Source organism: Paenibacillus sp. DMB5 (assembly GCF_001517085.1).
Taxonomy (GTDB): Bacteria; Bacillota; Bacilli; order Paenibacillales; family Paenibacillaceae; genus Paenibacillus_AQ.
The window spans coordinates 1-57671 of sequence record NZ_LRAC01000003.1; the positions used below are offsets into that span (position 1 = coordinate 1).

The 57671-nt window shown below is 52.4% G+C and carries 50 protein-coding genes, 2 pseudogenes and 1 riboswitch (1 of these 53 running past the window's edge); of the genes and pseudogenes, 42 read left to right on the top strand and 10 right to left on the bottom strand.

The features are described 5' to 3' along the window. The first annotated feature begins 680 nt into the window (after window positions 1-680). The 7 genes from AWJ19_RS00495 to AWJ19_RS00530 all read left to right on the top strand — a co-directional run bounded on the left by AWJ19_RS00495 (window position 681) and on the right by AWJ19_RS00530 (window position 7143). A complete protein-coding gene (locus AWJ19_RS00495; protein ID WP_068720609.1) occupies window positions 681-2099 on the top strand; it encodes an RtcB family protein in 1419 nt (472 codons plus the stop codon). Between the two features lie 115 nt (window positions 2100-2214). Further along, window positions 2215-3147, top strand: a complete 933-nt coding sequence (locus AWJ19_RS00500) for a manganese-dependent inorganic pyrophosphatase (RefSeq protein ID WP_068720611.1) — start codon at window positions 2215-2217, stop codon at window positions 3145-3147. A gap of 162 nt (window positions 3148-3309) precedes the next feature. Beyond that, a complete protein-coding gene (locus tag AWJ19_RS00505; RefSeq protein WP_068720613.1) occupies window positions 3310-3747 on the top strand; it encodes an Rrf2 family transcriptional regulator in 438 nt (145 codons plus the stop codon). A gap of 146 nt (window positions 3748-3893) precedes the next feature. Beyond that, window positions 3894-4541 (top strand): nitroreductase family protein, encoded by a 648-nt coding sequence (locus AWJ19_RS00510; RefSeq protein ID WP_068720615.1) that lies wholly within the window; start codon window positions 3894-3896, stop codon window positions 4539-4541. Window positions 4542-4764: 223 nt separating this feature from the next. Further along, entirely contained in the window at window positions 4765-5466 is a 702-nt protein-coding gene (locus AWJ19_RS00520) for a pirin-like bicupin family protein (RefSeq protein ID WP_068720619.1), read from the top strand. A gap of 39 nt (window positions 5467-5505) precedes the next feature. Next, a complete protein-coding gene (locus AWJ19_RS00525; RefSeq protein ID WP_068720621.1) occupies window positions 5506-5835 on the top strand; it encodes a hypothetical protein in 330 nt (109 codons plus the stop codon). Window positions 5836-6048: 213 nt separating this feature from the next. After that, complete coding sequence (locus AWJ19_RS00530; RefSeq protein WP_068720623.1) at window positions 6049-7143, top strand: Glu/Leu/Phe/Val dehydrogenase; 1095 nt, start codon at window positions 6049-6051, stop codon at window positions 7141-7143. Between the two features lie 124 nt (window positions 7144-7267). On the opposite strand, the gene AWJ19_RS00535 is transcribed toward AWJ19_RS00530, so the two are convergent. Beyond that, window positions 7268-7999 carry a peptidylprolyl isomerase gene (locus tag AWJ19_RS00535; RefSeq protein WP_068720798.1) on the bottom strand — a complete coding sequence of 244 codons (732 nt, stop codon included), beginning with the start codon at window positions 7997-7999 and terminating at the stop codon, window positions 7268-7270. A 146-nt stretch (window positions 8000-8145) separates the two neighbouring features. On the opposite strand from AWJ19_RS00535, the gene AWJ19_RS00540 reads away from it, so the two are divergent. Next, on the top strand, window positions 8146-9384 hold the full coding sequence (locus tag AWJ19_RS00540; protein WP_068720625.1) for an MFS transporter: 1239 nt from the start codon (window positions 8146-8148) through the stop codon (window positions 9382-9384). 102 nt (window positions 9385-9486) lie between these two features. Here AWJ19_RS00540 and AWJ19_RS00545 read toward each other — a convergent pair whose 3' ends face one another. Next, window positions 9487-10089, bottom strand: coding sequence for a hypothetical protein (locus AWJ19_RS00545; protein WP_068720627.1), 603 nt, complete (start codon window positions 10087-10089; stop codon window positions 9487-9489). A 20-nt stretch (window positions 10090-10109) separates the two neighbouring features. Further along, complete coding sequence (locus AWJ19_RS00550) at window positions 10110-10289, bottom strand: hypothetical protein (RefSeq protein ID WP_068720629.1); 180 nt, start codon at window positions 10287-10289, stop codon at window positions 10110-10112. Window positions 10290-10535: 246 nt separating this feature from the next. Between AWJ19_RS00550 and AWJ19_RS00555 the strand changes: the two genes are divergently transcribed. Together AWJ19_RS00555 and AWJ19_RS00560 are read left to right on the top strand one after the other, a co-directional pair. Next, complete coding sequence (locus AWJ19_RS00555; protein ID WP_068720631.1) at window positions 10536-12434, top strand: sensor histidine kinase; 1899 nt, start codon at window positions 10536-10538, stop codon at window positions 12432-12434. 111 nt (window positions 12435-12545) lie between these two features. Beyond that, window positions 12546-14462, top strand: coding sequence for a HAMP domain-containing sensor histidine kinase (locus AWJ19_RS00560; protein ID WP_068720633.1), 1917 nt, complete (start codon window positions 12546-12548; stop codon window positions 14460-14462). A gap of 21 nt (window positions 14463-14483) precedes the next feature. On the opposite strand, the gene AWJ19_RS00565 is transcribed toward AWJ19_RS00560, so the two are convergent. Together AWJ19_RS00565 and AWJ19_RS00570 are read right to left on the bottom strand one after the other, a co-directional pair. Next, entirely contained in the window at window positions 14484-14726 is a 243-nt protein-coding gene (locus tag AWJ19_RS00565; protein WP_068720800.1) for an NHLP leader peptide family RiPP precursor, read from the bottom strand. Between the two features lie 68 nt (window positions 14727-14794). Continuing rightward, on the bottom strand, window positions 14795-15772 hold the full coding sequence (locus AWJ19_RS00570) for a hypothetical protein (protein WP_068720634.1): 978 nt from the start codon (window positions 15770-15772) through the stop codon (window positions 14795-14797). Between the two features lie 117 nt (window positions 15773-15889). Between AWJ19_RS00570 and AWJ19_RS00575 the strand changes: the two genes are divergently transcribed. After that, window positions 15890-16213, top strand: coding sequence for a hypothetical protein (locus AWJ19_RS00575; RefSeq protein WP_068720636.1), 324 nt, complete (start codon window positions 15890-15892; stop codon window positions 16211-16213). A gap of 12 nt (window positions 16214-16225) precedes the next feature. Here AWJ19_RS00575 and AWJ19_RS00580 read toward each other — a convergent pair whose 3' ends face one another. Continuing rightward, complete coding sequence (locus tag AWJ19_RS00580; protein WP_068720638.1) at window positions 16226-18166, bottom strand: family 20 glycosylhydrolase; 1941 nt, start codon at window positions 18164-18166, stop codon at window positions 16226-16228. Window positions 18167-18248: 82 nt separating this feature from the next. Here AWJ19_RS00580 and AWJ19_RS00585 point away from each other — a divergent pair, with 82 nt between their 5' ends. From AWJ19_RS00585 to AWJ19_RS00695, 24 genes and pseudogenes are all read left to right on the top strand, one after another. Beyond that, complete coding sequence (locus tag AWJ19_RS00585) at window positions 18249-19106, top strand: AraC family transcriptional regulator (protein ID WP_068720640.1); 858 nt, start codon at window positions 18249-18251, stop codon at window positions 19104-19106. Between the two features lie 428 nt (window positions 19107-19534). Then, window positions 19535-19690 carry a hypothetical protein gene (locus AWJ19_RS35010; protein WP_157889911.1) on the top strand — a complete coding sequence of 52 codons (156 nt, stop codon included), beginning with the start codon at window positions 19535-19537 and terminating at the stop codon, window positions 19688-19690. A gap of 500 nt (window positions 19691-20190) precedes the next feature. Next, a complete protein-coding gene (locus AWJ19_RS00590) occupies window positions 20191-21636 on the top strand; it encodes an ATP-binding protein (protein WP_241781543.1) in 1446 nt (481 codons plus the stop codon). Between the two features lie 23 nt (window positions 21637-21659). Next, on the top strand, window positions 21660-22295 hold the full coding sequence (locus AWJ19_RS00595) for a response regulator transcription factor (RefSeq protein ID WP_068720646.1): 636 nt from the start codon (window positions 21660-21662) through the stop codon (window positions 22293-22295). 440 nt (window positions 22296-22735) lie between these two features. Continuing rightward, on the top strand, window positions 22736-23476 hold the full coding sequence (locus AWJ19_RS00600) for a Wzz/FepE/Etk N-terminal domain-containing protein (RefSeq protein WP_068720648.1): 741 nt from the start codon (window positions 22736-22738) through the stop codon (window positions 23474-23476). Continuing rightward, window positions 23460-24101, top strand: a complete 642-nt coding sequence (locus AWJ19_RS00605) for a CpsD/CapB family tyrosine-protein kinase (protein WP_068720650.1) — start codon at window positions 23460-23462, stop codon at window positions 24099-24101. The genes AWJ19_RS00600 and AWJ19_RS00605 overlap by 17 nt, the downstream gene beginning before the upstream one ends. A 48-nt stretch (window positions 24102-24149) precedes the next feature. Continuing rightward, on the top strand, window positions 24150-25043 hold the full coding sequence (gene galU, locus AWJ19_RS00610; protein ID WP_082707628.1) for a UTP--glucose-1-phosphate uridylyltransferase GalU: 894 nt from the start codon (window positions 24150-24152) through the stop codon (window positions 25041-25043). 35 nt (window positions 25044-25078) lie between these two features. Then, window positions 25079-25771 carry a sugar transferase gene (locus AWJ19_RS00615; RefSeq protein ID WP_068720652.1) on the top strand — a complete coding sequence of 231 codons (693 nt, stop codon included), beginning with the start codon at window positions 25079-25081 and terminating at the stop codon, window positions 25769-25771. 25 nt (window positions 25772-25796) lie between these two features. After that, window positions 25797-26732 carry a glycosyltransferase gene (locus AWJ19_RS00620; protein ID WP_068720654.1) on the top strand — a complete coding sequence of 312 codons (936 nt, stop codon included), beginning with the start codon at window positions 25797-25799 and terminating at the stop codon, window positions 26730-26732. A gap of 9 nt (window positions 26733-26741) precedes the next feature. Next, entirely contained in the window at window positions 26742-28088 is a 1347-nt protein-coding gene (locus tag AWJ19_RS00625) for an O-antigen ligase family protein (protein WP_068720656.1), read from the top strand. After that, window positions 28085-28858: a WecB/TagA/CpsF family glycosyltransferase gene (locus tag AWJ19_RS00630; RefSeq protein ID WP_068720658.1), complete on the top strand. Its 774-nt coding sequence runs from the start codon at window positions 28085-28087 to the stop codon at window positions 28856-28858. The genes AWJ19_RS00625 and AWJ19_RS00630 overlap by 4 nt, the downstream gene beginning before the upstream one ends. Window positions 28859-28938: 80 nt before the next feature. After that, window positions 28939-30384, top strand: coding sequence for an O-antigen ligase family protein (locus tag AWJ19_RS00635; RefSeq protein WP_347231078.1), 1446 nt, complete (start codon window positions 28939-28941; stop codon window positions 30382-30384). A 99-nt stretch (window positions 30385-30483) separates the two neighbouring features. Beyond that, window positions 30484-31319: pseudogene (locus AWJ19_RS36150) on the top strand (oligosaccharide flippase family protein); the annotation flags it as partial. Window positions 31320-31322: 3 nt separating this feature from the next. Beyond that, window positions 31323-31736, top strand: a complete 414-nt coding sequence (locus tag AWJ19_RS36155; protein ID WP_241781555.1) for a polysaccharide biosynthesis C-terminal domain-containing protein — start codon at window positions 31323-31325, stop codon at window positions 31734-31736. A gap of 14 nt (window positions 31737-31750) precedes the next feature. Next, window positions 31751-32605 (top strand): glycosyltransferase family 2 protein, encoded by an 855-nt coding sequence (locus AWJ19_RS00645; RefSeq protein WP_068720664.1) that lies wholly within the window; start codon window positions 31751-31753, stop codon window positions 32603-32605. Further along, window positions 32592-33785: a glycosyltransferase family 4 protein gene (locus AWJ19_RS00650; RefSeq protein ID WP_068720666.1), complete on the top strand. Its 1194-nt coding sequence runs from the start codon at window positions 32592-32594 to the stop codon at window positions 33783-33785. Before AWJ19_RS00645 ends, AWJ19_RS00650 begins: the two co-directional genes overlap by 14 nt. After that, complete coding sequence (locus AWJ19_RS00655; RefSeq protein WP_068720668.1) at window positions 33779-34918, top strand: glycosyltransferase family 4 protein; 1140 nt, start codon at window positions 33779-33781, stop codon at window positions 34916-34918. The genes AWJ19_RS00650 and AWJ19_RS00655 overlap by 7 nt, the downstream gene beginning before the upstream one ends. A 45-nt stretch (window positions 34919-34963) precedes the next feature. After that, window positions 34964-36064, top strand: coding sequence for a glycosyltransferase (locus tag AWJ19_RS00660; protein WP_068720670.1), 1101 nt, complete (start codon window positions 34964-34966; stop codon window positions 36062-36064). A 4-nt stretch (window positions 36065-36068) separates the two neighbouring features. Then, window positions 36069-37406, top strand: a complete 1338-nt coding sequence (locus tag AWJ19_RS00665; RefSeq protein ID WP_068720673.1) for a UDP-glucose/GDP-mannose dehydrogenase family protein — start codon at window positions 36069-36071, stop codon at window positions 37404-37406. 474 nt (window positions 37407-37880) lie between these two features. Then, window positions 37881-39254: a sugar phosphate nucleotidyltransferase gene (locus tag AWJ19_RS00675; RefSeq protein ID WP_068720677.1), complete on the top strand. Its 1374-nt coding sequence runs from the start codon at window positions 37881-37883 to the stop codon at window positions 39252-39254. A 138-nt stretch (window positions 39255-39392) separates the two neighbouring features. Then, a riboswitch (cyclic di-GMP riboswitch) is annotated at window positions 39393-39472 on the top strand. A 13-nt stretch (window positions 39473-39485) separates the two neighbouring features. Next, a complete protein-coding gene (locus AWJ19_RS36160) occupies window positions 39486-42497 on the top strand; it encodes a PA14 domain-containing protein (protein ID WP_241781544.1) in 3012 nt (1003 codons plus the stop codon). A 143-nt stretch (window positions 42498-42640) separates the two neighbouring features. Continuing rightward, complete coding sequence (locus AWJ19_RS00685; protein WP_068720680.1) at window positions 42641-44158, top strand: glycosyl hydrolase; 1518 nt, start codon at window positions 42641-42643, stop codon at window positions 44156-44158. 172 nt (window positions 44159-44330) lie between these two features. Continuing rightward, window positions 44331-46880, top strand: a complete 2550-nt coding sequence (locus AWJ19_RS00690; protein ID WP_068720682.1) for a discoidin domain-containing protein — start codon at window positions 44331-44333, stop codon at window positions 46878-46880. 357 nt (window positions 46881-47237) lie between these two features. Then, window positions 47238-47693 carry a DNA starvation/stationary phase protection protein gene (locus AWJ19_RS00695; protein WP_068720685.1) on the top strand — a complete coding sequence of 152 codons (456 nt, stop codon included), beginning with the start codon at window positions 47238-47240 and terminating at the stop codon, window positions 47691-47693. 101 nt (window positions 47694-47794) lie between these two features. Here AWJ19_RS00695 and AWJ19_RS00700 read toward each other — a convergent pair whose 3' ends face one another. Together AWJ19_RS00700 and AWJ19_RS00705 are read right to left on the bottom strand one after the other, a co-directional pair. Continuing rightward, the gene (locus AWJ19_RS00700; RefSeq protein ID WP_068720687.1) at window positions 47795-48499 is read right to left on the bottom strand and encodes an AIM24 family protein; all 705 of its coding nucleotides are present in this window, start codon (window positions 48497-48499) and stop codon (window positions 47795-47797) included. A gap of 42 nt (window positions 48500-48541) precedes the next feature. Next, a complete protein-coding gene (locus tag AWJ19_RS00705) occupies window positions 48542-49069 on the bottom strand; it encodes a hypothetical protein (protein WP_068720689.1) in 528 nt (175 codons plus the stop codon). 271 nt (window positions 49070-49340) lie between these two features. Here AWJ19_RS00705 and AWJ19_RS00710 point away from each other — a divergent pair, with 271 nt between their 5' ends. From AWJ19_RS00710 to modB, 5 genes and pseudogenes are all read left to right on the top strand, one after another. Further along, a complete protein-coding gene (locus tag AWJ19_RS00710; RefSeq protein WP_068720691.1) occupies window positions 49341-50027 on the top strand; it encodes a M50 family metallopeptidase in 687 nt (228 codons plus the stop codon). Window positions 50028-50215: 188 nt separating this feature from the next. Continuing rightward, window positions 50216-50866 carry a hypothetical protein gene (locus tag AWJ19_RS00715; protein WP_068720693.1) on the top strand — a complete coding sequence of 217 codons (651 nt, stop codon included), beginning with the start codon at window positions 50216-50218 and terminating at the stop codon, window positions 50864-50866. Between the two features lie 221 nt (window positions 50867-51087). Beyond that, complete coding sequence (locus tag AWJ19_RS00720; RefSeq protein WP_068720695.1) at window positions 51088-52053, top strand: WYL domain-containing protein; 966 nt, start codon at window positions 51088-51090, stop codon at window positions 52051-52053. A 248-nt stretch (window positions 52054-52301) separates the two neighbouring features. Then, window positions 52302-53059: pseudogene (gene modA / locus AWJ19_RS36170) on the top strand (molybdate ABC transporter substrate-binding protein). Between the two features lie 33 nt (window positions 53060-53092). Beyond that, entirely contained in the window at window positions 53093-53755 is a 663-nt protein-coding gene (modB, locus tag AWJ19_RS00730) for a molybdate ABC transporter permease subunit (RefSeq protein ID WP_068720697.1), read from the top strand. Window positions 53756-53840: 85 nt separating this feature from the next. Here modB and AWJ19_RS00735 read toward each other — a convergent pair whose 3' ends face one another. Next, on the bottom strand, window positions 53841-54860 hold the full coding sequence (locus AWJ19_RS00735) for a helix-turn-helix transcriptional regulator (protein ID WP_068720698.1): 1020 nt from the start codon (window positions 54858-54860) through the stop codon (window positions 53841-53843). Window positions 54861-54979: 119 nt separating this feature from the next. Then, on the bottom strand, window positions 54980-55753 hold the full coding sequence (locus tag AWJ19_RS00740) for a polysaccharide deacetylase family protein (RefSeq protein ID WP_068720700.1): 774 nt from the start codon (window positions 55751-55753) through the stop codon (window positions 54980-54982). A 190-nt stretch (window positions 55754-55943) separates the two neighbouring features. On the opposite strand from AWJ19_RS00740, the gene dgt reads away from it, so the two are divergent. Further along, window positions 55944-57353: a dGTP triphosphohydrolase gene (gene dgt / locus AWJ19_RS00745; protein ID WP_068720702.1), complete on the top strand. Its 1410-nt coding sequence runs from the start codon at window positions 55944-55946 to the stop codon at window positions 57351-57353. A 192-nt stretch (window positions 57354-57545) separates the two neighbouring features. Beyond that, on the top strand, window positions 57546-57671 hold the start of the coding sequence (locus tag AWJ19_RS00750) for a methyl-accepting chemotaxis protein (protein WP_068720704.1). Its footprint extends 1650 nt past the window's final position; the window shows 126 of its 1776 coding nt (coding positions 1-126); its start codon is at window positions 57546-57548; its stop codon lies beyond the right edge, outside the window.

The window sequence follows — 57671 nt, forward strand, 5'->3', positions numbered from 1 at the left end:
AATCCCTTTGATCGAGGTGCAGGCGGGCCAAATGCTGAAATCAAAGGGAAAAGTCCCTTTGAACCCACACCTAGCCAGCACCTTATCCCACATCCCTGAAAGGAGAGAGAAGAATGAGCAAACTAATCAGATGGAATGAGCAGCACATAGAGCGGGCGGCAGCGCTGGGCATACAGGGGCACACAGGTTTTAATCTGGAACAAGATACTGCTCCGCAATCAGCCCCAGCTCTAGTTCTGGCTGTAGAATCCGATCCGTTTCTAGCTACAGCTTTGGATCCGGCTCTAGCTGTGACCCTGGAATCCGATTCAGTTTTTGACATAACGCCAGCGCTAACGCCAGCTCTATCGCCAGCCCCGGCTCTAAACCCGGCATCCGATCTCGAGCCAGGCTTCTACCCGCAATCCTTCCGTTCCGCCGCCTTCAGACGGCAGAGCGGGGAGCGCGGGCTCTATCCATCCGGCTGTTATCCAGCTCATTCAGCCCTCTCTCCCTCCTGCACGGGGCTGAGGTGCAGGCCGATCTACAGTAGCAGCAACACGTCATAGCCGTGCTGCAGCACTAGACGTTGAATGAGGCTGCCGGATTGTGCAAGGTTTCGCTATACCTGATTACAGGGAGAGCAGAGACGGCGCAGCCGGCAGCTTTTTTATATAAACAAAACTACAGGAGGAGTAACAATGAACAGAAACATCAAATCGCACGGCAGCAACCACTATCAGCTGGAGCTTCCGCACGGGTCGCTGCATGTGTTCGCCAATCAGGAGATCTACGAGTCATTCGAAGACAAAGTGTTTGAGATGGCTGACAACAATCTGCGGATTCCACGCAATAAATATATGGCTTATACTCCGGATGCGCATGTCGGTGTGGGAACCTGCATCGGCACAACGGCGGTGTGGAACATGAAGGACGGGATGGTCTCGCCTTCGATTGTCGGAGTGGATATCGGCTGCGGGATGCGCGTGCACACGACGCCGCTGCATAAGCGGGATCTGCAGGATAAGGAGGTCCGCCGCAGACTGATCGAAGCGATTGAAAAATATGTGCCAACGAACGAGCGGGTCAACAGCAATTATGCCGACATTGATATTATGGAGATTGTGCGCAGCGGCCTGAACGGTCTGCCGGACAAATATATCCCTTCCCCGCAATGGATTACCCATGTGGAGGAGAGCAACTTCAGCTATGACCATACTGCGCTGGAAAACCTGCCCCCAAAAATCCGCAAAAACGCCCACGGCCAGCTCGGAACCCTGGGGAGCGGTAATCACTTTTGCGAGATTCAGTATCTGGAAATTGCCGAGGAGCATAAGGAGCAGGCGGCGAAGTGGGGGCTCTTCGACGGCGGTGTTGTCGTCATGATCCATTCCGGCTCGCGTGCCTGGGGGGCGATGGTCGGCCGTGAACACACAAAAACGATCAAGGAAGCGATGCATCTCTGGGGCGTAACGAACCCTGATCCGAACCTGAATTATGCGCCGATCAGCAGCCGCGAGGGCCAGACCTATCTGAATCTGATGTACTCTGCGCTGAACTTTGCCGTGACGAACCGGCATATGATTGCGTTCGGGGTGCAGGAGGCTTTCCGGGAGCTGTACGGGCCGCAGTTTGAAATGCCGGTGCTGTATGACCTGATGCATAACTATGCGTTAAAAGAGTTCCACCGCGGGCAGCCGATGCTGGTGCACCGCAAAGGGGCTACACGGGCGCTTCCGCCGGGGCATTTTTTGAACACGCCGGTGTACAAAGCTACCGGGCATCCGGCGCTCATTCCCGGCTCCATGGGCACCTCGTCTTACATTATGCTCGGACGCGAGGAGGGCCTGAAGAACTTTTACTCCATCTGCCATGGTGCCGGACGGGTACGTTCAAGAAGAGCAACCCGCCTTACGGTGACAGTGGATGAGTTCAGCCAGTCGCTGCAGGTTGGCACAGACGAGGAGATCATTGTTAACCACCGTTCCCTGGATACGATTCTCGATGAATGCCCGCAGGCCTACAAGGATGTGGATCAGATTATTGACAGCATCACAGGTGCAGGGCTGGCCGATGTTGTAGCCAAGTGCAAACCGATGGCGGTGATTAAAGGCATTTAGCCGCGTGGAAATTCCTGAATGCAAGGACAACAAAGACTTCCTCTTCCTTTTCTGGCTTGTCCCTATCAATGTATGGTATATTATTCTCACAAAAAACAAAGTAAGGAGATTGGAAATGGAAAAAACACTTGTCTTTGGACACAAAAATCCGGACACGGATACAATTTGTTCAGCAATTGCTTATGCGGCACTCAAGAAGGAACTGGGCTGGGATGCTGAAGCTGTACGTTTGGGAGAAGTAAGCGGGGAAACCCAGTTTGCACTGGATCAATTTGGCGCAGCTGCACCCCGTCTCGTTACAAATGTTGCCGGAGAAGCCGCTCAGGTGATTCTGGTTGACCATAACGAACGCCAGCAGAGTGCAGACGGAATTGAGCAGGTCCGTGTAGTTGAAGTAATCGACCACCACCGGATCGCCAACTTCGAAACAGCGCACCCGCTCTACTACCGTGCTGAGCCAGTAGGCTGCACAGCGACTATCCTGAACAAGCTGTACAAAGAAAACGGTGTAGCGATTCCGAAAGAAATCGCTGGTCTGATGCTGTCTGCAATCATTTCCGATTCTTTGCTGTTCAAATCGCCGACCTGCACCGAGCAGGACGTAGCTGCTGCGCGTGAGCTGGCTGAAATCGCCGGTGTAAATGCCGAAGAATACGGTCTGGCTATGCTTAAAGCCGGTGCTGACCTCAGTGACAAGAGCATTGCCCAGCTGATCTCCCTGGATGCCAAGGAATTCAAAATGGGTGACTACAAGGTTGAAATCGCCCAGGTCAATGCGGTTGACGTGAACGATGTGCTCTCCAAGCAGGCAGAGCTGGAAGCGGCGCTTACAGCCATTATTGCTGAAAAAGAACTGGATCTGTTCCTGTTCGTAGTAACAGACATCTTGAACAACGACTCCGTAGGTCTGGCGCTCGGCCGTCTCGCCGGAGCAGTAGAGCAGGCTTACAATGTGAAGCTGGATGACAACAAAGCGCTGCTCAGAGGCGTTGTATCCCGCAAATCACAGATCGTACCGGTACTCACAGAAACGATCGCCAAGCTGTAGTCAATATATAAGGGCGAGGAAGCTTACCAGCTGACGGCCCGTGTTTATAGAAGCAAGCCTCTGCCCTGGACCTGTGGTCGTTAGGGCGGGGGCTTTCTTTTTGCCAAAAAAGGTCCGGCGTTCTATACTTAACATACATCAATGAGTCAGAAAGGAGCCCGTATGACAAAAACACGCAGCAGTAGCGCTTCCCAATATAAATCCTTCGGACTGGTATTGCAGGCAATGGTGGTGCTGGCCCGGAAAGGTGATACCTGTTCAAGCTGTGAAATGGCCGAGCTGCTCTCCTCCGAGGCTACTCTGCTGAGAAAAACGATGGCCAAGCTGACGCGTGCGCAGATTCTGGTGACCAAAGAAGGCCGGGACGGCGGCTACGCGCTTAACTGTGACCCGGAAAAGCTGACCCTTGCCGACATTTATCAGGCACTAGAGGCAGGCGAAGCTTGCAGCAAAGCGGTGAATGAGACGATGTGCGGTAATGCGCTAGGTGAGCAGATGATGGACGCCTGCGGTGAACTCTTTGCCGAAATGGACCGCAGTATCGTGCTTGTGCTTGAAAAATATACGCTAGCTGAAATGGTGCGCAAGGCTGGCTGTTGACAGAAGGCTTTTTTGTGAACTATACTGTGCATAATTAATTACAGTTAAATGTTGGGCAGCATAGGGTATGAAGACACAGATTTTTTTGACATTAACTGTGCTTTTATAATCACAGAATTGGGATCAGGAAGAGGAGGAGTTAGACAATGACAACAGAATTGAAGACGGAAGTAGAGTTCAGTAAGGTGATCCGGGAGCGGCATTCGGTGCGGAAATATGATCCGTCCTGGAGCATTTCCGAGGAGGAAATCAAAGCGATTCTGAGTGACGCCATTCTGGCCCCGTCCTCATCCAATCTGCAGCCTTGGCGCTTTATTGTCATTACAGATCCGGCGCTGAAGGAGCAGCTGCTTCCGATTGCCAATAACCAGCAGCAGGTTGTCGATGCTTCGGCTACGATTGCTGTAATCGGCGACATCGAGGCTTACCGCAATGCAGAGAAAATATATGAGTACGCTGAAGCAGCCGGATATGTCACTGCAGAGGTGGGAGCGGCAATGGCTAAGCGCAGCAGAGACGGCTACTCCAGCATGCCGGTCCAGAAGCTGAAGGAAATTGCCCTCATTGACGGCGGCCTTGTATCCATGCAGCTGATGCTTGCAGCCAAGGCGAAGGGCTACGACACGGTTCCTATGGGCGGCTTCCATCCCGATAAGTTCCGTGAGCTGTTCAGCATTCCTGAACGTTACGAGACTGTAATGCTGATTGCTCTGGGCAAAGCTGCAGCAGAAGGACGCTCCACCGCCAGACTGCCGCTGGAAGAAGTAGTCCAGTGGAACGGGTTCGAGGGGTAATTGAAAATGATGAAGCGGCCGGCGTATGCTGGCTGCTTCTTTTTCTTTTGGCAGATGGAGTGCCTTCTCCGGCCTCCAGCCGTCTTTTTTGGTTTTGCCGGGCTTTCTGCTAAACTATTGTTAGTGCCCTGCAACAATGCAGGCTTTCTACAGCAGAATTTATGCTTCCAGCCATCACTGAATGATTAACTTAAAACGCATCAGACAATCAGGAGGGATCGATATGATCAAGGTTTATCCCGCGGCATCCGCGCACCAGTTTGATCATGGCTGGCTGAAGGGCAGCCACAGCTTCTCGTTCGGGGATTTCTATGATCCGGATAATACGGCTTTTGGTCCTATGCGCGTCTGTAACGATGATACCATTGCACCGGGCAGAGGCTTCGGCGCCCATCCGCATAGCGACATGGAGATCGTCTCCATTGTATTGTCCGGCCGGCTGCGCCATGAGGACAATCTGGGCAATGTGGCCGAGACGGAGTTCGGCGGCGTTCAGCGGATGTCGGCCGGTACCGGGGCGATCCATACCGAACATAATCCTTCGGACACAGAACCAGTTAGGCTGCTGCAGCTCTGGTTCATGCCGCGCACACGCGGTACAGCCCCCTCATACACAACCGGGCGGTTTGATCCCGCCAGGCTTGAAGGCAGACTGCTGCCAGTGGTAGGCCCGGAGCGCACACCGGAAATTGTAGACATCGCCCAGGATATGACGATTTATCTCGGCCGGGCCGAGGCAGGCCGGGAGCTAACGTTTGAGCAGGAGGCAGGCCGCCGTATTTTCATTTATTTAATTGAAGGACAGGTTAAGCTGCCGGACGGTCAGCTCCTGCAGCCGGGAGATTCAGCCCGGATTGAGGGAATCAGCAGGCTTGCGCTCGCCAGCGGAGCTGACGCTCTGCTCATGGTTATTGATCTGCCATAGTCAGGTACGTACAATCCCATTATGAAGGAGGAGCCAAAAATGCAGCAGCAGGAGAGGGTGCTGGTGAAGCACTCCGTAACCGGGCGTATGCTTGTCAGCAGCACGGACGGACTGACCTACACGTTTAGCCCGCAAGGGGAGCTTACGCTGATTAAGCTCTGCGGAGTAAAGGCTGCACAGGGGGCGGCCGTAGTGGAGCTAAGCCCGGAGCTGAATGTGTTCCGGTTTGAAGAGCCGGCGGAGGGCCAGGTGATCAAGCACTGGTATTATGTCGGGGATAATCCTGTGGTATATGATGCGGATGCTGAATGTCTGAGCATCACTGTACAATCGGAAATTGAATACCGGCCGGATGAATACTGGGAATAGAGGCGCGCCTGCGCTTCTTTTTTAGTCGTCAGGAAGGTATAGCCGGTTCAACTTAGGGGTTACATCATACGTTATATTGATGTATGTTATTGGGTTTATTTTGCGTTTTTTCCTAAGAAAAGGACAAATGAACTTGACAAGAAAAGTTGAGTATACTAGCTTTGTTATGAAACGTAACACGCATAATGCGATAAGACAGGGGATATGGACATAATGGAATTGTTTGCAGCAATGGAACGTGACGATTACGAGGAACTGTTGTTTTGCCAGGATAAAGCATCGGGCCTCAAGGCCATTATTGCGATTCACGATACTACACTGGGGCCGGCGCTGGGCGGGACGAGAATGTGGACCTACGCTACTGAAGAGGCCGCTATAACCGATGCGCTCCGGCTTGCCAAAGGGATGACCTACAAAAATGCCGTGGCCGGCCTGAACCTGGGCGGCGGTAAAACCGTAATCATCGGCGATCCGAAGAAGGATAAAAATGAAGCCATGTTCCGTGCTTTCGGCAGATACATACAAGGACTTAACGGACGTTATATTACAGCTGAGGATGTTGGAACCACAGAAGCGGATATGGACATTATTCATCAGGAGACCGATTTTGTAACCGGGATTTCGGCTACTTACGGTTCTTCCGGTAACCCGTCACCAGCGACAGCCTACGGGGTTTATCAAGGGATGAAGGCAGCAGCCAAAGCGGCCTTTGGCAGTGACTCGCTGGCCGGCAGAACGGTTGCCGTGCAGGGCGTCGGGAATGTCTCGTTTACGCTGTGCAAATATCTGCATGAGGAAGGCGCAGAGCTGATTGTAACGGATATCAATAAGGAAGCGGTAGCCCGGGCGGTTGAAGCCTATGGCGCCAAGGCGGTTGATCCGGCGGATATTATCAGTGTACAGTGCCATATTTACGCACCTTGCGCGCTTGGAGCGACCATCAACGACGAGTCGCTGCCGCTGCTTAAGGCCAAGGTGGTTGCAGGCGCAGCCAACAACCAGCTGAAGGAGCCGCGCCACGGGGACGCCCTGCATGAGATGGGCATCGTCTATGCACCTGATTATGTCATTAACGCCGGCGGCGTCATTAATATTGCCGACGAACTGAACGGCTACAATAAGGACCGCGCCTTCAAGCAGATCAGCAAGATCTATGACAGCATCACCCGCGTGCTGGAGATCTCGCGCACCAGCGGCATTCCTGCGTATGCCGCAGCAGACCGGCTGGCCGAGGAACGGATTGCCCTGCTGCGCAACAGCCGCAGCACCTTCCTGCGCAATCCGCATCATGCCATCAGCAGAAGATAACAGCCAGCCTGGACCGGAAGCCATCCGGTGCAGACTGCTGTAACGTGAAGAAGCCCGTCTCCGGATAACCCCGAGACGGGCTTCTATGCTGTACTGATTGAAGCTCCCCCGGTGAGGGATGGAGCTATTCTACTTTTTCCGGTTCCGGATAAGTAACGCCCAGCGTGTCTACCGTAACCTTGGTCATGACAGGAGGCGTGTCCGGCCGGTCCGAGCTGTCACGCGGCAGGTTAACGATGGCTTGCACGACATCGAGGCCTTCCGTTACCTTGCCGAAAGCGGCATAGCTGCCGTCAAGGCTAGGGTAATCTGCAGCCATAATGAAGAACTGGGAGCCGCCGGAATTCATATCCTGGCTTCTGGCCATGGACAGCACACCCTCGGTGTGCAGCAGGTTATTCGTGAAGCCGTTGGCCGAGAATTCGCCAGCAATGCTATAATCCGGACCGCCCATGCCGGTGCCGTCGGGATCACCGCCCTGAATCATAAAGCCCGGGATAACACGGTGGAAAATGGTTCCGTCGTAGAAGCCCTTATGAATCAGTGAAATGAAGTTGTTTACGGTATTCGGTGCAACCTCAGGGTAGAGCTCAGCCTTGATAATGCCGCCGTTATCCATCTCAATGGTAACGACAGGATGGCTGGCCGTGGCCGACGGCACGCCTTCGGTGGCGGCAGCTGCACCCTCCTGGGGAGCCGGGCTGGCCTGGTTGCCGGCAGTATTGCCTGCTGCATTGTTGTCTGCCGGCTTGTTGCCGCAGCCTGCGGCAAAGACCATCAGCAGGGTCATCATCAGCAGCAGAATGACAGGGGTTCTTCTAATGCGCTTCACGTTGTAAATCTCTCCTTTAATCATGAGTAGGCTGGGTTGCTCATCACTCATCATACATGGTTTGTCCCGCCTGATGCAAAGCCTCTGGAATAACAGTGATTTGGCATCGCGGGAAAAGAGGTCTAGAATGGTAGATACTTCAGGGTTTAACAGAAGGGACGGTGGTTGTCTTGGCATTTTCATGGAAAAGGAATCTGATCGTGCTCTGGATAGGGGTGTTTTTCTGCAGCACCGCCTACTCGATTTCGATTCCGTTCCTCTCGATTTTTCTTAGTGACCAGCTCGGAGTTACCAGTCATCTGGAAATCTGGTCGGGAGTGAGCTTCGGGATTACCTTTCTCGCGAGCGCGCTGATCTCGCCTTACTGGGGGTCTCTGGCTGACAAATACGGGCGCAAGCCGATGCTGATCCGCTCGGGCTTCAGTCTGGCTGCACTTTATCTGATTAATTACTTTGTTCATGACCCGTATGTGTTTCTGATTGTGCGTGTGCTTCAGGGGCTGCTGGCCGGATTTGTTCCGGCGGCAATTGCGATGGTGGCGACCAATACGCCGGAGGAAAAGACCGGCTATGCGCTGAGCATTATGTCAACAGCGGGAGCAACAGGCAGCATTATCGGCCCGCTGATCGGCGGGGTGGTGAGCTATTATTCGAGCAACCGCGATGCGTTTCTGTTCTCGGCGGCCATTGTGCTCGTGTCAGCGCTGATCGCCACCTTTTTTGCCAGGGAGGAGAACTTTAACCGTTCCGCGGCAAGATCGCGTGTCAGCGATGACATCAGGGAGGCAGTTAAAAATAAAGCGTTCATTACGCTGCTGTCACTTGCGGGAATCAGCACCTTCTCGGTTATGATTCTGGAGCCGCTGCTGCCGATTTATCTGCTGGATATGGGGATTTCAAGGAACACGGCATCGCTTAGCTCGGGGATTGTTTTCTCTGCTGTCGGCATAGCGACGGTAATAATGGCTCCGCAGTGGGGGCGGATCGGCAGCCGTAAGGGCTTCGGGTTTATTTTGTTCATCGGCCTGATCGGCGGCGGGATCGGCAACATCCTGCAATATTTCGTGTCCGGCTATGTGGAGTTTGCCATTCTGCGGTTTGTCTACGGCCTGTTCTATGCGGGAGTGCTGCCTTCAGTCAATGCAATGATTGTCCAGACGATTGAACCGGGCTTCCGCGGCCGCGCGTTCGGCCTGAATCAGGCAGCCTCGCAGCTTGCGACCATGGCCGGGCCGATCATCGGAGGGCTGCTGGGTGCGTTCATTCCGATCCGCTGGGTATTCGTTATTAACGGGATGATGCTGCTTGCGGCAGCGCTGCTGGTCAAGCTGCAGAACCTGGAGGCCAAGGTTGGTGAAGCACGTGCCCACGGGGAAGCAGCAGATGCGCAGGCAAGCGGAAATATCTAAAATAAAGATAACAAAAGGCCAAAAGCACCGGGAAAACGTTTCCGGATTTGCTTTTGGCCTTTGCACATTAACGTTTAAACATCTTTAATTGAAGCTCCTTGACTAATCCTCTTCACCTGTAGAGCCGTTCAGCAGATCGGTTCCGGGCATAACATCAACCGGAGGGGCGGCCGGGTCTACCGCAGTGCCGGGCTGCAGCTCATCGGCATCCGGAACATCCTCCAGCGGCTGCACTTCCTCATCGCTCTCCTCGTCATCGGCATAGTCGATTACACTGCCGGTTAAACCGGCTGCTCCTGCGGCGAAAAGTGAGTCGGATTCCAGCAGCTCGTCCCGCTGCGGGGCAGGAGAAGCAATGATGCTGTTATCCCGGTCGGCCCTGCGGCCAAGCGCCGGCTGAGGCTCGTTTACACCGATATCGGCGGCGAGGATGGAGTCGCCTTCAAGCGCCGGATCAGCTCCTTCATCCGCTATGCCGTCAACATAATCAACAGGTCTTTCATGAATAGGCTCATGGCTGGCCAGTGATGACTCCAGCGGCTGGCGCTCCACATCCAGAGTTACACCGCTTACGCCCTGCTCCGTAATAGTGCCGAGAGGGCGCCGGTCCTCAAGCGGAATATCCTGTTCCGGGGGGGCGTCGCCCATTTTCTGATAGCGCTCATATGCAAAATCGGCTTCAGTTTTGTTGAACTCATTACCCATAGCCGTTCAGCTCCTTAGATTTAAGTCTGCCCCTCTTTGGGGACAGCGTGATTAATGGCAGCTTTCTGCTCCTCATCCCGTAGTGCACCGGGATAAGAGCCTTCCTGAAACAAGCCGAAATCCTCATCTATATCCCGCTCGGTTACGAGCCCGTCGTCATCCCGTTCCGCGCTGGCATCAGATTTCCTTTTGTCAGTCATAGCCGGACCTCCTTACCCGTGATCTATAGTAATTCTATACCCGATTAATTGGCTGCGAATCTGCGCCTCCCGGGCTTGGCAGGGCATTCTTAATATATTCATTCTCCAGAATGATTAACCGTGCCGATAATAAAAACAGGGTTTTCACTGAATTTTGCCGATAGAGGCAGGGAAAGTGCGAAGGTTGTCGAAAGTAAGAATCATACGAACTATTAAAATCCAACTTATGATTTATTGAGGTGTCTAATGAAGCTGTCATCACCAAAGAGAGTGGCCGCCATATTCATGCTTCTGCTCTTGACCGTTCTGGTGACTGCAGGGATCGCGATCGGGCGGAGCGGTGAACAGGATATCGTCCTGCCGGAATGGGAGCTGAAATGGGCGCAATCCGGGGAGGAGACTGTTGCTGAAGCAGCAGCTGCCCCGCAGGAGGAATGGATGAAATGTTCTGCGGATACAGCAAGACCGCTGCCTCCCGCAGATGTTGACGCAGCCTGGCTGCGCTTTGAAATACCGCCAATGCAGACAGATTCAGCGCTGCTTATTGATAAAGTATACGGAACAACGCTTAAGGCTTACCGCAATAATACGCTCATCTACGATTCGAGGCAGAACGTTAATTTTAGCGGCAGTAAAGTGCTGATTCCGTTAACAGCAACGCCGGGTGACGGACCGCTGTATCTGTGGAGCAGCGGAGGGGACAGGGGCTTCGGGGTAGGGGGGCAGATCAGAGCGGGAGATTATGATGGTCTAATGTCTCTTTATGTCAAACATGACCTGGTGGATGTGATCCTGGGGACCTCACTCATTTTTATGGCTGCTGTCCTGCTGGTATGTTTATTTTTTATACGGGTGCAGACATTGTCCGGCGGGTACTACCTGGTGCTGGTGATTCTTGCTTTCGGCGTGCTGTTTATTACGTACTCCCCGTTTCTGTCGCTTGTTCTGGGCAGCAGGGAGCGGCTGGTCGAAGCCAGCTTTGATACGGCATTATTTATCCTGCTGCCGGCCTTTACCTTATATTTCGAACGGATTTTCGGACCCGGCAAAGGCCGGCATCTTGTCCGCTTCCGCAATATTCAGCTGGGGTACTCATGTTTTTGCTTTGTGTTTTTGCTGGTGAATGCCCTGCTGTCCTTCCGGCTGGACAAGCTGTATGTGATCATGACGGTGAATGTGCTAGGGGTGCTGATGATTGTTCAGCTGGCATATCTGCTGGGGCTGGCTGTGGTATATGCTTATAGAGGAAATAAGGATGCAGCTATTTTCTCCACCGGTTTCGCCATCTTTGCGGTCATTTCGCTCAGCGAGCTGGTATTGTATTTTACATCCGCAGACTCTTTCCATCTTTTTTGGTGGAAGTGGGGCGTGGTGGCGTTTATCCTCTCTCTGATCATCATTCTCGGCCGGGGCTTTGCCAGAAACTACGAGCAGGCGCTCGCCTATTCCCGTGAACTGGAGCAGTTCAACAATACTGCACAGCGCTCGGAAAAAATGGAGATCATCAGCGAGCTTGCTGCCTCTGTAGCACATGAGGTACGCAATCCGCTGCAGGTGACGCGCGGGTTCCTGCAGATTCTGGGTGAACGCTCCGGTCGTAAAGAGAAGGAATATCTCGATATGGCGGTACAGGAGCTGGACCGGGCCTCCCTGATCATTACAGACTTCCTCACCTTTGCCAAGCCCGGACTGGAGGAAGTGGATGTATTCGAGCTGTCCGGGGAGCTGCGGCATGTGGCCGGCATCCTGGTGCCGCTGGCTAATCTGCAGGGCGGTACCATTGAACTAAAGCTGCAGGAAGGGCTTTATGTGCTGGGCAGTCCCGCCAAGTTCAAGCAGGCCTTCATTAATCTGATCAAGAACAGTGTGGAATCGCTGCACGAAGAAGGGCTGATTACGGTGTCAGCCTGGAAATCGGGCCAGCATATCATCATTAGTGTGAAGGATAACGGGGAGGGCATGAAGCCGAGCGAGCTGTCCCGCCTGGGCGAGCCGTATTATTCCAATAAAACCAAGGGAACAGGCCTGGGGCTGATGGTTACCTTCCGGATCGTCGAAGCGATGAACGGCACCATTCATTTTCACAGTAAAAAAGGCCAGGGAACCGAGGTTATCGTAAAATTACCAGCGGATCACAGTAAATAGAAAAGATTTGATAAAAAATGGGTATTTTAAAGGGATAAGGGCATTGCTGGGCGAAATACTAGCTGTGATCTGTCCCGCATTTATACCAATACATTCTCTTGGGGTGCTTGCATGCGCTTGATCGGTAAAAGTGTACATATTACAGCGATGCTGCTGCTGATGATGTTGACGTTCGTCTCATTGTCAGCCTCCGGGGAAGGGCATTATGCTGCAAATAAAATAACAGAATGGCAGATGCAGTGGAACAAGAGCCTGGGCGATACAGGCCTTGAAGTCCCGGACGGGGATCAGGGAGCTTGGTTCAACAGCGGAACGGCCAATCCTGCAGGCGATCTTCCGGACGGGCTATCCTCCGCGTGGACCCGTATCCAGCTTCCGGCCTTTCACTATGTATCGCCTGCCGTTTACATCGAAAAGCTCTATGCCTTGCATATCAAGGTATTTGTAGAGGACCGGCTTGTGCTGGAGGGGGACCGCAGCTACATTAAGGACAACTATTCCCTGCTTGTACCGCTCAGGGGCGAGGATAACGGTAAAACCATGTATATCTGGACTTCGACGCTCCAGGACCGGATCGGAATCAAAGATTCAATCGTGATTGGCGAGCATAGCGAGCTGATCCGCAATTTTGTCAAAAACGGGCTCATTGATGTCATTCTCGGCGGCTCTTTTATTTTTGTGGCGCTGGTTCTGTTTATGTGCGGTTTTTTTCTGGACAGGGAGCATTTTTCGATTGCCGTGTCTTTATCCATTGTCATTGCGGCCACGGGTATATTGGCAATTACCTATTCGCCCTTTATTTATACGTTTTACAGTCAATACGGAGCGTTAAGTATCATCTTTCTGGATCTGGGGCTGCTGTCACTGCTGCCGGCGCTTACGTTTTTGTTTGAGAAAATATTCGGCAGCGGCCGCTTCGCCATCATCCGGCGGTTCCGCATTTTTCAGACGGCCTACTCCGCGTTCTGCATTCTGTGCCTGATCATTAATACACTGGCAGACAACCGCTTTGTGGAGTTCTATTATTTTGTCTCTACTACGGTAATCGGTTTTATTATGATTGCCCAGTTTGTCCTGCTCATTGCCTGTGTAATCTTCTTTTCGCTAAAAAAGAACAAGGACGCGATTACCTTTGCGATAGGCTTCGGTACAGCCGCCTTAACAGGGGTAGCCGAACTGGTCTGGTATTATATCAACAATGGTGACTACGATCTGTTCTACTGGAAATGGGCGCTGGTTGTGTTCATTCTTTCACTGATTGTCATTCTGGGCCGCAGGCTGGCTTTGAACCACCGGCAGGTAGTCAAATATTCAAGGGAGCTGGAGCTGTTCAATAACGAGCTGCAGCGTTCCGAAAAAATGGAAATCATCAGTGAGCTTGCAGCCTCAGTAGCTCATGAGGTGCGTAATCCGCTGCAGGTGACAAGAGGATTTCTGCAGCTTCTCAGTGAGAAGGCAAGCGGCAGTGAGGAACAGTATTTATCCATGGCGCTGAGTGAGCTGGACCGTGCAGCTAATATCATTACGGATTTTCTGACCTTTGCCAAACCTGAATTCGAGCAGATTTCGATACTGAATGTCAGGGAGGAGTTCAAGCATATCGAAAGCATTATGCTGCCGCTATGCCATCTGAACGGGGGTAAAATGCTCATGCAGGCCGGAGAAGGCTTGTGGGTCAAAGGCAACTCCTCCAAGTTCAAGCAGGCTTTTATCAATATTATCAAGAACAGCATTGAATCGCTCGGAGATGAAGGCACCATACAGATGATCGCTTACGGTGTCGGTGATTATGTGTATATTCATATTCAGGACGACGGAGAGGGAATGGACAGCGAGGTGCTGAACCGGCTTGGTGAGCCGTATTTCTCGAATAAAACGAAGGGAACGGGCCTTGGCCTTATGGTGACCTTCCGGATCATTGAAGCGATGGCGGGCGAAATCCGTTTTGAAAGCCAAAAAGGAGCCGGAACCGAATCCGTTACGACTTTGCCATTGGCAAAGCCTCCGGAAGGTTCAGGCTCCCTGTGAAGTCAGAGGCGTGATGTATGCTTACCAGGAACCGAGGGTTGTGACATCCGTTTTCATAACACCGGAGGACGGATTTGGAGGAATAACCAGATAGAACTCATTGGAGCCTTCCTCGACCGTTTTGAGTGTAATATGATCAGGCAGATTGATACCTAGTGCTTCTCTGAGAGCTTCTTTCGGATCGGTAAGCAGCTTAGCTTTGAAACCCGGATCTTCCCATGCCTTCTGAATCACTTGATTCTTAAAAATCGCCTCTGACACAATAATCACCCTTCCCCGAAATGGTAATATTACCCCGTAAGCATACCATAGCATTTTATTTGAATCTATGACTATTTTTGGTTGTTATCCGAATTAATGGGGCGCGGATTTTCATTCATATGCCTGGAAATCCAGTACTGTAACCCGCCTTGCTGCAGAAGTGCCTTTTCCGCTTCAATCGCTGCGGCAATCTGCCGGAGGTTGCCCGCAAGCATCTGATGGAATGCAGTGAGTCCGTGAATGCGGAAAACGCCCGAGGTCAGCCGTTCATGGTTGGCTGCTGCCGTTGCTGCATACTCCATAAGTCCGCCGGATGTATAGATAAATGCCCTTACTTCGTCCGGAGTAAGAACGGCTCTGTCATCCTGCGGGTGCAGGCGGTGGCGGACCAGAGACAACAGGCAGTTATAGCTGCCATCAGCCAGATCCTCTTCCCAGTCCTCATAATCGTCGAGCATCTGCAGGGTGATCAGCACTTCCTGCACTGCTTCTTCTGCAGCGGCAATAGAGGACTCCTTGCCGGCGAGCAGCAGGGCGGCTATGGCAGACAGCTTTAGAGGGGCTGCTTTGCCGGCAATCCGGCTCCGGTCGTTAAAGTAATAATCTCCTCCGATTTCTCCGCTGACGCTGTCTGACCACTCGAAGAGATAACGTTTGAAATGCGTCCAGAAGGGCGATTCTGCAGGGAAGAGCGGACGGTAAAGCTCCAGAAACTCCGCATACAGCAGATTCGCAAGCGGCAGCAGTTCTGCTGCAGAGCTGCGCCGGTTGTCCATCAGATCATCCTGCAGGAAGAAGTAGAGCATCAGAAGAACATTGCCTGAGGACATACTATGCGTCTGCCCTGCATCAAGCCCGTATTCACTGCGGAGCCAGAACGGGAGGAGATAGCAGATATAATTCTTTTTGCTGCGGGCCTCAAAGACATCGAACTGTTCAAGATAGGCCAGCCCGCGGGAGTCCAGCGGCTCCGGAAATCCGGAAATGATCGCCTTGCATTCCTGAAATACCGCCCGGAGCTCCTGTTCATAATCGTTAAGCCAATCCATAGGTTTGTCCCCTGTCACTATAAGGATTGTATGTAAATCATTAGCTGTAGGTTAATCTGATTGTATGCCGCAATAACGTCTTTTTCAATTAGAACTTGAGAGGGGGAATGAAGCTGGATGGAATGGTATACATTCGGGCAAATGCTGATGCAGATCCGCCTCGGGCAGAAGGCAGTCACACCTGACGGACGCACCGTAATCCGCACTTCCGGCGGACTGGTCTGGCAGGAGGGCAGGCTCGCCGGTGCTGTGGTTGAAATCAGGGATTACCTGTTCTCCGACATCTGGACGATAACCCGGGATGAAGAAAGCGGGCTGGAGGCCGCGGACCGGGAGACGCATGAACGCAGGGAGCGTGAAATGCTGGTGAACCAGTATGAGGAAGCGCGGCAGATGTTTCTTGAGAGAAGGAAAGACCCGGCAGAAGAAGCCGGGCCTTAAGCGGTTCTGCTTTTATTCAGATTGGGCTGCCGGACGCTCCGGAAGCGACTGCAGCAGGTCCTCATATTCACCTCTAAGCCGCAGCAGCCGGCTGACACTCTGCTCCAGTCCGCCGGGGCGGTTGCGGCGGATCCATAGCCCGCGGTAATCGTGAAGCAGCAGGTCAAGATCCTTGATCAGCCTGCGGATAACGGCCGGATCAAGGACATCCGGCTCTCCGGCCAGCTGCAGCTTGATCCGGGCCAGCTGCACGGCATGCTTCAGGAAATGGATGCCGTTCGCCAGCTCCTGCAGGACAAGCCCGGCATCACTGCAGCCGGGTGACAGCTCCTCCAGGCGGTTCTCTATGCCAAAGATATAGGCTTCAAGCTGGTCAAGCTGGACCGGGCTGAGCTTCCGGGCAATGCCCATGTTATCCAGCCGGCTGCGCAGCAGCATCGACAGCTCGGAATCATTTGGCCTCAGGGCGCCGGATTCCAGCTTGTAATAATTGCCTAGATCAAGCAGCAGTTGCCCGGTCTTATCCGAGCGGTCCCGGAAGACTGAGCGGTTCAGGTATCCGGCCACATCGGCATCCAGGTTGTTCCGGACATTCCAGGCCAGCGCGGCCCCGTATACGTATCCGGCATAGCTGACCGGCAGATGCTGCCAATGGCCGAAATCGCCCCAGTCGGTAATGAGATAGCCGATTGCACCGTTATCCTTGCCATGAACAGCCGCACTGCGCAGATTGGCCAGCATATTGTCGGTGCGGCCGGTTACGGAATTCCAGGAGCTTGTTCCCGGGCAGACATAGAACGGAATCTGCGCCTCACGGAACTTCAGGGTATCTGCTTCGAACGGATGCTCCGCACTGTAGCCCCATTCCATGGCAATGATATCCTTCGGAAGCTGCGGAATCAGCTCGGGGTGCTGGATAATGATATCGCCCCAGAACTGCATTTTTTTGCCCCGGGCAGTGACAAGTTTATGAATTTCAAGCAGGAATGACAGGTACAGCCGGCCTTTGCCTGCTGAATCGGCCAGTGCTTTGCTTTTGCCAAGTCCCAGTTCATAGGTTTCATCGCAGCCGACATTGAAATGGTCTGAAGTGAAGTAGGGCAGGAGATCATCGTACATGGTTTCCAGCAGCTTCAGGACTTCGGGGTTTCCTGTGTGGAAGGTTCCCGGCTGCATGAACAGGCCGTCCGGATACAGGTCGTGGTCGTACATATTATCAGGCAGCATGAAGCCTTCCGGAATTTCTGCCAGACGGTTGAATTCCGGGCGGGTCAGCCAGTGTTCCATATGGCCGAAGCTGTTCTGGTTCGGTACGAGCTCAATATACCGCTCGCGGCAGTAGGCATCCAGCAGCAGAATTTCGTCACCGGTTATAGGCGTCTCCAGCTCCCAGACCTGCGGAAAGGATTCATAGGCAAAGGGAGAACCTTCTATATATAACTGCAGCTGATTGAGTTTAAGGTCGGCCATCAGATCAATAATCTTATACAGGGTTTCCATCTTGGGGATCTTGTTACGGCTAATATCGAGCATCAGGCCGCGGGCGGCAAAGTCCGGCTGATCGCGGATGAACAGGCAGGGCAATTCCCTGCCGCATTGTTCCAGAATCTGCTGAAGTGTTGCAACGGCGTAGTAAGCGCCTTCCGGTGTACTGTACGTTACGGTAATGCCGTCTGCTGCAATTGTGATCTCGTAACCTTGCGCAGGGAGCAGGGGATTGCAGCAGAAGCTGGCTGCGGGCCGGACAGATGAGCGGATGCCGGCTGACAGGGGCAGGCTGAGCTGAAGAATTCGGCCGATTGCCTCTTGAAGCCTGCGGGCAGCGGGCAGAATGTCCCGGTTTTGTGATGCAGGGAGAATGATGCAGCTCTTTAGCGGAATACGGAATAGCCCTTCAGACATTGTAAGGGTCTGCGGACCGGGCAAAAGCTGCAGATTACAGGTTTCAGGCATAGCTTATACACCTCTTGTTCATGTAGAATATGTTCACCTGCAATAACGATACCATTCGGCAATTAAGGGAGGAATAGAGGGTATGCCCAAGATCATGGATTATATGATCAGCCCGTATCCTGTCAGAATTATTGACCCCAAGCTGGATGCTTCCATGCTCCGGCTGACAGCCATCCGGATCGGGCAGGCCGGACATCTGCCCGGAAGAACGCTGTTCCGCAGCGGGGTAGTGTTCGGGCATTGGGCGCTGGTCTATATTGCAGCGGGCTCCGGCAGTATATCCGAGAACGGGGGGCCCACGCAGCAGGTACGCGCGGGAAGCCTGTTCTTCTTCCGGCCGGGCTGCAGCTACAGCTTTGGTCCGCCCCCCGGCGGGAGCTGGGATGAATATTACATCAACTTTATGGGAAGCCGGGCGGATGAGTGGCTGGAAGGCGGGCTCATAGCAGACGGAAGTGTCTTTCAGACCGGCAGTCCGGAGGAGCTGGTCCCTTTCTTTGAGGAGGTTTTGAGCCTGATGGACGGGGGCGTTCCCGCCGATGCCGACCGGGCAGCTCTGCGGCTGGAGTCCACGCTGCTGGAATGCTCCTGCCTGTTTCCTGATCATCCGCGGTTCCGCCGGCAGGGGATAATGACGGACATACGCGGCGATCTGGAAGCCTGCATATATGAGCAGCCTGATCTGCCGGGGATTGCTGCGAAGCACCATATCTCCATGTCCACCCTGCGCAGGCTGGTCCGCAGCAGCAGCGGCTATCCGCTGCATGAATACATGCACAGGCTGAAAATGGCGGAAGCAAAGCATCTGCTGCTTAATACATCGCTGCAGGTCAAGGAAATTTCCGGCATGCTGCATTACAGCGACCCGTTTTATTTTTCGAGGCTGTTCAAGAAATATATGGGGCTCTCCCCGCAGCTCTGCCGCAGCAATGTCCAGTAGCAGAATTTTGTCGGATTATGCGGATTTATGTTGACACTCATAAAAACAGGATGCTATTATTTTAGATGATATTAGCCCTTTTTTAGTGCTTTTTGACTATGCGTTTGCCGGAGATGAAACCATGAGAGAGTTTTATTGCATTGCTTGCCGTAGTCTCCATAAGGTTGATGTTCGTAATAATCATACTATTCGAGTTCTCTCCACCGGCTATCATATCGTTGGGGAGCAGCGCTATCAGATTTGTATTTGTAATAATAAACAGCCGCAGCCGTCCTAGACCCGGAATCTGTCAAGCCGAGCCGCCCTGAATGCCCGTAACCAATAATGTTTCTGTAACAGCCTGTCCGCTTTGCGGACAGGCTCTTTTGCTTGCCGCAGCTCCTGCTGTTTGGCGGAATACGGCCGGTTAAGCAAAATCAAGCGGCGGAATGAGCAAAATCAAGGGCAAAAATGCCCTTGATTCCGGCCCAGGCGCCGGAAAGAGCGAAATCAAAGGCAAAAATGCCCTTGAATCCGGCTCACTTGGCGGAATGAGCAAATCAAGGGCAAAAATGCCCTTGATTCCGGCTCAAGCGGCGGAATGAGCGAAATCAAGGGCAAAAATGCCCTTGAATCCGGCCCGAGCGCCGGAAAGAGCGAAATCAAGGGCAAAAATGCCCTTGATTCCGGCTCCCTGAGATTTCCATTGCCAGGTATAAGGTGAGGGAATAAAAATATAATAAAATCATAAAAAAAATTAGGCCATAATGTTATTTTTTTGAAAAGAAAACGTTGTCACTAAACAGAGAAACTTGTTATTGTGATTTTTCTCATGTATGATGCTTTTAAACAAAGCTTTGATGAGCTCGCATTTTCCAAAAAAGGTGGAGAATAGGGTGGTGGGATGAAAATCAAAACAACCGCGGAAGACAGAATGATAGCATTTTACAGATACTTTTCTTTGTCCCTCACATCGCTGATGTACCTCCTGGACCATACGGGGCCTTCCGTCATTTATAAATCCCTATTAATTATCTCGCTTTTCTTAATCGCCCAAGTATTCGTAATGATTTACCGGAGGCTCCGGACCAGACCGCGGGTTCTTATGCTGGCAGTCAGCATAGAGATGGCCGGCGTTATTGCACTGACTTTACTGACCGGCGGGTTTGACAGTGTTTTTAAGCTCTACGTACTTAATCCTGTTCTGATTGCGGCAGGGTCGCTGTCCGTGTACTTCGGGTGGAGTTTGCTGCTGAGCTACATTGCTGTCTTAACCGGATTTTGTTATATGTTTGTGAACGCTGCGGGCAAATCTTTATCAGAAGCAGTACTTCAGAACGGCAACCTGTTTCTAGCCCTGGTTCTTGCGGTTATAGTTATGCAGATGGTTAACAGGATCAAGCGGCAGCGGGAAGAAGCGAACGCGCGGACCAACGAAACCATGGAGCATATCAAATCGCTCTATCACATCGTCGAAACCTCCAGCCAGCATGACTTCATGAACATCGGCCAGGTCATAACGGATTACGTGGTGAAGCTGACCAAACTGGATAAGGCCTTATTCTGGTTTGCCAAGAAGAGCGGTGAGCCCGCTCCGCAGAGCCGTCAGACCGGATGGCAGCATGAAGAAGAACGTTTTCTGTTCACAGAGCTGGAAAAGCATGAGCACGAGTGGAGGCTGCAGCGTGAGCCGGTGTTCAAAAGCATGCCGGGCCTCGGCGATTTTTTGCTGATGCCGGTGAGAATGAGCACCCGGTTTGTCGGTATGATCGGCGTGAAGCTGGAATCCTCAGAGGGACTTGAAGGGCGCAGATGGTATATTCAGCAGCTGATGTTCCTGTCAGAGCTGAGTGCCATTATTCTGGAACGGCATGAGCTGGGTGTCATTGAAAACCGGCTGATCATCACAAATGAGCAGAACCGGATTGCGGATGAAATGCATGACAGCGTATCGCAGAGCCTGTTCGGTATCGTATACGCAACCCATTCCCTGAAGCAGACCTGGCGCAAAATGTCCGACTCTGAGCTTGAAGAGCAGATTGACCTGATTCATGATTCGGCAACCAGGGTTGCCAAAGAGCTGCGGATTACGATTTACAGCCTCAGTTCCAAGAAGAGCGGCGGGCCAACCTGGCTGGGTATGGTCAGATCGCATCTGAAGAGCCTGTCGAGGCTCAATGATGTTGAAATTGAACTCAAAATAACGGGGGATGATTTCAGCCTCCCTTATCCTTACCACAAGGCGCTCTTCCGGATTATTTCCGAAGCGACAGGTAACGCCATACGTCATGGCGCAGCCAGCCGGGTGGATGTCGAGCTGTCTCTGAAGCCCAAATGGATCAGACTGTCCATTACAGATGATGGTATCGGTTTTGATACGGATCTTCTGTGGACTACGTCTGAAGATACCACCGGCGGGCTTGGCATGAAGAATATGCAATATCTGACTCAGTCGCTGGGCGGAGAATTCCACATCTCCAGCAGCGAGAATGCAGGAACAAGGATTTTGATTTCGATACCTGTCGGCGTGGCTGAATTAAAGAATGCATAAACTTTAGGCAGGAGGTCATTCAAGTGAATATCGTCATTGTTGATGATCACCCGTTGGTAAGAAGAGGATTGGCTGCGGTTATTTCCATGCAGCCCAATCTGCATTTTGCAGGCGAAGCAACGAATGGCCAGGAAGCTCTTCAGGTTATAGAAGAGACCCAGCCTGATCTTGTACTGATTGATTTGCGGCTGGCAGACGAGTCGGGGCTAGATGTAATCAAGACTGCCCGGGCGCGCGGACTCACCAGCAAATTTATTCTGCTTACCTCTTCGGCAAGCCGGGAGGATTTTCTCAAGGCGGAAGAGGTGCTGGTTGACGGATACGTGCTGAAGGAGGCTCTGCCGGAGGAGCTGCTGTTCGCGATCCAGCTGGTCTATAAGGGACGGAAGTATTATGATCCGGGCCTGATGGAAGACAAGATGCGGATGAGCGGCAGCAGTCCTACCGACGAATTGACACCCAAGGAGAAGGAAGTTCTGATCGAGCTCGGCCAGGGAGCGTGCAACAAGGATATTGCTTCGCGCCTGTTCATCAGCGAATTCACCGTCAAAAAGCATGTAAGCCAGATTCTGGCGAAGCTGCAGGTAGCCGACCGCACTCAGGCGGCGCTGTATGCCAATGCAGTTGGACTGACGAAATTTGAAATGTCCTATGATTAACAGCACTTTATAAAGCTTATACAGACGCAGAGCACGGACAGGATTGTCCGTGTTTTTTTGTGCAAATTTAAGAATGTTTTGTGTAAATGCAAGGATATTACAGAAAAACAGGACCCTCTTTCTTAAAGGGGGTTCTGTTTGCGTGCGTCTGAATTCTCATTAACTGACATAATATGTACGAAATTTTGGAGGTTCAGAGGATGAAATGACGGCTGCCGTAGACTTATCTTCCATTTGCCGGAAATGATTGCCCGGGGATATGGTACTAAAGTATACCATTCTGCCCCGCATAGGCACCAAATTCACTTACTCGAAAGTGAACATTAAAGTAATGGGAGGAGCCATGTGGCAACCCGTACAGATTGATAGAATAAGACACAAGATATCTGAAACTTTCATGAATGCTTTCAGAACGTAATGAATGCGGAAGGAGGGTTACTGTGGAAAAGACGATTTTGGATTACATTAACCTGATTAAGAAGAGGCTCTGGCTGATAACGATTTTTGTATTGATCTCCTGTGCTACTACCTTCTATGTCAGCAAGAACTTCGTTACACCCGTCTACTCCGCCTCCGGACAGCTGCTGGTCAACAATACCGCAAATGTACCCGAGAGCAACAATCTCAACAACCTGAACTTCAGCCTGAACATCATCGAGAGCTACAAGGAAATTATGAAGTCCCCCGCAATTCTGGGCAGTGTTGTGGCCGATCATCCCGAGTTTGGTCTCACGGAAGAACAGCTGGCCGCGAAGCTGCAGGTAAGATCCTCGGAGAAAAGCTCAGTGATCAATCTGAGTGTACAGGACGAAAGCTACAGCACGGCAGCCAACATTGTAAACGCGGTTTCGCAAAGCTTCATACGGAGCCTGCCGTCCCTTATGATGCTGGACAATGTTACCTTCCTGACCCCTGCTGATCCGGCTGATCTTCCAGCTCCATCTAACGGCGGCGTCGCCATGAACCTGATTATCAGCTTTGTTATTTCATTAATGGCTGCTATCGGTATCATCCTGCTGCTGGAAACGCTGAATGGAACGCTCCGCACCGAGAAGGAAGCGGAATTCGATGTCGGACTGCCGGTTATTGCCAGCATCCCGGTCATCCGTAAACGTGATCTTGGCAGTGCGGCAAACGCCAAAGCAAGAGTAGGGGAGGGTACTTATGTTACGGCTGAATAAAAGCTTGATTGCAGACTTGAATCCATCCTCGCATATCTCCGAATCCTTCCGCTCGCTCCGCACCTACATCCGCCAGCTTGGGCTGACCGGGGGAGACAGCGGCAAGGTGCTTCTCTTCACTTCTGCTGAAGGCGGGGAGGGGAAGACAACGGTGTTGTCCAATCTCGCTGTATCCTTTGTCCAGGACGGAAAGAAGGTAGCCGTTGTAGACTGCAACCTGCGCCATCCCGGACTGCATGCCGTGTTCGAGGTGGAAGGCAGTGAAGGACTGGCTGCCTACCTGAGCGGTCAGGAGGCTGCGAAGGATATTGCCGTATACGGCAATCTGGCCAACCTGGCCGTCATTCCGGCAGGCAAGACCCGAATCAGTCCGCCGGATCTCCTCGGCAACGACAAAATGGGCGCCTTGCTGGAGGAACTGAAGGGCAGCTTTGATCTGATCCTGCTCGACACCCCGCCGGCAGTGGAATACAGTGATGCCCGTATTCTGGCCCCGCTCTCCGATGGAGTGATCCTGGTGGCCAGACACGGCAAGACGAAACGCGAAGCGGTCCGTAAGCTGAAGGCGCTGCTTGAGCAAAGCGGGTCGAATATTCTCGGCATCGCCATGAATCAGACCCGGTAAAGTCCCAAGATTTACAATCCTACACATAACGATCAGGAGGTAAGTGCGATGATGAAAAAGGTAAAGAAGGTAATTATCCCTGCAGCTGGGTTAGGAACGCGCTTCCTTCCTGCGACAAAGGCCATGCCTAAGGAAATGCTTCCGATTATCAACAAGCCGACCATCCAGTATATCGTGGAAGAAGCCATTGCTTCCGGTATTGAAGACATTATCATCGTTACCGGTAAGGGCAAGCGGGCGATCGAGGATCACTTTGACAATGCGTTCGAGCTTGAATCCAGACTGCTGGAGGATGGAAAGCTGGAGCTGCTCAAAGAGGTTCAGCGTTCCTCTAAAGTGGAAATCCACTACATCCGCCAAAAAGAAGCTATGGGTCTGGGTCATGCCGTATGGTGCGCACGGCGCTTTATCGGAGACGAGCCTTTCGGCGTTATGCTCGGGGATGACATCGTAACAGGCAATACACCTTGCCTTAAACAACTGATTGACCAGTACGAGGAAACACAGAATTCGGTAATCGGGGTACAGGAAATTCCGGATGAATTCACCAACCGTTACGGGATTATCGAACCCGATCTGCAGGACGGACGCCTCTACCGGGTTAACAACTTTGTGGAAAAACCTCCTCTGGGTACAGCCCCATCCAATCTGGCAATCATGGGACGCTACGTCTTTACTCCAAAAATCTTTAAATACCTGGATCTGCAGGAAAAAGGCGCCGGAGGCGAAATCCAGCTGACCGATGCCATCCAGAAGCTGAACCAGAGCGAACGGGTATATGCCTATAACTTCGACGGAACCAGATATGATGTCGGTGAACGTCTCGGTTACATTCTGACTACACTGGAATTTGCCCTCCAGAGCGATGATCTTCGTTATCCGGTGATGGATGCAATGGCAGAATGGCTCAGCAAAGCCGGACAAACCACACTCAGCAGCTAAAAATATATTTAAACCTTTAGGAGGAATGAGGAGAAATGAGCATGCAAAAACTGCCGGAAGACTACGAGGCCGTCCTGCCGAAACTTTACATGCTGCATGCCAAAGAAGGAAGCAAAGGGATGGATTCCTATCTGGTAATGAAGCGGATCATTGATATTCTTTTCTCCGCACTTGGTCTTCTCGTACTGCTGCCGCTCTTTGCTCTTGTGGCTATCCTGATCAAGCTGGAGGATCCCAAAGGCAAGGTGTTCTTCCGGCAGACCAGAGTGGGCAAGGACGAAGTGCTGTTTCCAATGTATAAATTCAGATCTATGGTTTCCAATGCCGAGGAGCTGAAGGAAAGTCTTAAGGCTTACAACGAAGTGAGCGGGGCGATGTTCAAGATCAAAAATGACCCCCGCATCACCCGGATCGGAAAATTTCTGCGCAAGACGAGCATTGATGAACTGCCTCAGCTCTGGAACGTGCTGATGGGCCACATGAGTCTGGTCGGCCCCCGTCCTCCGCTCGTTGAAGAGGTGGCGCAGTATACGGATTACGACAAGCAGCGGCTGCTGGTTACGCCGGGCTGTACCGGATACTGGCAGGTTAACGCCAGAAACAGCGTCGGCTTTGACGAAATGGTACAGCTGGATCTGACTTATATCCATATCCGGAGCACGATGCTGGACCTGAAGATCATTTTCAAAACCGGACTGATGCTGCTCGGTTCCAAGGACGCTTATTAAAAATATGGGAATTGGGTGATTGCCGATGACTGAGTACGGAGACATCCCAAAGGTTTCCATTATTATCTGCACCTATAACAGGTCGGCCCTGCTGGTAAAAACCCTTCAGTCGCTGATCGGACTTGAGAATCTGCATCAGGCTGAAATCATTGTGGTGGATAATAATTCACCGGATGGTACGGCAGCGGCGATCAAGGGCTTCATCGGAAGTCATGGTACAGAAATGGATATCCGTTATCTTCTGGAGCCGGTACAGGGATTGTCGGCGGCCCGGAATACAGGAATTCTGGCTTCCAAATCGCAGATCATCGCCTTTCTCGACGATGATGCGATACCTTGCCGGAATTGGATTACAACTATAATCAGCACCTTTGAAGAAAGGCCGGAAGTCATGGCCATGGGCGGAAAGGTGGCCCCGATCTTCGAAAGCAAGCGCCCGGAATGGCTGATCAAGCCGTTTGAGCTGCCTTACACCATCGTTGATCTCGGAGGCAAGGTCAGAGAATATCCGAAGCGGCTGCATCCGTGCGGAGCCAATATGGCGATGCGCAAGCCGGCATTCGATATCAGCCTGTTCCCGCTGGATCTCGGTAGAAAGGGCGATTCCCTCATCTCCGGTGAGGAAACCTGGCTCTTCGGGCAGCTGCAGAGGCAGGGACACACCATCCTGTATCACCCGCAGATGGCCGTAGACCATTTCGTGGCAGCGGGGCGTCTGACCGAAGACTGGATTATGAAAAGGTATTACAGCCAGGGCATCTCCAACGCCATGAAAAGCGAAGGGCTAAAGGGTAATTTGCTGCTGCTGGGTACAACGGCCGCCAAAATCGTGTACGTCATGGCCGATTCGGTCTTTTCCAGAAGCCAGGGCAGAAAGCTGCTGAACAAGTGCCGGCTGGAAAGCATTCGGGGGACGCTTCATATGTTTTGGAACCGGAAAAGGGAATCTGCAGCGGGGTGAGGGAAGACAATGACTAATTTTGAGTGGGGCACCAAACTAAACGCTTTGCCATACGGAATGCTCTACCTCGTGTCCGCACTGTTTCTGGGGACCGCGGTCATTTACCAGCCGGTATTTGCGGTAGCGGCCGTACTCTTGATTATTTTACTGACTGTCTCCATCTCACGCCCAGATGTTATCAGTTATTTCGTACTGCTGACGACAGCGGTCTCGATCAACTTTTTGTTCAGCGGCAGCATGTTCGGTTTCGAAATCCTCTCGCTTTACAAGCTGGTAATCCTGATGCTGCTGGTACCCTGCATTCTGGTGAACGGACTGCGATTCAAGCTGAGTCCCCCCTTGTGGGCGATGTTCATTCTGGTGATTATCACCTTCGGCTTCTCCATCTGGCTGCCGGAGATGAGCTCTTCCATTGCTGTAAAAGCTTTTATCGGACTGTCGCTCCCCTTCGTGTTTCTCCTGATCAACTGGAAGAAGGAGGTAGCCGACAAGCAGATCCGTATTCTTGCGAGTCTGCCTGTAATCAGTGTAGGGATAGGGATACTGCTGCAGATAGCAGGCATGCATTCCCTCCTGTCCATTGAATTTACAGGAGCTGTACGGCTCCAGGGAGCAAACATTGCACCGCATCTGGCGATGCTGGCATTCATGGGCGTGGCGATCTGCTTCATAGAGATCAAGCGCAGCCCGCAGCATATCCGGCTTTTTTACACCTTGCTGGGCCTGAACTTTCTGATTCTTGTCGGAACAGGAACGAGAGGGCCGATGCTGGCACTCGTACCAATGGTTCTCTATTATTTCTACGACATCTCGCGCCAGTACTTAAAAGGCAAGTCACAGTACCTGTTCCTGCTTCTGGGCGGGGGGATCGTACTCTCCGGAGCTGTCTATCTTCAGCTGGATAATCTCAGAAAACGCTCCTTTGAGCGGACTACGGAGACGGGGATTGACCTGTCGGGCCGGACGGAAGCCTGGGAGTTTTTCCTGAACAAGGCAGCCGGATCGCCCTGGGCGGGCCGGGGACTTGGATCAGCCACCGTAGCCAATGACGGTACACTCTATTACGGGTTTGTTGTTCCGCATAATGAGTACATCCGGTTTTACTACGATGGAGGGTACATCGGCGCCATCCTGCTAATGCTTTCTTTACTGGCTGTGTTTCTTGTGGTTTACAGAGCTTTGGCGCCGCGGGTCAGACCTTATTACGCACTCCTGATTGCAGCGTTTCTAGTATATTCCTTTTCAGATAACACGCTGTCGACGGTCCAATTCATTATTCCGTTCTGTTGGTACCTGAACTGCCTGTATCGATCTTCACAGCCAACCGATTCCCCACAAAAAGAAGTGATACGATGAATCAAGTGAATATGTTCGATGTTAACTTTAATAACTATGACTTCATGGACTTGCTTGATTACATCGACAAAACGATTCAGGAAAGGAACCAGTCCTACATCCTGACCTGCAATGTCGATCATGTAATCAAGCTGCGTAAGGACAAAGAGTTCCAGGCCGTTTATTCAGAGGCGGGCGCAGTCGTCGCAGACGGGATGCCGCTGATCTGGGCTTCAAAGATGCTTGGCAAGCCGCTCAAGCAGAAGGTATCCGGTTCGGATCTCTTCAGCCGTCTGGGCAACGCCTTCGAGCAAAGGAAGTACCGGCTGTTCTTCCTCGGCTCGGCGGAAGGCGTACCGGAAAAGGCGACAATGAATTTAAAAGCGGCTTATCCCGGCATCAATGTTGTCGGCTGCTACTCTCCCTCCTACGGCTTTGAGCATAACGAGGAGGAGAACCGGCACATCATCAAGATGCTGACGGACAGCCAGCCGGACATTGTATTCGTCGGAGTGGGCGCGCCGAAGCAGGAGAAATGGATTTACCGCCATTACACCTCTTACCAGGCTCCGATTTCGATCGGCGTCGGCGCAACCTTTGATTTCCTCTCCGGTTCCGTGAAGCGGGCGCCGGACTTTATGCAGAAGACAGGGCTTGAATGGTTCTGGCGGCTAAGCCAGGAGCCGGGAAGGCTCTGGAAGAGATATCTTGTAGACGATGCCCAATTCCTGGTTCTGCTGCTCAAGGAGCTGCGCAAGAAAGACCGGGTAAAGGGCAGAAGCCTTGAATAATTACAGTTGCCGGCAGGAGGTGGGGAACGAAGATGACGGAGCAGAATGAGAGCAGTATATCGCTGCCATCCCTGAACACGATGAAATCCGGCGCGGTGACAGCGCTGATCTGCGCCATATGTCTTGGCCTTCCGCTGATAATCGGGTTCGCCAGTGCACAGCTCAGTGCCTCCGACAGTATGCAGGGAGCCATTCTGGCAGGGCTGCTCTTTCCCGCCTTCCTGCTGGCACTGCTGAAGCCCAAACAGCTGATTGCCTACACGCTGCTTATCTGGGCAGTGGCCCCGGAGCTGCGGCGGATCGCCGACTGGTCGGAAGGTGTGTACCATTCCGTATCCCTGCTCAGCCTGGCGCCGCTGCTGACGGGTGCAACCCTTGCCATCCCGGTGCTGCGGGAGATTCACCGGATCCGCAAGTCGTCATCCCGGATCATTCTGTTGTTCTCGGTGGCGCTGGCTTACGGAGCAATGATCGGGCTGGCCAAGAACGGCGTGGGCTCGGTGTACGATCTGGCGAACTACATCGTACCGCTGCTGCTGATTCCGTTCTTTGCAGTTACCCGGTTCACGCCGAAGGATATTGACCGGCTGCTGTACGCTTTTGCCAACATTGCAGTGCTGGTAGCCATCTACGGCATCATCCAGTATCTGACCGTTCCGCCATGGGATGCCTTCTGGATGCGCAATGCCGATATGATCTCCATCGGAACGCCGTATCCGCTGGAAGTCCGGGTGTTCTCGACGCTGAATTCACCCGGGCCGGCCGCTACCTTTCTGGTATTCGCCCTCGTGCCGATGATTCTGGAGCGGAGATGGCAGGGCACTCTGCGCTGGGTCGGCGTACTGCTCGTCGTAATTTGCCTGCTGACCACCCTGGTCCGCTCGGCCTGGCTGGTGCTGCTGGTCATGCTGCTGGTCTACATCGCGTCCTCTCCTTCCAAAGGCAAGTGGAAGACGCTGCTCCAGCTGGGGTTTGTCGCCGCGGCACTGTTCTGGATCGTACCCAAGCTTCCGGGTGCAGAAGGGCTGGTCGCACGGATGGAGACATTAACCTCGGTACAGGAGGATCACTCCTACAATGAGCGGCTCGCCCTTTGGCAGAACATGGTACCACTGGTAGCCTCGAACCCCGTTGGCCAGGGAATCGGCAGTGTAGGTCAGAGTACCAAGCTGGGTAACGGAGGCGAACTTGGCGAGTACGGCAATATGGATAACGGGTTTATCGCATTGCTGCTCACCTTCGGAGTACTGGGGGCCTTGTTCTTCTTCGGCGCACTGGGCGTCGTCATCAAACAGATTGCCCAAAGGGTCACGAGCAAGGACAGTCTTCAGCCGTACGCCAGACTTTCACTGGCAGCCTGGACAGGAGCGGTAGTCAGCCTGTTATCCGATAACGGCTTCCCGGGACTGAAAGGATACCTGATCTGGATGCTGATCGGGCTGGGCCTCGGCGCCAAAGAGATTATTGAGAGTAGAAAGAAGGGAACACCGCATGCAGCAGTCGAACGCCAAATCACTTCCCACTAGCGCGGTCTGGTCCTCGCTCAAGAGGTTTACCAAGAGCAAGAACAACAGCTCGGCGCAGTCAAAACCATGATGGTCAGCGTGCTGATCCTGCTGGTCAATATGCTGACCGGCGTGCTGACCGCCCGCTACCTCGGACCTTCCGGCCGCGGGGAACAGACGGCGATGGTGAGCTGGTCACAGTTCCTGGCGTTCAGCATGAGCTTCGGGATTCCGTCGGCGCTGATATACAACGCCAAGAAGAACCCCGATGAAGCCGGGGTGCTGTACCGGGTTGCGCTGCTGATCGGCCTGGGTTTCGGGATAATAGCGATGACAGTAGGGATTTTCGTTCTGCCGTACTGGCTCGATTCCTTCAGTTCAGAGGTTGTGCTGTTTGCGCAAGTGTCCATGATCCTGTGCCCGCTGATTGTGGTTTCACAGATCAACAATGCGGCCTTTCAGTTCAGGGGGGATTACAAAACCTTCAACTGGCAGCGGTATCTGGTGCCGCTTCTGACGCTGGCGGTCATCGGCATTCTGATCCTTACCGGCAGTATGAATCCATATACTACCGCTCTGGCTTATCTGGTTCCTTCGGTACCCCTGTTCATCTGGATGACGCTGCTCCTGCTGCGTACCTACAAAGTAAAGATGAGAAACACTTACCGTAATTTCAAGAGACTGTTCACCTACGGGCTTGGCTCTTACGGTAATGACCTGCTCGGCCAGTTCTCTACATACATTGACCAGATCATTATCGCCGGCCTGCTGCGGCCGGCGACCTGGGGCTGTATGCCGTGGCGGTAAGCCTGTCGCGGATGGTCAACTTTTTCTCGAATTCCATTACTGTGGTGCTGTTCCCGAAAGCCTCCGAGCTTTCGAAAGATGAAGCAATCTCGCTGACCTTCAAGGCTTTCCGGATCAGCACCACCTGCACCCTGCTCGGCGCACTGTTCCTGATGCTGGTGGCCCCCTTTGTTATCCCGCTGTTGTACGGCAAGGATTTCAACACCGCACTGACGGTATTCCGGCTGCTGCTGCTGGAGGTAACGATCAGCGGAGGCACCCTGATTCTGGCTCAGACCTTCATGGCGCTCGGCAAACCGAAGTTTGTATCCATCCTGCAGGGGGTGGGGCTGCTGCTGGTAATCCCGCTGCTCTTCCTGCTGGTGCCAAAGTTCGGATTGTTCGGAGCGGGAGTGGCGATGCTGTCATCGGCAATCCTGCGCTTCCTGTTCATAATTCTTAATATCAGATACAACCTGAAAGTTAAGCTTCCCCGCCTGCTGATCAGCAGGGAAGACATCCAATGGATGAAGACAACGATGAATTCTTACATCCGCAAGAAACCCGCGGATCCAGTAGTTAAGTAAAGGAGGAGACCTTCATGGATTCAGTAACAAGCGTGCTTGGCAGCCCGGGCAGTTACCCGATTTCGGTTGTCATCATTGCTCAGGATGACGAAGTTCGCATATCCAAAGCAATTCAGTCCTGCCGGCCCTTCGCGGACGAGGTAGTCGTAATCGACGGAGGAAGCAAGGACGGGACGGTGCAGCTGGCTGAAAGCCTCGGCTGCCGGGTATACGTCAACCCGTGGCCAGGATATGCCAAACAAAGGGAATTCGGAGTGGAACGCGCCGTCCATGATTGGGTCTTCCTGATTGATACCGACGAAGTGGTCAGCGATGAGCTGGCACAGGATATTCTGCATCGCAAGCCGGGGCTGACAGACCGGGGCGTAGCCTTCTCGCTTTACCGGATCGGTGATTTCCTGGGCAGATGGCTGGACAAAGGGGAGTACCTGGTCCGCCTGTACAACCGCAAGGAGTACGGCATCCGCAATTCCCTGGTGCATGAGATGCCCGAGGTTGAGGAGGAACGGACGGTCCGGCTGAACGGAGTGCTTTGGCATCAGGGCTTCCGCAGCATCAACGACCATGTGGCCCGCTTCAACAAATACACCGACCTGGAGGCACAGGCGGCATTTGAGAAAGGTAAGCCGTTCAAGCTGAGAAACCTGCTGCTGCGGCCGCCGGCACGCTTCCTGCAGAAGTACTTCCTGCATGGCCTGTTCAAGAAAGGCATTTCCGGATTTGCGGTATCCGTATTCTGGGTGATGTATGAATTCATGGTCGGCTTCAAGCTTTACGAATTAACCAGCTCCGGCAGGCTGGCCCGGCATAACGCGCAGGGCCAGGCGGAGAAAGGGAAGAAGGGGGAGAGAAGCTATGCCGTACAGTGACGGACTGAACATTATGACGACCGGCCTCAGCTGGCCCTCGCTGCAGCCCGGCGGGCTCAACACGTATTTCAAATCTGTATGTGAGCAGCTCTCCACACGCAATCAGGTGCATGCGCTGATCTGCAGCCAGGAGACACCGCCGACTCCCAAGGATCTGATTATCCATAATGCGGGCGATCCCAAGGAGACGATCTGGAAGCGCAGGGATGCCTTCCAGCGTAAAGCGGCAGACCTGATGGGCAGCGGCAGCGGACGCATCGACATCCTGTACTCGCACTTTGCCCCTTACGGCGTAGGGCCGGCGATTGAGGCAAAGAAGCGGGGGATTCCGGTCATCATGACCTTCCACGGTCCCTGGAATGAAGAGATGAAGATCGAGGGCCAGGGCATCAAGCACCGGGTCAAGACGACCATCGCCAAGTCCATCGAACGCAAAGCCTACAAGCTGGCAGATAAATTTATTGTCCTTAGCGAGTACTTCCGCGACATGCTGCATCAGCTGCACGGAGTGCCGCTGCACAAGATTGTCGTGATCCCGGGTGCGGCCAACATCGAACGCTTTGTTCCGGCGAACAACCGGCTGGCGGTACGGCGGACACTGAATCTGCCGGAAGGGGCAACCACCGTGCTGACCGTGCGGCGGCTGATGAACCGCATGGGGCTGCTACAGCTGCTGGATGCCTGGAAACAGGTGTCCGAGCGCTTCCCGAACGCGATTCTGCTGATCGGCGGCAAAGGGCCGCTGCGCGGCGAGCTTGAAGAAAAAATCGCCGATTACGGCCTTGGCAACAAGGTCCGGCTGCTCGGATATATTCCTGACCATGAGCTGGCCTCCTACTACCAGGCAGCCGACATGTTCGTGGTTCCCTCACAGGCGCTGGAGGGCTTCGGGCTCATTACCGTCGAGGCATTGTCCTCCGGACTTCCGGTTATGGCTACCCCGGTAGGCGGCAACAAGGAAATTCTCCAGGGCTTCCGGCCGGAGCTGCTGTTCAAGAGTGCAGCCAGCGACGATATGGCAGAGGGTATGATTCATATGCTCAGCAACCGCAAGCTCCTGCCGAGCCGTGAAGAATGCCGTGGCCATGTACTTGAGAAGTACACCTGGCAGCATGTCGGGGATCAGGTTGAATCGGTATTTCTGCAGACTTTGGGAAAGGGTGTGGCCGCAGGATGCTAAAAGTCGCCTATATTGATCACACCGCCAAGTGGAGCGGAGGAGAGGTTGCCTTATTCAATATCCTCACCAATATCGGAGAAAATGTGCAGCCGCTCGTCATTCTGGCCGAAGAAGGGGCGCTTGCTGAACGGCTGCGCGAAAAGGGCATTGATGTCCGCGTCATTCCGCTGGATGAGAGCATCCGCAGCCGCGGCCGCAACGCAGTCAATCTTGGTGCTCCGGCAGCAGCTATCAAGCTGCTGGCCTACGGCAGCAAGCTGGCTCCCCTGCTGAAGCAGGAGAAGGTGGACTGCGTGCATACCAATTCGCTGAAATCAGCGTTCTACGGTGCAGTCGCCGCCAAGAAAGCGGGCGTGCCGCTGATCTGGCATATCCGGGACCATATCGGAGCCCCTTACTTAAAGCCGGTGGTCGCCAAGGCCATCCGCACGATGTCGCGCATGCTGCCAAACGGGGTCATCGCCAATTCGCACTCTACGCTGAGCGCTCTGGAGCTGCCGCAGACGAAAAAGACACTCGTGGTCTACTCCGCCTTCGCCAAGGCGATCAGTGAAGGGACCCGCAGACGGGACCAGAAGGATTTCAACGTGCTGCTGGTCGGACGGCTGGCACACTGGAAAGGACAGCATGTCGTGCTGGAGGCAGCCAAGGCCTTCAAGCAGGACAGCAGAGTGAAATTCTGGCTGGCCGGCGATGCGCTGTTCGGAGAAGAGGAATACAAACAGGAATTGATCCGGACTATTCAGCAGAATGAGCTGACCAATGTCAGTCTGCTGGGCCATGTGGATGACATACAGGGATTAATGCAAAAAGCCGATCTGCTGATTCACACGTCGGTTACGCCTGAGCCGTTCGGTCAGGTCATTGTTGAAGGCATGGCAGCCGGGCTGCCGGTCATCGCCTCGAATGAAGGCGGGCCTGTAGAGATTGTAGTACCGGGTGTAACCGGAATGCTGATCCAGCCTGGAGACGCAGGGATACTCGCAGAATCCATCACATGGATGCTGGAACATCCCGAGGAGCGCAGACGGATGGCCGAGAATGGAACGAAACGGGTGAAAGAGCATTTTGTCATCGAGAATACCGTCAAGGACATTGTTGATTACTACAAAGGACTGCTGGCGGCAACCTGATTGTGCTTGATGATGCGGCTCCATAAAACTTTGAGGATGATTCACATGAAAATTGCGATAGCGCACGATTACTTAATCCAAATGGGCGGGGCGGAAAGAGTAGTGGAGGTATTCCACCACATGTATCCGGAGGCTCCGATCTTCACAACCGTGTTTAACGGAAGCCGATTGACCGACAACCTCAAAGACGCGGACATTAGGGCCTCCTGGCTGCAGAAAATTCCGGGAGTGAAGACCAATTTTAAAGGGGTGCTGCCGCTATATCCCATGGCCATCCGTGATCTGGATTTTCGCGGATATGATATCGTCCTAAGCTCCAGCAGTGCTTTTATGAAAAGCATTCAGGTGCCCGAATCGACGTTCCATCTCTGCTATTGCCATACGCCGATGCGCTTTGCCTGGGATTATGACACTTACATGGAGCGGCAGACCAATTCCGGACTGTTCAAAAGACTGCTGAAGATTTACATGCAGCGGCTCAAGACCTGGGATCAGCGGACGAGTAAAAATGTTAACCAGTTCGTAGCCAACTCTTCCGTCGTGAAGACGCGGATTCAGAACTATTATCACCGCGATGCGGATATTATCTTCCCGCCAATCAACACCGCACGCTTCAGCAGCTCGAATTCAATCGGCGACTACTACCTGATCGTCTCACGGCTCGTGTCCTACAAGCGCATCGATCTCGCAGTGGAAGCTTTTAACCGCAACGGGCTGAAGCTGTTCATCGTCGGTGACGGACCGGACCGCAAGCGTCTGGAAGGCATGGCCAAGGGCAATGTGTCCTTCCTGGGCCGGCTGGAGGATTCCGAGGTAACGGGGCTTATGTCACAGTGCCGGGCTTTTATTTTTCCGGGCGAAGAGGATTTCGGTATTACGCCGCTGGAGGCGAATGCTGCAGGAAGACCGGTTATTGCTTACCAGGCCGGAGGGGCGCTGGATACAATCGTGCCTTATGTGAACGGCGTATTTTTTCAGCATCAGGAAGTTGACGATTTACTGAAGGCCATAAACGAAGTGGAGTCCTACGCATGGGATATCGGCCGGATTATGGGGCATGCCCGCAAGTTCGATGAACAGGCGTTTATGGTGCAGTTCAAGCAGTATGTAGAGCAAGCCTACGTTAATTTCCTAAAAGGAGGATGATTGTATGAAGCTGGCAGTTATCGGTACCGGCTATGTCGGTCTTGTATCAGGCGTGTGCTTTACATTGAATGGAAACCATGTGATTTGCGTCGATAAGGATGAGGAAAAAATCAACAAGCTTAACCGGATGGAATCCCCGATATACGAACCGGGCATTGAGGCATTGATTGAAATGAATCTGCGTGAAGGCAGACTGTCCTTTTCAGCGGATCTCAAGGAGTCGGTACGCCGCTCCGATATCGTGATCCTGGCTGTAGGAACACCGTCATTGCCTGGCGGCGAAGCCGATTTACAGTATATCGAAGGGGCTGCCGCTGAAATTGCAGATGCCATGGAAGGCTACAAAATCATCATGACCAAGTCCACGGTTCCGGTCGGAACGAATGAACGAATCCGCAAGCTCATCGCTTCCCGCACCAATCACCCCTTCGATATTGTCTCCGCTCCAGAATTCCTGCGTGAAGGCTCCGCGATCCGCGATACCCTGCACCCGGACCGAATCGTTATCGGTCTAGACAATCCGCAGCTTGAGCCGACTATGCGCCAGCTTCATCAGGGCTTCACGGAAAACATCTTCGTAACGGATATCCGCAGCGCGGAAATGATCAAATATGCATCCAATGCATTCCTGGCGACCAAAATCTCCTTCATCAACGAGATCGCCAACATTTGTGAAAAGGTGGGAGCCGACGTGACCATGGTGGCGGAAGGTATGGGGATGGACCGGCGAATCGGCTCCTCGTTCCTGCAGGCCGGCATCGGCTACGGAGGCTCCTGTTTCCCGAAAGATACCAATGCCCTGATCCAGATTGCCGGCAACGTGGACTACGAGTTCAAGCTGCTGAAATCGGTAGTCGAGGTGAACAAGGACCAGCGGTTTATGATTATCTCCAAGCTGCATGAATCGCTCGGCAGCCTGCGCGGCGCCGTGATCGGCATCTGGGGCCTGGCCTTCAAGCCGAATACCGATGATGTACGCGAGGCTCCGGCACGCGAAATAGTGGAGGCACTGGTAGCGGAGGGCGCTACAGTGAAGCTGTACGATCCGATCGCCGCATCCAACTTCCGTGCACAGTACGACCATCCGCAGCTGCGCTGGTGCGGTGTGCCGGAAGAAGCTGCAGAAGGCAGTGATGCTGTCTGCCTGCTGACCGACTGGGCACAGTTCAAGGATATTGATCTGCATCACCTGTCCGGCACCATGCGCCGCCAGATCCTGATCGACGGGCGCAACGTCTACTCGAAGGAGCAGATTGAGGGCACGGGCCTTGAGTATCATTCTGTCGGCCGTCCGCAGATGGGCGGGCTTAGCGGATATTCTCCGGTTGCCGGTGCGGTTTAAAGGTTAGGCTATACGCTTTTACGCTTGTAAGCTTTTAAATCTAGTGTCTTTTGCATAGTGCAAAACTCTGACCTAACTACAGCTCTTGATTTTTAGCACTTAATTTTTAGCTCTTAATCTTTAGCTGCCGCTCAACCAAGCGGCGATTCCGGATCTTTAGCAGGGAGCCTTCCCTGCGAGACAGCAAACAGCTTACCTGTTGTAAAAAGGATCGGAGAGGAATTTTGGAGCTGTAGGAGCGTTAGCGTCCGCCTGAAAGCTTTCCGCAGGAAAGCTCGCTTCGGAAGCATATGCTGTCTCGATTTCTACCGCGGCCAGCGGTTCAAAGCAGGAAATCCGAAGACAACAGCGGCCGAAAGCCCAAACATTCCTTGCAGTGACCCTTACAACAGAAACGGTTTTGCTTTCCTGCAACATACAGCTCCCAATAACAATCCGAAATTTTCGCGTCACATATACCAAGGAGGGGTTCCCATGAAACTAGTACTTCTATCAGGCGGTTCAGGTAAACGGCTCTGGCCATTGTCCAACGACTCTCGCTCCAAGCAATTTCTGAAAGTACTGGAAAGCCCGGCGGGTGAACCGGAATCAATGGTGCAGCGGGTCTGGAGACAGCTGGATGAAGCAGGGATGACGGGCTCATCCTACCTCGCTACAGGCCGCAGCCAGGTGGAGTCCATCCAGAGCCAGCTCGGCAGTCATGTGCCGATTATCGTGGAGCCGGAACGCCGCGATACCTTCCCGGCCATTGCGCTGACAGCGGCTTACCTGTATTCCATTGCCGGCGTTTCCCCGGCGGAAACAGTGGCCATTCTGCCTGTCGATCCGTATGTGGAGGCATCCTTCTTCGATACGGTAATCCGGCTGGAGCAGACGATGGAGGAGAGCGGCGCGAACCTGGCGCTGATGGGCGTAGTGCCTGAACATGCCTCAGAAAAATACGGATATATTATTCCTACCAGTGATGCGGCGGGGGCAAGCGGCTACCTGCAGGTAAGCCACTTCCAGGAAAAGCCTGACCGTGTGCAGGCAGAAGGGCTCATCAGCAAGGGCGCCCTTTGGAACTGCGGCGTATTCGCTTTCCGCCTCGGTTATCTGCTGGATATTCTGCAGAGCAAGGGTCTGCCGCTTAACTACGAAGAGCTGCAGAAGCAATACAAACTGATGGCTTCCATCAGCTTTGATTACGAAGTGGTTGAAAAAGAGGAGAAAATCGTCGTTCAGCCGTATGCAGGCTTCTGGAAGGATCTTGGCACATGGAATACGCTGACCGAAGAAATGAGCAGCAATCTGGTCGGTAAAGGGGTAGTAACCTCTGATTCCGAACGGACCTGCCTGATCAATGAGCTGGATATTCCGATTACCGTTATCGGGGCCAAAGATCTGATCATCGCCGCCAGTCCTGACGGAATTCTTGTTACGCATAAGGCGGAAAGCCCGCGCATCAAGGAAGTGCTCAAATCTCATGAACAAAGACCGATGTACGAAGAACGCCGCTGGGGCCACTACAAGGTAATTGACTATGTGAAATATGATGAGGGCAATGAAGTGCTGACGAAACGGATTTTTATCGAGCAGGGGAAAAATATCAGCTACCAGCTTCATCACAAACGCAGTGAAATCTGGACCTTTGTGAGCGGGGAGGCCAGCATCGTCATCAATGAAAAGATGCATAAGGTAAAGGCAGGCGATGTTGTCCGCATCCCTGAAGGGACCAAGCATGCCATCCTGGCGCTGACAGATGTGGAGTTTATCGAGGTGCAGAGCGGCTCCGAGCTGGTGGAAGAGGATAACATCCGGATTACGCTCGATTGGGAGGACATTGAATTACACCAGTTTATTTCATAGGTCTAATTTATCTATTTAACCAATTGTGAAAAGTGTGAAACGGGTATTTGGAACTATTTATTAAGATTTATTCATTTTTGCTATAAACCTACAACTTCATAGAGTCGATACTTACGGTAAGAAGGATATTTCCTTCCAAAACGACAAAGGCAAACCTACTCGAAAGATAGGGACGCAAAGCTATAGGGCCTCTACCAAGTGGCAGCCTGGCTACCGAAAGGAAGATGAATGTTGAAAGCTTACCGTAAGTCTCGCCTGTTGTCTGCCGTATTGTCCGTGGCCGTTTTATTGTCCGCTGTACCTATAGGGTTAGGTTTTGCACCGTCATCTGCGCAAGCAGCTTCCGTGACCGGAGTACCAGTAAATCCCAATGCTTCAGCAGAGGCAGTCAAGCTGCTGGACAAAATGTACGCCATCTCCGGGAAGGGGATTATTACAGGACAGCATGACTATTTCGAAAGTCCGGATGAAATCAGCAACAAGCTGAAGACCATAAGCGGACAGTATGCCGCATTGCACGGCTATGAGCTTGGAGCGATCGGCGGACAGACAGAGAGTGGGGTAGCTGCGCAGCGCAAGAACATCGTCTGGAGCGCCACCAACTGGCACAAAGCCGGCGGTATCGTAGCAATGACGTTTCACCAGAATCTGCCCGGCACCAAATATGAGTGGGGCAATGTACAGAAAAACATCAGCCAGGCTGATTTTAACAAGTATGTAACACCTGGAACTGCGGAGTATAATGCCCTGATTACTGATCTGGATAAAGTAGCTGTTTCGCTCAAAAGTTTACGGGACGCAGGGGTTCCCATCCTCTGGAGACCCTATCATGAAATGAACGGCGGCTGGTTCTGGTGGGGCAAGAAAAATAACTTTGCTCAATTGTGGAATATCATGTATGACCGTTTCGTCAACGTTCATCAATTAAACAATTTGCTGTGGGTGTGGAATCCGAATGCTCCCAATTCCAATTCCGATCCCTACGAGCTGACTTATCCGGGTGCGGATAAAGTGGATGTGCTCGCAGTAGATATATATAATAATGACTTTTTGAACCAATATTATAACAGTCTTCTCAGCCTGGCCGCCGGCAAACCGATTGGTATCGGTGAAAACGGTGAAATGCCGAGCATTGCCAAGCTGAAGCTTTCCCAGCAAAACTATGTTTTCATGATGAACTGGGGAAAAATGCTGTATGAAAACAACAGTAATGATACCATCAAAAACTTTATGAACGACAGCTATACCCTGACCCGTGACAAGTATAAGGTATGGGCCGCACCGACAGCGACGCCGACGCCGACAGCAACACCGACACCGACACCGACAGTAAAGCCAACGGCTACGCCAACACCGGTGCCAACAGCTACACCGGTACCGACAGTGAAGCCAACAGCAGTTCCGGTGCCAGCTCCGGATTCTGCAGTGCAGGAGCCGGCGGTTAACGGGCTCAAAGGTGAGTATTTCAAGAATATGACGCTGTCCGGTACTCCGGCGCTTGTGCGTAATGATGCACAGATTAACTACAGCTGGCGTCAGGCGGCTCCGGATCCGGTACTTCCGGTAGACGGTTTTTCCATCCGCTGGACCGGCCAGATCAAACCGTCCTACAGTGAAACTTACCAGTTCTTTACTAACTCGGACGACGGCATCCGTGTCTGGGTCAATGGCACAGCAGTCATCGACAGCTGGATGAAGCAGAGCGGTACCGAGCGTACCGGCAGCATTGCCCTGCAGGCCGGACAATTATACGACATTAAAGTAGAATATTATGAGAATGCCGGCGATGCCAGCGTCCGCCTGATGTGGCAGAGCCCGAGCCAGGCGAAGGTAGTTGTTCCAACCGGCGCACTGTTTGTTAAGAATACGGCATCCAGCCAGGCAGCGGTAGCAGCAACACCAGTACCAACGGCTACGCCTGCTCCAACTGCAGCACCAACACCAGTACCAACGGCTACGCCTGCTCCAACTGCAGCACCAACACCAGTACCAACGGCTACGCCTGTGCCAACTGCAGCACCAACACCAGTACCAACAGAATCACCGGTGCTGGCTGTCAAACCGGGACTGGCTCCGGATTCGGTATTGCAGGAACCGGCGGTTAACGGGCTCAAAGGTGAGTATTTCAAGAATATGACGCTGTCCGGTACTCCGGTGCTTGTGCGTAATGATGCACAGATTAACTACAGCTGGCGTCAGGCGGCTCCGGATCCGGTACTTCCGGTAGACGGTTTTTCCATCCGCTGGACCGGCCAGATCAAGCCGGCCTACAGCGAAACTTACCAGTTCTTTACTAACTCGGACGACGGCATCCGTGTCTGGGTTAACGGCACAGCGGTCATCGACAGCTGGATGAAGCAGAGCGGTACCGAGCGTACCGGCAGCATTGCCCTGCAGGCCGGACAATTATACGACATTAAAGTAGAATATTATGAGAATGCCGGCGATGCCAGCGTCCGCCTGATGTGGCAGAGCCCGAGCCAGGCGAAGGTAGTTGTTCCAACCGGCGCACTGTTTGTTAAGAATTCTGCTGACAATACAGCAGTTACAGCTTCGCTGGCATCGGCAGCAGCAATAACGGTAACAGCAGTAACGGTAACAGCAACACCGGCGCCAACAGCAACACCGGTGCCAACTCCTACAGCTGCACCAACACCAGCGCCAACACCGGCACCAACACCAGCGCCATCACCGGCGCCAACACCAGTACCATCAGCCACACCTGCACAAGCGGCGGCTGTAAACGGACTGCAGGCAGAATATTTTAACAATATTCAGCTTAGCGGTGCTCCGGCACTGGTGCGCACCGATGCTGTGCTGGACTTCAACTGGCGCCAGGGCACGCCCGATGCAGCGATAGGGATTGATTTTTTCTCCGTACGCTGGAGCGGCAAAATTAAACCGCTGTACAGCGAAAACTACAACATATATACCACTTCAGATGACGGCATCCGCGTCTGGGTCGATGGTAACCTGATCATCGACAGCTGGGTGAAGCAGAGCGGAACCGAACGTGTAGGAAGCATCAGCCTGCAGGCCGGGCAATTATATGATATTAAAGTAGAATATTACGAGAACCAAGGAGATGCAAGGGCAAGACTGATGTGGGAAAGTGCCAGCCAACTCAAGGAGGCTGTTCCTGCCAGTGCCTTATTCCTGCCTTCCGTTTCTGATCAGGAAACGGAGTGTGTTCTGCCCAGTTCTTCGCCGTCACTGATGCTGGTTGAGCTGTTACAATACTAAATCCTCAAAGTCCACCTAATGGGCCCTGCTTACCGGCAGGGCTACTAAGCTATAGTCCTCATCTGGTTGCAAGAATAGGAATCCCTGCCGGGAACCCTTTTTTGGCACCTGTGCGGCTATGCGGCTGGAGAAAGGAGATAACATTGAACACTTACCGCAAGTACCGGCTGTACACCACTGTCCTGCCCATTATCTTTATCCTTTCTTTGCTGCCCTGGTCTGAGGTGCGCAGTCTTCCTGTTGCTCATACACCGGTAGGCCCGGCAGCAGAAATTACCCCGATTAATCCTGACGCTTCCCCGGAAGCAGAAGATTTACTAAGCTATCTGATAAGCCTGAGCGGTACCGGACTGATTTCCGGGCAGCATGACTATCTGGAGAGTCCTGATGAATTTAACAAAAAGCTGAAGTCAATAAGCGGGCAGTCCGCCGTGCTGCATGGCTATGAGCTCGGAGCAATTGGCAATCAGCCGAAATCCCTTATAGCCCAGCAGCGCCAGTGGGTTGTGGACAGTGCGATCAGCTGGCATGAGGGCGGAGGCATCGTAGCGATGACCTTCCATCAGAATCTGCCCGGAACCTCTGACGAATGGAAGAATGTCAAGATGGGGTTAAGCCAGGAGAAGTTTGATGCCTATGTGACTCCGGGTACCGCAGAATATAACAAGCTGATTGCTGATATTGATGAAATTGCCGTTTATCTGGAACAGCTGCAGGAAGCCGGAGTTCCGGTGCTGTGGCGGCCTTATCATGAAATGAACGGGGGCTGGTTCTGGTGGGGGGAGAAGGATAACTTCGTCAAGCTCTGGGACATTATGTACAGCCGCCTGACCCGTACACACGGGCTGAATAATTTGCTGTGGGTCTGGAATCCGAATGCGCCTAATGAATCGTCTGATGAATATGATCCTTATTTTCCGGGTATCGACAAGGTGGATATTCTGGCTGCAGATATTTACAATAATGACTTCAGGCAATCCTACTATGATAAGCTGCTGAGACTTGCACAAGGAAAGCCGATCGGCATCGGGGAAAGCGGAGAGCTTCCAGACCCTGTAACATTGTCTCAAACCCAAAGTAAATGGGTATATACGATGACATGGGGGAAAATGCTGACGGAGAATAATAACAACCAGAAAATTACCAGTTTTATGAACAATAAATACATTGTTTCAAGGGATGACTATATTGTTAACCTGGCCAGCAAGGTAGACAAGACAGCCGCTGTTCAGGCCAAAGGATTAAGGGCACAGTATTTCAATAATATTGACCTGACCGGCGGTGCGGAACTGATCCGCAATGACAGTAAGATCGACTTTAACTGGCATCAGAATTCACCGGCGGTCGGAATCCGGAAAGATCTTTTTTCCGTCCGCTGGACCGGAACCATTAAGCCTTTATACAGCGAAAGATATACCTTTATATCCTCCTCGGATGACGGAGTCCGCGTCTGGATCGGCGGCAGGCTGATTATCGACAGCTGGAAGAAGCAGAGCGGCGACAGCCGGGAGGGAAGTATACTGCTGAAAGCCGGAACCCCATATGACATCAAAGTCGAATATTATGAGGATCATGGCAACGCAAGCATTGGTTTACAATGGAAGAGCGCCAGTCAGAAGCAGGGAGTTATTCCCCCGAGCGCATTGACTCCTCCTAAGTAATCTACTCCCGGAAGAAAGCGAGGACAAGGGAATGAGGACCAGAAATAAGAAGAAAAAAACCATTAAACCTCTTCATCTACTGCTAAAATTCGCAGCTTTAGCCATCTTGTTTCTAGTGTCTATTTCTGTCTTCGGAGAGGACGGCACGAAACGGGGCGAGGTGGAGGTAGACATGACCAAACTGTCATCAGCAAGTGATGCAGGCCCGCAGTTGCCTGACGGGACAGTGCTGTGGCAGCTTGGCAAGCAGGACGGATCGTCCGCAGAATTTGCGGCAGCTACTTCTGCCGGTGTCAAAGCCGCCTATACTGTTTCTTCCGCCTCCGGCAAGACGCCTTCAAATCTTCAGAGCGTACCTTCGGGGCTGAGAGGGGATACCAATCCTGAGCTGAGTATCACCTACAATTTGTATAAGATCCCGGAGAACGGGGTCTTATTTCGCGTAAGCATCATTGATGCCTACAAATCTGTCCCCCAGATGAGTGTTTTCTCCAACAGCCAGCTGTCCGGCATCATCCAGATTGCCGGTGTGGCCGGCACAGACAACGAGTACAGTTTCCGCAAAAGCTATGAGCTTTATATACCCAAAGAGCAGCTTACAGCAGGGAGCAACGAATTGAAGCTGCAGGCTGCCCGGGGAATCTATTCGTCAAGTATGGAAGATAAGTACAACTGGTGGACCTGGGATGCCCTTAGTCTGGAATCGCTGAATGAGCCGATTCAGGAGCCCATTCATGGCAGCTACACACTGACGGGCACTATGGTCAACAATAAGCAGTTTTATTTTGACGAAGGTGCGGTTACCCATCTGCCTTACATTATGAAATGGCTGGGTATAGCATACAGCGGCAACGTTATGCGTACCAGCTGTGCCAGTGATGTCGGCCGCTCCTGCTCCAACATGGCGGATTATTACAAAGTGCTGCAGGATTACAATATGCAGTCAGTGGCTCTCTACCTGCATACCGGCGATATCAAGCTGAATGCTGACGGCTCACTGCCGGCGGATGCTGAGAAAAAGCTGACAGATTACTTCGAGCAATACAGCCCTTATTTTCAATATTATGAGGTGGATAATGAGCCTGGGCTATTTAACCGTTCCAAAGCCGTTAATCTTGCCATCGCCGAATGGCTGAATACGAAGGGTAAGACCATTGCCCCGCATCTGCAGACTGTTGCCCCGGGCTGGGCCTACTGGCCTGAGTATAGAACAGATTCCTGCGGCAATCAGAAAGGGACTGTCAAACAGTGCGGCGATCCTGACGGCTGGGAGCGTGATCCTGAGCAGAGGGCCGAGCTGGAAGAGGTTACGGATTTGACAAACGGGCATTCCTACGGGGACTCCTATATTTTCAGCGACGGGGGCAGCTTCACCGAGAATCTCAAAACCTTCGGCGGTGCGGCAGACGGACTCAGCAAAAAAATGCTGACCACTGAATTCGGTACTTCGGATTCACATGTCGATGCGTACCAGTACGGGGCTTCCGAGCCTACGGCAGCGGTATTTGACCGGATCATGCGCGCCCATATCGGTTACGCGGATATGTTTGTGCAGCATGCGGCCTTCTTCAAAAATTTCAGCCTGTTTAAATATGGCTTTAATCTGGAAGAGCATGATCCGGCCAAGACGGAAATCTATTACACCAAAGAAAATGAGGACTCCCGGGTGAGCATTATGCGCAGGCTGAGTCTGGCTTATGCCACGCATGGAGCACCATTAACCTATCAGATCACCAATAAGGATGAGCTGGCCGACAAGCTTGTCTATGTCCGGGCTGTAGACACCTCGACCCTGGAGCCGCTGGCCGGCAGCGGGGCTACATCCAATAAGGTACTGGTGAATTTCGTTAACTTTGAAGAAACAGAACAAAAAGTTACGGTTAAGGTCACTATGCCTGAAAAGACGGTATACGAAGGGGAACGTTTCGGCGACGGGGATACGTATGAGGCAGCGCGCAGTTATGTATCCGGAAAAAATGCAGCGCCTGAGCTCGAATTCACCGAGACTTTAGCACCGGGAGAAGCGGTCCAGTATATACTGGAGCCTTCTTCCAAGGTGGCGGATGCTGCACCGCAGGGCTTCAAGGCACAGGCAGCAAAAGGGCTATCCATGAAGCTGAGCTGGCTGGAGGCTCCCGGAGCAAGCTATGAGGTGCTCCGGGCCGACGGCTCCGGCGGGGATATGAAGGTTGTAGCGACGAATGTGCAGAGCACCGGCTATACTGACAGCAAGCTGCAGGAGGGAACGCTTTATACCTATGCAGTAAGAGTTACCGGTTCGCGTCTTTTGTCGGATAAAGTGCAGATTACTGCTACAGGTCTGGTTCCGCTGGATCGTTCAGCTTGGAAGGTCTCGTCCAACATCAGTACCAGCGTATCTAATCCTGGCGGTGCCATAGACGGGGACCGGCGCACACGCTGGGATACAGGCAAGCATCAGGCATCAGGAGAATATTTTCAGATCGATCTCGGAAAAGCCTACACTGTAGAGGCGGTTGAGCTCGATTATACTTTGTCCTCCTATGACTATCCGCGCAGCTATGAGCTGTACGTTTCAGATGATGCTCAGAACTGGAAACGGGTGGTCAGCGGTAAAGGCCAGCTTAGCATGACCCGGATTTCTTTTCCTCAATTAAAGACACGTTATATCAAGATTCTGCAGACAGGAGCCGGAGGGAATTACTGGTCCATTCAGGAACTGCAGGTATACTCAAGAGAATAGGGTACAGGAGGGCAGCAACTCTGCATTCTTGTGAAGGGACCCCGCCGCTACCGGCAGGGTTTTTTGCTTTGTATAGGAAGGCGTGATTTGCGTATGCTAAAAAAGAAGCGGATAATCGCCCTGCTATGCTGTTTATGTCAGATTCTATCCCGCCGTCAGGTGATTTATGTCAATATAGCTGTACTCCGCTGATTGTGATACAAATAACAGGTTTCTCCTATTAGGTATGCTAGAATTTGCAGCAACAAAAGCAAAAAACAACCTTGCAGACAGCATATCACTGTGTTATATTGTATATAGATTTAGATTGAGTCTAAATACAATAACAAATAAATTCACTATAGGAGGCTATTTAGAATGAGTACTCAAGTCAATAATCAGACTGAACTGCACGCTGCATTGAACCGCCAGACTGCGAACTGGACCCTGCTCGGAGTGAAACTGCATCACTACCACTGGTATGTGAGCGGAACACAATTCTTCACCCTGCATGCCAAGTTCGAAGAGCTCTACACCGAGGCTGCCACCTATGTGGATGATCTGGCTGAACGTCTGCTCGCTATCGGCGGTAAGCCGGCTTCGTCAATGACCCAATATCTGGCCCTCTCCGGGCTGAAGGAAGCTGTCGGCGGCGAAAGTGCGAAAGAAATGGTTGCCCAGCTGATTAAGGATTTTGCACATGTCTCCGAAGAGCTCAAGAGTGCGATCTCCGCTGCGGAGGAGCTTAGTGACCAGCCGACGGCTGATCTTCTGATCGGAATCAGAACCAGTGTCGAGAAGAATGCCTGGATGCTGAACGCTTATCTGGCTTAATAACAGCTGCTTGATGAATTGCTGAGCTGCTCTGCCTGTGCAGGCTGCTGGAGCATTAAAGTGCCCGTGCGATAACCGCACGGGCACTTTTGATATACAGCCTATTTAATGAATACACCGCCAAATGGCAGCGCCTCACGCAGAAAACGCTTGATGATCCCATCCTCGTCATGCTCCCGTTCAAAGCGGCGGCTCTGGCGGCCTGCCTGAAACAGCACCGGACCGTGGCCGGTCATTTTCCAGTGATAGCTCATATGCTGGCTGGCCAGATGATTGCCGTAAACGGTCAGCTCGAGCCTGGCGTTCTCGGGATAGGCAATAATACTGCCTGCATCCACATACAGCGGCTCCGTGGGATGCAGTTCAGCCTCGCAGACCGTTCCTTCGGTAAGAATGCCGATGCTGCCGTGGCCGGCAAATTTCACCTTCACCACATCGCGGGTCACCAGCATATTCTTCATACTCAGTACGCGTGTCTGCATCGTAATTCCATTGCTATAGAAGAACAGGTGCCTGAAGTCATAGAGCAAGTCGCTTTTGCCGTCCAGCTGCAAGGTTTTGACCTTGTAGCCGGGAGGAAGCGCTGCGACAAACCGGCAGGGTCCGGACAGATCAGAACGGATCAGCTTGCGCTTGCGGTACATGCCCTTGACATCCATCAGCCGGTCAGCCCTTCCGGAAGAGGGACCCTGATATGCGATTATCTGCTGAGGATGCAGGACATGAACCTCTTCGTTCTCCCCGACAGTAAAAGCAATGGCTTGTCCGCTGCTGCTGTCGCCTTCATCCTGGATGTCAACGTTCATCGTTCATACTCCTTCCTGTTAAGAGAAAAACAGATAACTGCGTTAACGCAGCCTGTCACGCAGGCTGTCGCTTTTTCTGGAGCGGTGGCGCATCATAAAGCGCAGCAGCCGGATGATAACAAAATAGCCAAGAATAAGGGCAATTCCGGTAATCACTGTAACCTTGATCCGGTTATAATAATTTTCCCGCTCGGTGCGGTCGTTTTTGAGTTCATCAACAACGAGGCTGAGCTGACGGTTCTGCTCCTGCAGGGCCTCATTCTGGGCGCGGTAGGTCTCCATCTGCTCCAGCGTCTGCCCAAGCTGGCTCTGGGTTTCCCCCAGTGCATCAACGGTCTGGCCAAGCTGATCCTTGGTCTGCTGGAGCTCTTCAACAGTCTCCTGATAGCTCTGCTGCAGCTTGTTCACTTCGCCCGGCAGCTCTGAGAAGTTCTGTAATCCATTATATAAATCACTGAAATAATTAGCCTCTGCTGCCGGAGCCGGCAGATAAACGGACAGACCGAGCAGCAGCAGGGCTGATAGAGTCAGCTTCTTCCATGTGCGGGTTAAAGGTTTTATGAGTTTCATATCATTCACCACCTGAAAATAGGTTCGTACTTACTATTATTTTAGCATAGAGAGGGAAGCCCTGGCACTTTTGATCGAAGTCTGACAGCATTTTGGCTTCTGCCTGACAGACGGTGTGTGATTTTGGCGGATAAGATCAGTTTAAGGACTTTTACCCTGGAGTCTACAGCAGTAACCAAAGAGTAATACAGCGATTCCGACAGGCAGGTTTCAATTGGCTTTTCTTAAATAATGAATTTAACGTATACTGTGAACGGGGAGGGCTGATCGTATGAATAAATGGCTGAAAACCGTGCTGTTTCTCGCAGGCTCTGCGCTTTTGACACGTCTGATTCCATTCTCATCGGTGTTCCGCAATCTGGATACGATGTTCCACGAATTCGGGCATGCGCTGGTAACCCTGCTGCTCTCGGGACAAGTGCTGAGGATCGAGCTGTATGCAGACCATAGCGGTGTAACCTATTCGGCTGTTGAAGCAGGACTAAGGCCAGTACTGGTATCCCTTTCGGGTTATCCGTTGGCATCGCTGTTTGCATTGCTGCTGTTTTATTTGTACGCCGCAGGGCGTGAGCGCTGGGGGCTGATGTTATCCTCGCTGGTCGCTCTGGTTATGCTGGTGCTGTATGTCAGGGGCGGCTTCGGCATGCTCTGGCTGGGCGGGTTCATCGCCCTTAATCTGTCTTCTCTGTACATCTGGCCCAAGGCACTCAAATACTATTATCTGTTCCTGGCCTTTCTGACGCTGGAAGAGTCGGTAATGGGTACATTGTTTCTGCTCTCAGCATCGCTGCTGTCACCGTCCAGAGCGGGAGATGCGGCAAATCTGGCCGGACTTACCGTTCTGCCTGCCGTTTTCTGGGCTGCATTATTCTTTCTGTTTTCCTTGCTTTGTGCCAAATGGTCGCTTGCCTGCTTTTTCAGAAAGGAACGTGCGAAGGTTACAAGGGGGCGCCGGTGAAGGTCAGATGAGAATTTCGTCAGATTTAGACAAAAGGACATCAATTCAAAAAGAGCCAATCTGCTTTTTAAGCAGTTTGGCTCTTTTTTTGTCGATAATATAGATGCGAACATACATTCCATGACAAGGAGTTGTCCGCCATTATTGGTACATTAATAGAAGAACCAAAAAAAGAAAGAGGTGGAAATATGCAAGCAAGTATCCAGCCCATATTTACATGGAGCCGGAGCCGGATTTTTGCCGGAGCATCCCGGAATTTAATATTGCTTGTGGAATGGAAAGGGTTGAACCAGCGTGAGGAGGTGCGCAAGAAAAGCCGCAAGCTGGTGGCAAAGGAGATCGAGCTGCGGATCTGGCTGGAAGCACACCTGACCTTTATCGGGGCCTACGGCTGTACCGCTGAAGCCGGGGAAGGGAGATCTCTGCTCCTGAAGCTGGGCAAGATCCATGCAGGAGCGCGCAAGTTCATCTGTCTGGAGTTTAAAACCGAAGGCATGCCTTCCGGAATCCATGAGGCGCTCTGGCTGCAGTGGCAATACAAGCAGCCGCCGGTGGAACGGATCAGGGAGCTGCCGCTGCAAAAGCTGGGACTCGAATATACGCATCATACCGATGCGCTGGCTCTGGATAATTGCTTTCATGTTGAAAAGCATCTGGAACTTCTGAAGATGGTAAAGGTGCTCGAGGAGGTCCCATTGTCAGACAGCCGCAGAAGGGATCTGGTGCTGGAGGAAAGGGTGCGCAGACAGGCGGATAAGCTGCTGCTGCTGGCAGCACGTTCAGGCGATATGCAGCTGGTGAAGGAGGCTGAAGTGCTATATAAGCAGCTTGAAGCCTAGCAGGCCGCAATTTAGCAGGTTAAGCAGTGTTACATACATAACAAATCACCCGATATTGAATAAGGTGCTTAACAGCTCATGTAATATAAATGTGGTAATGTAGTAAAATAGTTCTATTATCTTTTTGTGACTCGGTTATTTGATTCTCATTTATAGATAAATATAACTAAATTATTAAAAATAATGGGTCTATTTTACCATATATCAAGGGGAACTGAAAAATGACAGACCGATTAATCCGGCTGATGCGCATCATCACGCTAGTGCAGGCAAAACCTGGGATTCTGGCGCGTGAGCTGGCAGAACGCTGCGGCAACAGCGAAAGAACGATTTATCGGGATATGGATGCGCTCAGCGCCATGCATATTCCGATTACCCACTTGGGGCATGGGAAGGGATATGCTTTTATCGGTAATTTTGCATTGTACCCTTTAGATCTCACGGATGACGAGGCGGCTGCCTTTTCACAGCTGCGTAAAGTAATGAAAGAAATCAAGCCTTTGCTGCCCGCTGAATTTGAAACTGCCTATGAAAAAATAATGGCTGCACAATATAAGCAAAGGGCGGAAAGGGAAGAAACGATGGAAAGTGTGAGAAAGGAAGCCGGGCAGCCCGGCGCAGACTGGAATTCCATGCAGCTGGAGCAGTCTGTATTTCTTACGGAAATCCTGTCAGCTGTAATGAAGCAGCGGAGCATGCAGGCAGACTATTGTGAGAATGGCAAAGAGGAGCAGGCGCTCCAGATTGACCCTTACTGTCTTGTTCCGCTGGAGAACCGGATTTATCTGATAGGTGCCTGTCACCGTTTCGGAAGAATCCGCGCTTTTCATATGAATGGCTTCTCCAAGGTAAAGACGCTGAATAACTGGTTTTCCAAGGAACGCTTTGACCTGCAGGCTTTTATGTCGCAAAAATGGAGTCTTGATCAGGACAGTGTACAGATCGAATTCAGAATCCGGTTCTCTGAGCGGATGATGGAGCGGCTGAAGTATGAAGAACTGCCGGTAAAGCCTAGCAAGGTGGACAGACAGAATAGCTGTCTGCACTTCAGGATGGCTATTGAGCAGGATATCGCTTTTGTCCGCTGGCTGATGAAGTTTGAGGAGGAGGCTGAGATCCTGGAGCCGTTTTATTACAGGGATGTCCTCAGATATCATATGGAACAATGGCTGATGCTATACAAATAATCGGGATACTTCAGGAACTGTTCCTTCTGTAGCCTGGATTTAGATCCGTGATACAGGCAACTAAACTGGTTCGTGTATATTTGACCTTTGTTCAATTTATATTATATATAACTGTTCATAACTAAATATAAACAAACATAACTAACCATATAGTATTATAAAAAAGGTTGTGCTAAAATAACACCAAAATATACAGATATACATAAGTAGGAGGAATCCATATGTTCAAGAAACTAGCTGTGATCATCATGTCTGTTTTTCTTGTATCAGGTGCATCGGCAGCAACGCCCGGTCTTGAGGTACAGGCAGCAGCCAAGAAAACAGAGATTATCGTTTCCGCAGCGGCCAGCCTGCAGGACAGCCTGGATAAAATCGCGGTACTGTATGAGAAGCAGCATTCTGATATTGACCTTGTCTTCAATTATGGTGCTTCCGGCACGCTGCAGAAGCAGATTGAACAAGGTGCGCCGCGGACCTGTTCTTCTCTGCCGGGGATAAGCAGATGAAGGCACTGGTGGACGAGGGGCTTATTTCGGAGAGTAAGCAGCTCTTGAAGAATCAGCTGGTGCTGGTTGTTCCCGTAAGCTCCAAAACAAAGATCACTTCCATTACACTGCTTACCGATAAGGCCTTTAAAAAGGTGGCCGTTGGCCAGCCTGAATCCGTGCCTGCCGGCCAGTACGCCCAGCAGTCATTGACTGCCAAGAAGGTATGGGATACGCTGCAGAGCAAGCTGGTCTTTGCCAAGGATGTCCGTCAGGTGCTCTCCTATGTAGAGACAGGGAATGCGGATGCAGGCTTCGTATACAAGACGGATGCCCTCACTTCCTCTAAGGTAAAGATCGCGCTTACTGTAGGGGCACATGTGCATAAGGCCATTAATTACCCTGTAGGCATTGTCAAGGAATCTGATCATCAGGCAGAAGCCAAAGCCTTCTACAATTATGTTCAGACCAAGGCAGCAGGCAGCATCTTCACAAGCTACGGATTTTCACTGGCGGATTAATTCATCGAATGAAGATAAGCGGGGTGGAAGCGAATGGAGATCAATTGGACTGAATTTTTCGCCCCGGTCTGGCTTTCAGTCAGAATCGCTGTAATTACCAGCATTATTGTATTTATTCTGGCAACCTATGCGGCCAAGCTGATGGCGGGCCGGAAATTCCCGGGTTACAGTCTGCTGGAGACTGTACTGATGCTGCCGCTTGTTCTGCCGCCGACCGTTGTCGGATTTGTGCTTCTGGTCATTCTGGGACGCAGGAGCTGGATTGGAGAGTTGTATGAACGGTTAACAGAGCAGACCATTCTGTTTACATGGGGAGCAGCGGTGATAGCTGCTGTAGTCGTCGCTTTTCCGCTGGTCTACCGGACCGTAAAGGCCGGCTTTGAGGAAGTGGATAAGGATCTTGAGGACGCCGCACGCGCCCAGGGGGCCAGCGAGCTGCAGGTGCTGCGGTATGTTACGCTGCCGCTGGCAGGCCGGGCGCTGGCTGCCGGATTTGTGCTGGGATTTGCCCGGGGGCTGGGTGAGTTCGGGGCGACCATCATGGTAGCGGGGAATATTCCGGGGCGTACCCAGACTGTACCGACTGCAATCTATGTTGCCGTAGACGGCGGCAATATGACCCTTGCCTGGATGTGGGTCTGTTCAATCATAGTCATTTCTGCGCTTATGCTGATGTTCGTTAACCGCCGTTCATAACGGTGAAGGTGTACGATTACATACAAAAACTCCGGCTTTCCCTGGTCAGTCAGGGAAGCGGAGTTTTTGTTTATCCGGAGAAGCGTTATGTTTCGTAGATAATCTCACCGGTTCCAGTAAGATCATAGCTGTGAATCGTATTAAGCTCGTTCTTGAAGGCCGGGGAACGCAAAATATCGAGCACAGCGCCAATCCACTGTTCATTCTCAGGCTTCTTGAGCATTACAAGATCATAACGCTCCTGAATCAGCGGGATGAACTCCAGACCTTCAATGATTTTGGCGGCCTTTTCTATACCGATGCCGACATCGGCTTCACCGCGGGCCACGCGGCCGGCTACCGCCAGATGGCTGTTCTCCTCGGTCCCATACCCGCTCAGTCCGGCTGCAGGAATTCCGTGCAGCCGCAGCTGCTCGTCCAGCAGCACACGGACGCCGGAGCCGCGCTCACGGTTAATCAGCTTCAGGCCCGGCTGCTGCAAATCCTGCCAGCTGCGGATATTCCGCGGATTACCCTGCTGTACATAGAGCCCGGCGCTGCGGGTCAGCATACGCACGACAAGATAGGGGAAGCCCACCAGCAGCTTGCGGATATAGGGGAGGTTATACTCCCCTGTATCGCCGTCCAGCAGGTGGGTGCTGACTATGTCCGATTCGCCGTTGTACATGGCGATCAGGCTGTCGAGGCTGCCGGCATAAGAACGAAGCGGCCGGGAGGAGGGCAGGCTGCGCTCCAGATGGGTAGCCAGAATATCAAGGGACATGTCCTGTCCGGTAATCACTATGTTCGTTGCAGCAGCCTTAACCGGTCCGGAACCAGGCTGGGTAAGGTGAAGCGGAGGCGAGAAGGTTGCCGGCGGCAGAACAAACGGCATACCTGTCTGCAGAGGGACAGGGGCGGCAGAAGCCCCCTGCGGCGCTGCGGACGAACTTGTGCTGCGCGAATTCTGCTTATAGGCCTCAAGATCAGAGTGGTCTACCCGCATCTGTTTCCCGACACGGTATGACGGCAGCTCGCCTTTTTTGATCAGGTCATAGACCTTTAATTTCGATATCTTCAACAGCCGGGCGATTTCCTCGGTTGTATAGGAAGTATTCTCGGACATGGGATAAAGCCTCCTAGAGGTGCACTGCGGCAGCGCCCAATCAGTCTAAATGATAGATCAAGCCTACCTTATTTTGAGAGCCTGTGCAATTAAAGAACCCTCAGGAGGCCGGGCAGTCCCTAATAGGCCAGCTGTCTGATGTCTCCCGCCTTCTCGGAGGCTGACAGTCCGATCAGTTCGGAGACGGTAACAAACCGGTATCCCTGCTTCTCCAGGGCAGGCAGAATGATCTGCAGGGCCTCATACGTTTGGGATTGCCCGTGAACATAGTCATGGAAGAGGACAATATCACCGCTATGAGCATTCGTGATGACTTTGCTGGAGATATTCCAAACCCCCGGACGGTTCCAGTCGCGTGTATCCTGATGCCACGACCACAGCACGGGCTTCAGCCCCATGCGGTTTGAGACATTGACCAGCGTCTCGTCATACATCCCGCCCGGCGGCCGGAAAAGGCTGCTGTGCCGGCCGGTAACCTTTACAATTTCGTCTTCCGTCAGCTTCAGCTCCTTCATTACCTGCTCTACGGAGATAGGCCGTTTGAAATATACATGGTTATAAGTATGATTGGCCAGCTCATGGCCCTCTGAGATAACCCGGCTGGCGATTTCAGGATAGGCGGCGATTTTTTTGCCTATGGCGAAAAAGGTGCACTTGGCGTTGTATTCCTGCAGTACATCGAGAATCTTGATAGTGTCGGTCGGGTCAGGGCCATCATCGAAGGTCAGGGCGATCACTTTCTGGCGCGTCGGCACTTCCCAGATCATGTCGCCCTTCTGCTCATGATACTGGCGGTTCTTGGTATCGGAACGGGCCAGGGCGTGGCTTGACCAGCTGGCCAGCAGCATGAGCAGGGCCAGAACTGCTGCTGATATTCGGCGGAATCTTTTCATGGTTTGTCAGCTTCACTCCATAGCGGACCCGTGTGCGGGAAACGGGCTATTTTGACCTTAGAATGCTCCATCCCTGTGATGAAATATTCACGGCAGGCGAGAACTCGTTTTTTCTATTTTAGAGTGAAAGTTCTGCCGGAAATGTCTATAATGAAGTACTAAATACAGAACATGGATAGGGGCAGCGGATATGACACTAATTGAGAAAAGAGAGCACAGGCAGTATCCGGAGATTACCCGTCTGGAGACATCAAGAGCGGCGTATGAACGCGACTATTCACGCCTGATTCACTCACCGACCTTCCGCCGGCTGCAGGGCAAATCACAGGTATTCGGCGCCGGCACCGGCGATTATTACCGGACCCGTCTGACCCACTCGCTCGAGGTGGCGCAGATTGCCCGCGAGGCAGCCAAAAGCCTGTTACGTTCTTATCCTGAGGTGGAAACCGGACAGGCGGACAACCCCGGGCTTGTCATTGATCCTGAAGTGGTGGAATGTGCAGCCATCGCCCATGATTTCGGCCATCCCCCGTTCGGGCATAAAGGGGAAGAGGTGCTGGACAACATCCTGGAGCAGCTTATCGCCAAAAAAACAGCCGAGGAAGCGCTGAAGTCAGGCGCCGGCCCGGTGCAGAAGCAGACGATCGAAGGGAATATGAAGCGGCAGTATGAGCATTTTGAGGGCAATGCGCATAACTTCCGGCTGATCATGTTTCTGGAGAAGCGCGAGAATATCGACGGGCTGAATCTGTCTGATGCCGTGCTGCTGGGGATCAACAAGTATCCTTTTCCCGGCACGGTGCTGAAGAAGGGCATGTATCTGTCCGAATGGAATTATATCTCGGAGATCCGCAAGGACTGGGGGATTCCTGACGGCAAAAAGACGCTGGAGGCCCAGCTGATGGACCTGTGCGATGACATCGCCTATTCCGCGCATGATCTGGAGGACGGGATCAAGGCGGGCAAGATTGAAGTCCATGAGCATTTTATGCACGATACCTATATCCAGCGGCTGATTGTAGAGAAGATTACGACGCTGGAGGACTCCTTCTGGAAGGGCTGGCAGCCTGAAGCGATCCACATCAAGGTGGAGGCGGTACTGAGCGAGTTCCTGAGAGTCTGGATGGACAAGATGCCGACCTGCGAAAATGATTATTCCCGTACGCGCCGGGAGGTGAAGGCTTACTGGGTAAGCACCTTCGTCGCCAGTCTCGGGGTCATTTCCGACGGGGACTGGAAGAAGGTCACGTTCATCAAGGATGGCGCAGAGGATGAGGATATGCTGCGGACGGTCAGTGTGCTCAAAAGCTTCGCCTGGGTTACGATGATCCGCGACCTGCGCGTGCAGCGCCTGCAAAAACGCAGTGAATGGATTCTCCGCCGGCTGTGGGGGGCGTTCAACGATCCGGAGACCTCCAAGGCGATCATTCCGAGCGACTGGCTGCAGCGCTTTGAGAAGGACCAGCGGCAGCAGAAGCCGATCTGGACCTGGGAGCATATGGTGATCGACTACATCGCCGGGATGACGGATGCTTTTGCCGAAAAAATCTATAACGAGCTGTACGGCCTGAAGGTAGGCTCCATTTACGACCTGGATTAAGCCGTTCAGACAGACCGGGTTCCCTGCGGGAGCCCGGTTTTATTGTGCGGAGGATATATGACATCATCTAAAAATATCCGTAATTCCTGCCGAAATATAGAGAGTAGTGTATCGTTTTGCCCAATTGTGAAAATGAAAGCAATCGATTGTAAATTACTTGTAAGGTTTTCGGAAATCAGAGGGGGCATAGTTGTGGGAAAAGAGCGGAATCGGTTGGAATCCGTACTGAAGCAGACAAAAGGTACTATGAAAAAGGTCATGGAGGCCAGAAAAAAAAGCGTTGGAGCAAAAATCGCCACAGGCTACGCAGCCTTGGCC

What these genes read in the sequence shown, in the direction of transcription:
- AWJ19_RS00735 (WP_068720698.1), bottom strand. Translation starts at nt 54,860, where the DNA reads ATGTCCGAGAATACTTCCTATACAACCGAGGAAATCGCCCGGCTGTTG.
- AWJ19_RS00550 (WP_068720629.1), bottom strand. Translation starts at nt 10,289, where the DNA reads ATGACTGACAAAAGGAAATCTGATGCCAGCGCGGAACGGGATGACGAC.
- AWJ19_RS00590 (WP_241781543.1), top strand. Translation starts at nt 20,191, where the DNA reads ATGCTGGCAGTCAGCATAGAGATGGCCGGCGTTATTGCACTGACTTTA.
- modB (WP_068720697.1), top strand. Translation starts at nt 53,093, where the DNA reads ATGGAGATCAATTGGACTGAATTTTTCGCCCCGGTCTGGCTTTCAGTC.
- AWJ19_RS00665 (WP_068720673.1), top strand. Translation starts at nt 36,069, where the DNA reads ATGAAGCTGGCAGTTATCGGTACCGGCTATGTCGGTCTTGTATCAGGC.
- AWJ19_RS00740 (WP_068720700.1), bottom strand. Translation starts at nt 55,753, where the DNA reads ATGAAAAGATTCCGCCGAATATCAGCAGCAGTTCTGGCCCTGCTCATG.
- AWJ19_RS00495 (WP_068720609.1), top strand. Translation starts at nt 681, where the DNA reads ATGAACAGAAACATCAAATCGCACGGCAGCAACCACTATCAGCTGGAG.
- AWJ19_RS00690 (WP_068720682.1), top strand. Translation starts at nt 44,331, where the DNA reads ATGACCAAACTGTCATCAGCAAGTGATGCAGGCCCGCAGTTGCCTGAC.
- AWJ19_RS00660 (WP_068720670.1), top strand. Translation starts at nt 34,964, where the DNA reads ATGAAAATTGCGATAGCGCACGATTACTTAATCCAAATGGGCGGGGCG.
- AWJ19_RS00505 (WP_068720613.1), top strand. Translation starts at nt 3,310, where the DNA reads ATGACAAAAACACGCAGCAGTAGCGCTTCCCAATATAAATCCTTCGGA.
- AWJ19_RS00655 (WP_068720668.1), top strand. Translation starts at nt 33,779, where the DNA reads ATGCTAAAAGTCGCCTATATTGATCACACCGCCAAGTGGAGCGGAGGA.
- AWJ19_RS00530 (WP_068720623.1), top strand. Translation starts at nt 6,049, where the DNA reads ATGGAATTGTTTGCAGCAATGGAACGTGACGATTACGAGGAACTGTTG.
- AWJ19_RS00560 (WP_068720633.1), top strand. Translation starts at nt 12,546, where the DNA reads ATGCGCTTGATCGGTAAAAGTGTACATATTACAGCGATGCTGCTGCTG.
- AWJ19_RS00720 (WP_068720695.1), top strand. Translation starts at nt 51,088, where the DNA reads ATGACAGACCGATTAATCCGGCTGATGCGCATCATCACGCTAGTGCAG.
- AWJ19_RS00620 (WP_068720654.1), top strand. Translation starts at nt 25,797, where the DNA reads ATGACTGAGTACGGAGACATCCCAAAGGTTTCCATTATTATCTGCACC.
- dgt (WP_068720702.1), top strand. Translation starts at nt 55,944, where the DNA reads ATGACACTAATTGAGAAAAGAGAGCACAGGCAGTATCCGGAGATTACC.
- AWJ19_RS35010 (WP_157889911.1), top strand. Translation starts at nt 19,535, where the DNA reads ATGAGCAAAATCAAGGGCAAAAATGCCCTTGATTCCGGCCCAGGCGCC.
- AWJ19_RS00630 (WP_068720658.1), top strand. Translation starts at nt 28,085, where the DNA reads ATGAATCAAGTGAATATGTTCGATGTTAACTTTAATAACTATGACTTC.
- AWJ19_RS00700 (WP_068720687.1), bottom strand. Translation starts at nt 48,499, where the DNA reads ATGAACGTTGACATCCAGGATGAAGGCGACAGCAGCAGCGGACAAGCC.
- AWJ19_RS00500 (WP_068720611.1), top strand. Translation starts at nt 2,215, where the DNA reads ATGGAAAAAACACTTGTCTTTGGACACAAAAATCCGGACACGGATACA.
- galU (WP_082707628.1), top strand. Translation starts at nt 24,150, where the DNA reads ATGATGAAAAAGGTAAAGAAGGTAATTATCCCTGCAGCTGGGTTAGGA.
- AWJ19_RS36155 (WP_241781555.1), top strand. Translation starts at nt 31,323, where the DNA reads ATGCTGGTGGCCCCCTTTGTTATCCCGCTGTTGTACGGCAAGGATTTC.
- AWJ19_RS00605 (WP_068720650.1), top strand. Translation starts at nt 23,460, where the DNA reads ATGTTACGGCTGAATAAAAGCTTGATTGCAGACTTGAATCCATCCTCG.
- AWJ19_RS00710 (WP_068720691.1), top strand. Translation starts at nt 49,341, where the DNA reads ATGAATAAATGGCTGAAAACCGTGCTGTTTCTCGCAGGCTCTGCGCTT.
- AWJ19_RS00625 (WP_068720656.1), top strand. Translation starts at nt 26,742, where the DNA reads ATGACTAATTTTGAGTGGGGCACCAAACTAAACGCTTTGCCATACGGA.
- AWJ19_RS00705 (WP_068720689.1), bottom strand. Translation starts at nt 49,069, where the DNA reads ATGAAACTCATAAAACCTTTAACCCGCACATGGAAGAAGCTGACTCTA.
- AWJ19_RS00570 (WP_068720634.1), bottom strand. Translation starts at nt 15,772, where the DNA reads ATGGATTGGCTTAACGATTATGAACAGGAGCTCCGGGCGGTATTTCAG.
- AWJ19_RS00715 (WP_068720693.1), top strand. Translation starts at nt 50,216, where the DNA reads ATGCAAGCAAGTATCCAGCCCATATTTACATGGAGCCGGAGCCGGATT.
- AWJ19_RS00510 (WP_068720615.1), top strand. Translation starts at nt 3,894, where the DNA reads ATGACAACAGAATTGAAGACGGAAGTAGAGTTCAGTAAGGTGATCCGG.
- AWJ19_RS00535 (WP_068720798.1), bottom strand. Translation starts at nt 7,999, where the DNA reads ATGATTAAAGGAGAGATTTACAACGTGAAGCGCATTAGAAGAACCCCT.
- AWJ19_RS00650 (WP_068720666.1), top strand. Translation starts at nt 32,592, where the DNA reads ATGCCGTACAGTGACGGACTGAACATTATGACGACCGGCCTCAGCTGG.
- AWJ19_RS00545 (WP_068720627.1), bottom strand. Translation starts at nt 10,089, where the DNA reads ATGGGTAATGAGTTCAACAAAACTGAAGCCGATTTTGCATATGAGCGC.
- AWJ19_RS00520 (WP_068720619.1), top strand. Translation starts at nt 4,765, where the DNA reads ATGATCAAGGTTTATCCCGCGGCATCCGCGCACCAGTTTGATCATGGC.
- AWJ19_RS00575 (WP_068720636.1), top strand. Translation starts at nt 15,890, where the DNA reads ATGGAATGGTATACATTCGGGCAAATGCTGATGCAGATCCGCCTCGGG.
- AWJ19_RS00695 (WP_068720685.1), top strand. Translation starts at nt 47,238, where the DNA reads ATGAGTACTCAAGTCAATAATCAGACTGAACTGCACGCTGCATTGAAC.
- AWJ19_RS00585 (WP_068720640.1), top strand. Translation starts at nt 18,249, where the DNA reads ATGCCCAAGATCATGGATTATATGATCAGCCCGTATCCTGTCAGAATT.
- AWJ19_RS00645 (WP_068720664.1), top strand. Translation starts at nt 31,751, where the DNA reads ATGGATTCAGTAACAAGCGTGCTTGGCAGCCCGGGCAGTTACCCGATT.
- AWJ19_RS00525 (WP_068720621.1), top strand. Translation starts at nt 5,506, where the DNA reads ATGCAGCAGCAGGAGAGGGTGCTGGTGAAGCACTCCGTAACCGGGCGT.
- AWJ19_RS00675 (WP_068720677.1), top strand. Translation starts at nt 37,881, where the DNA reads ATGAAACTAGTACTTCTATCAGGCGGTTCAGGTAAACGGCTCTGGCCA.
- AWJ19_RS00615 (WP_068720652.1), top strand. Translation starts at nt 25,079, where the DNA reads ATGAGCATGCAAAAACTGCCGGAAGACTACGAGGCCGTCCTGCCGAAA.
- AWJ19_RS00635 (WP_347231078.1), top strand. Translation starts at nt 28,939, where the DNA reads ATGAAATCCGGCGCGGTGACAGCGCTGATCTGCGCCATATGTCTTGGC.
- AWJ19_RS00580 (WP_068720638.1), bottom strand. Translation starts at nt 18,166, where the DNA reads ATGCCTGAAACCTGTAATCTGCAGCTTTTGCCCGGTCCGCAGACCCTT.
- AWJ19_RS00555 (WP_068720631.1), top strand. Translation starts at nt 10,536, where the DNA reads ATGAAGCTGTCATCACCAAAGAGAGTGGCCGCCATATTCATGCTTCTG.